38 protein-coding genes are annotated in these 49881 nt (G+C 73.2%); 30 read left to right on the top strand and 8 right to left on the bottom strand.

Going from position 1 to position 49881, the window contains the following annotated elements; genetic code table 11:
- Positions 1 to 112 precede the first annotated feature (112 nt).
- Positions 113 to 778, bottom strand: coding sequence for an NAD(P)H-binding protein (locus ACIBCA_RS36100; protein ID WP_396287403.1), 666 nt, complete (start codon positions 776 to 778; stop codon positions 113 to 115).
- A 69-nt stretch (positions 779 to 847) separates the two neighbouring features.
- On the opposite strand from ACIBCA_RS36100, the gene dxr reads away from it, so the two are divergent.
- From dxr to ACIBCA_RS36075, 5 genes are all read left to right on the top strand, one after another.
- A complete protein-coding gene (gene dxr / locus ACIBCA_RS36095; RefSeq protein WP_396287401.1) occupies positions 848 to 2077 on the top strand; it encodes a 1-deoxy-D-xylulose-5-phosphate reductoisomerase in 1230 nt (409 codons plus the stop codon).
- 63 nt (positions 2078 to 2140) lie between these two features.
- On the top strand, positions 2141 to 3445 hold the full coding sequence (locus tag ACIBCA_RS36090; RefSeq protein WP_396287400.1) for a M50 family metallopeptidase: 1305 nt from the start codon (positions 2141 to 2143) through the stop codon (positions 3443 to 3445).
- A gap of 156 nt (positions 3446 to 3601) precedes the next feature.
- Entirely contained in the window at positions 3602 to 4762 is a 1161-nt protein-coding gene (ispG, locus tag ACIBCA_RS36085; protein WP_396287399.1) for a flavodoxin-dependent (E)-4-hydroxy-3-methylbut-2-enyl-diphosphate synthase, read from the top strand.
- A 122-nt stretch (positions 4763 to 4884) separates the two neighbouring features.
- Positions 4885 to 5778: a GNAT family N-acetyltransferase gene (locus ACIBCA_RS36080; RefSeq protein ID WP_396287398.1), complete on the top strand. Its 894-nt coding sequence runs from the start codon at positions 4885 to 4887 to the stop codon at positions 5776 to 5778.
- Positions 5779 to 5842: 64 nt separating this feature from the next.
- Positions 5843 to 6388: a GNAT family N-acetyltransferase gene (locus tag ACIBCA_RS36075; RefSeq protein ID WP_396287397.1), complete on the top strand. Its 546-nt coding sequence runs from the start codon at positions 5843 to 5845 to the stop codon at positions 6386 to 6388.
- Between the two features lie 18 nt (positions 6389 to 6406).
- Here ACIBCA_RS36075 and ACIBCA_RS36070 read toward each other — a convergent pair whose 3' ends face one another.
- A complete protein-coding gene (locus ACIBCA_RS36070; RefSeq protein ID WP_396287396.1) occupies positions 6407 to 7333 on the bottom strand; it encodes an aminoglycoside phosphotransferase family protein in 927 nt (308 codons plus the stop codon).
- Positions 7334 to 7357: 24 nt separating this feature from the next.
- A complete protein-coding gene (locus ACIBCA_RS36065; protein WP_396287395.1) occupies positions 7358 to 8380 on the bottom strand; it encodes a ferritin-like domain-containing protein in 1023 nt (340 codons plus the stop codon).
- 259 nt (positions 8381 to 8639) lie between these two features.
- Between ACIBCA_RS36065 and rimP the strand changes: the two genes are divergently transcribed.
- The 10 genes from rimP to ACIBCA_RS36015 all read left to right on the top strand — a co-directional run bounded on the left by rimP (position 8640) and on the right by ACIBCA_RS36015 (position 21770).
- The gene (rimP, locus tag ACIBCA_RS36060; protein WP_396287394.1) at positions 8640 to 9185 is read left to right on the top strand and encodes a ribosome maturation factor RimP; all 546 of its coding nucleotides are present in this window, start codon (positions 8640 to 8642) and stop codon (positions 9183 to 9185) included.
- 66 nt (positions 9186 to 9251) lie between these two features.
- Complete coding sequence (nusA, locus tag ACIBCA_RS36055) at positions 9252 to 10250, top strand: transcription termination factor NusA (protein WP_396287393.1); 999 nt, start codon at positions 9252 to 9254, stop codon at positions 10248 to 10250.
- Positions 10251 to 10374: 124 nt separating this feature from the next.
- The gene (locus ACIBCA_RS36050; RefSeq protein ID WP_396287392.1) at positions 10375 to 10632 is read left to right on the top strand and encodes a YlxR family protein; all 258 of its coding nucleotides are present in this window, start codon (positions 10375 to 10377) and stop codon (positions 10630 to 10632) included.
- A 223-nt stretch (positions 10633 to 10855) separates the two neighbouring features.
- Entirely contained in the window at positions 10856 to 13990 is a 3135-nt protein-coding gene (infB, locus tag ACIBCA_RS36045) for a translation initiation factor IF-2 (protein ID WP_396287391.1), read from the top strand.
- 134 nt (positions 13991 to 14124) lie between these two features.
- On the top strand, positions 14125 to 14421 hold the full coding sequence (locus tag ACIBCA_RS36040) for a DUF503 domain-containing protein (protein WP_031072660.1): 297 nt from the start codon (positions 14125 to 14127) through the stop codon (positions 14419 to 14421).
- A gap of 151 nt (positions 14422 to 14572) precedes the next feature.
- Complete coding sequence (rbfA, locus tag ACIBCA_RS36035; RefSeq protein WP_396287390.1) at positions 14573 to 15013, top strand: 30S ribosome-binding factor RbfA; 441 nt, start codon at positions 14573 to 14575, stop codon at positions 15011 to 15013.
- Between the two features lie 2 nt (positions 15014 to 15015).
- Complete coding sequence (locus ACIBCA_RS36030) at positions 15016 to 16119, top strand: bifunctional oligoribonuclease/PAP phosphatase NrnA (protein WP_396287389.1); 1104 nt, start codon at positions 15016 to 15018, stop codon at positions 16117 to 16119.
- Positions 16120 to 16153: 34 nt separating this feature from the next.
- The gene (gene truB, locus ACIBCA_RS36025; RefSeq protein WP_396287388.1) at positions 16154 to 17083 is read left to right on the top strand and encodes a tRNA pseudouridine(55) synthase TruB; all 930 of its coding nucleotides are present in this window, start codon (positions 16154 to 16156) and stop codon (positions 17081 to 17083) included.
- 197 nt (positions 17084 to 17280) lie between these two features.
- Positions 17281 to 20760: a serine protease gene (locus ACIBCA_RS36020; RefSeq protein ID WP_396287387.1), complete on the top strand. Its 3480-nt coding sequence runs from the start codon at positions 17281 to 17283 to the stop codon at positions 20758 to 20760.
- A 65-nt stretch (positions 20761 to 20825) separates the two neighbouring features.
- Positions 20826 to 21770 carry a bifunctional riboflavin kinase/FAD synthetase gene (locus ACIBCA_RS36015; protein WP_396287386.1) on the top strand — a complete coding sequence of 315 codons (945 nt, stop codon included), beginning with the start codon at positions 20826 to 20828 and terminating at the stop codon, positions 21768 to 21770.
- 58 nt (positions 21771 to 21828) lie between these two features.
- On the opposite strand, the gene ACIBCA_RS36010 is transcribed toward ACIBCA_RS36015, so the two are convergent.
- From ACIBCA_RS36010 to eccE, 3 genes are all read right to left on the bottom strand, one after another.
- Positions 21829 to 24042, bottom strand: coding sequence for an AAA family ATPase (locus tag ACIBCA_RS36010; protein ID WP_396287385.1), 2214 nt, complete (start codon positions 24040 to 24042; stop codon positions 21829 to 21831).
- A 108-nt stretch (positions 24043 to 24150) separates the two neighbouring features.
- Positions 24151 to 24918, bottom strand: a complete 768-nt coding sequence (locus ACIBCA_RS36005) for a hypothetical protein (RefSeq protein ID WP_396287383.1) — start codon at positions 24916 to 24918, stop codon at positions 24151 to 24153.
- On the bottom strand, positions 24918 to 26309 hold the full coding sequence (gene eccE, locus ACIBCA_RS36000; protein ID WP_396287382.1) for a type VII secretion protein EccE: 1392 nt from the start codon (positions 26307 to 26309) through the stop codon (positions 24918 to 24920). Before eccE ends, ACIBCA_RS36005 begins: the two co-directional genes overlap by 1 nt.
- Before the next feature lie 167 nt (positions 26310 to 26476).
- Here eccE and eccB point away from each other — a divergent pair, with 167 nt between their 5' ends.
- The 6 genes from eccB to ACIBCA_RS35970 all read left to right on the top strand — a co-directional run bounded on the left by eccB (position 26477) and on the right by ACIBCA_RS35970 (position 32417).
- Positions 26477 to 28141 (top strand): type VII secretion protein EccB, encoded by a 1665-nt coding sequence (gene eccB, locus ACIBCA_RS35995; protein ID WP_396287381.1) that lies wholly within the window; start codon positions 26477 to 26479, stop codon positions 28139 to 28141.
- A 179-nt stretch (positions 28142 to 28320) separates the two neighbouring features.
- Complete coding sequence (locus ACIBCA_RS35990; protein ID WP_396287380.1) at positions 28321 to 28629, top strand: WXG100 family type VII secretion target; 309 nt, start codon at positions 28321 to 28323, stop codon at positions 28627 to 28629.
- A 76-nt stretch (positions 28630 to 28705) separates the two neighbouring features.
- Positions 28706 to 28999 (top strand): WXG100 family type VII secretion target, encoded by a 294-nt coding sequence (locus ACIBCA_RS35985; RefSeq protein WP_396287379.1) that lies wholly within the window; start codon positions 28706 to 28708, stop codon positions 28997 to 28999.
- 147 nt (positions 29000 to 29146) lie between these two features.
- The gene (mycP, locus tag ACIBCA_RS35980; protein WP_396287378.1) at positions 29147 to 30376 is read left to right on the top strand and encodes a type VII secretion-associated serine protease mycosin; all 1230 of its coding nucleotides are present in this window, start codon (positions 29147 to 29149) and stop codon (positions 30374 to 30376) included.
- A gap of 93 nt (positions 30377 to 30469) precedes the next feature.
- Positions 30470 to 31018, top strand: a complete 549-nt coding sequence (locus ACIBCA_RS35975; RefSeq protein WP_396287377.1) for a SigE family RNA polymerase sigma factor — start codon at positions 30470 to 30472, stop codon at positions 31016 to 31018.
- A 112-nt stretch (positions 31019 to 31130) separates the two neighbouring features.
- Complete coding sequence (locus ACIBCA_RS35970) at positions 31131 to 32417, top strand: hypothetical protein (RefSeq protein ID WP_396287376.1); 1287 nt, start codon at positions 31131 to 31133, stop codon at positions 32415 to 32417.
- An 88-nt stretch (positions 32418 to 32505) separates the two neighbouring features.
- Here ACIBCA_RS35970 and ACIBCA_RS35965 read toward each other — a convergent pair whose 3' ends face one another.
- Complete coding sequence (locus ACIBCA_RS35965) at positions 32506 to 33906, bottom strand: APC family permease (RefSeq protein ID WP_396287375.1); 1401 nt, start codon at positions 33904 to 33906, stop codon at positions 32506 to 32508.
- Between the two features lie 336 nt (positions 33907 to 34242).
- On the bottom strand, positions 34243 to 38184 hold the full coding sequence (gene eccCa / locus ACIBCA_RS35960) for a type VII secretion protein EccCa (protein ID WP_396287374.1): 3942 nt from the start codon (positions 38182 to 38184) through the stop codon (positions 34243 to 34245).
- Positions 38185 to 38535: 351 nt separating this feature from the next.
- Between eccCa and eccD the strand changes: the two genes are divergently transcribed.
- The 9 genes from eccD to ACIBCA_RS35915 all read left to right on the top strand — a co-directional run bounded on the left by eccD (position 38536) and on the right by ACIBCA_RS35915 (position 49610).
- Positions 38536 to 39996 (top strand): type VII secretion integral membrane protein EccD, encoded by a 1461-nt coding sequence (gene eccD, locus ACIBCA_RS35955; RefSeq protein ID WP_396287373.1) that lies wholly within the window; start codon positions 38536 to 38538, stop codon positions 39994 to 39996.
- Between the two features lie 199 nt (positions 39997 to 40195).
- Entirely contained in the window at positions 40196 to 40486 is a 291-nt protein-coding gene (gene rpsO, locus ACIBCA_RS35950; protein WP_031072625.1) for a 30S ribosomal protein S15, read from the top strand.
- A gap of 453 nt (positions 40487 to 40939) precedes the next feature.
- Positions 40940 to 43147 (top strand): polyribonucleotide nucleotidyltransferase, encoded by a 2208-nt coding sequence (locus ACIBCA_RS35945; protein WP_396287372.1) that lies wholly within the window; start codon positions 40940 to 40942, stop codon positions 43145 to 43147.
- A 111-nt stretch (positions 43148 to 43258) separates the two neighbouring features.
- Positions 43259 to 44632, top strand: coding sequence for a M16 family metallopeptidase (locus ACIBCA_RS35940; RefSeq protein ID WP_396287404.1), 1374 nt, complete (start codon positions 43259 to 43261; stop codon positions 44630 to 44632).
- A gap of 35 nt (positions 44633 to 44667) precedes the next feature.
- Positions 44668 to 45414 carry a 4-hydroxy-tetrahydrodipicolinate reductase gene (gene dapB, locus ACIBCA_RS35935; RefSeq protein ID WP_396287371.1) on the top strand — a complete coding sequence of 249 codons (747 nt, stop codon included), beginning with the start codon at positions 44668 to 44670 and terminating at the stop codon, positions 45412 to 45414.
- Positions 45415 to 45439: 25 nt separating this feature from the next.
- Positions 45440 to 45901, top strand: coding sequence for a hypothetical protein (locus ACIBCA_RS35930; protein ID WP_396287370.1), 462 nt, complete (start codon positions 45440 to 45442; stop codon positions 45899 to 45901).
- The gene (thyX, locus tag ACIBCA_RS35925) at positions 45898 to 46638 is read left to right on the top strand and encodes an FAD-dependent thymidylate synthase (RefSeq protein WP_396287369.1); all 741 of its coding nucleotides are present in this window, start codon (positions 45898 to 45900) and stop codon (positions 46636 to 46638) included. The genes ACIBCA_RS35930 and thyX overlap by 4 nt, the downstream gene beginning before the upstream one ends.
- A gap of 215 nt (positions 46639 to 46853) precedes the next feature.
- A complete protein-coding gene (gene dapA / locus ACIBCA_RS35920) occupies positions 46854 to 47753 on the top strand; it encodes a 4-hydroxy-tetrahydrodipicolinate synthase (protein WP_396287368.1) in 900 nt (299 codons plus the stop codon).
- A 171-nt stretch (positions 47754 to 47924) separates the two neighbouring features.
- The gene (locus tag ACIBCA_RS35915; protein WP_031072611.1) at positions 47925 to 49610 is read left to right on the top strand and encodes a ribonuclease J; all 1686 of its coding nucleotides are present in this window, start codon (positions 47925 to 47927) and stop codon (positions 49608 to 49610) included.
- Positions 49611 to 49881 lie beyond the last annotated feature (271 nt).

The raw sequence follows: 49881 nt of genomic DNA, 5'->3' as shown, positions 1-49881 counted from the left end.
AGCTTCCTGCGCCCCTGAGCCGTCCGGTCCTTGCGGATCTCGAAGTCCATCCCACCCCTTGAGCTGGGGTGTTGCAACGACTCCTAGAACCCAGGGTGACGAACCGGGCCCTTCAGCCGTCGTGCCCGGCCGCCGCGGCCACGGCCTCCTCGACGGTGGCGTTGCCGGCGACCAGCTCCAGCGTCTGCCCGGCCGTGCCGGGCTCGTGCAGCAGCGCGGCGAGGACGGCGGCCACGTCGGCCCGGTCGACGGGGCCGCGGTCGACGGTGGGGGCGAGGCGGACGAGGCCGGTGGCGGTGCCGTCGGTGAGCCGTCCGGGGCGCAGCACCGTCCAGTCCAGGGTGGTGCGGGCGCGGACGGCGTCGTCGGCGGCTCCCTTGGCGCGCAGGTAGGTCTCGAAGACGGGGTCGGCGTGGTGGGCGTGGGCGTCGGCGCCCATCGAGGAGACGATCAGGTACCGCCGTACGCCCGCGAGTTCGGCGGCGTCGGCGAGCAGGACGGCGGCGTCGCGGTCGACGGTGTTCTTGCGGTCGGCGCCGCTGCCCGGGCCGGCGCCGGCGGCGAAGACCACGGCGTCGGCGCCGGTGAGGAGCGCGGCGAGTTCGGCGGGGGTGGTGGCCTCCAGGTCGAGCACCAGCGGTTCGGCGCCGGCGTCGGTGAGGTCCTGGGCCTGTTCGGGGCGGCGGATGATCCCGGCGGGGCGGTCGCCCCGGTCGGCGAGCAGGCGTTCGAGTTTCAGGGCGATCTGTCCGTGGCCCCCGGCGATGACGGTACGCATGGCTCCGACGGTAGCCCCGGCCGTACGAACCCGTCCTGGCGAGGGACGCGGACAGGACACAATGGGCGCATGACTTCGCTCGCCCACCCGCAGCTGCGTTTCACGCCCACCGTGGCGGACCCCTCCGGCCCCCGGGAGCTGGTGATCCTCGGTTCCACCGGTTCGATCGGCACCCAGGCGATCGACGTGGTGCTCCGCAACCCGGACCGTTTCCGGGTGGTCGCCCTTTCGGCGGCCGGTGGCCGGGTGGAGCTGCTCGCCGAGCAGGCGTTCCGGCTGGGCGTGCACACCGTGGCGGTGGCCGATCCGGCGGCGGAGCCGGCGCTGCGCGAGGCGCTGGCGGCCAAGGCCCAGGGGCGGCCGCTGCCGGCCGTGCTGGTGGGCCCGGACGCGGCCACCGAGCTGGCCGCGACGGAGTGCCACTCGGTGCTCAACGGCATCACCGGCTCGATCGGTCTGCGGCCGACGCTGGCCGCGCTGGAGGCGGGCCGGGTGCTGGTGCTGGCCAACAAGGAGTCGCTGATCGTCGGCGGCCCGCTGGTGAAGGCCGTGGCGAAGCCGGGGCAGATCGTGCCGGTGGACTCCGAGCACGCCGCGCTGTACCAGGCGCTGGCGGGCGGCACCCGCGCCGAGGTGCGCAAGTTGGTGGTCACCGCCAGCGGCGGCCCGTTCCGCAACCGCACCCGCGAGCAGCTGGCCGGGGTGACCCCGCAGGAGGCGCTGGCGCACCCGACCTGGGCGATGGGCCCGGTCGTCACGATCAACTCGGCCACCCTGGTGAACAAGGGCCTGGAGGTGATCGAGGCGCACCTGCTGTACGACGTGCCGTTCGACCGGATCGAGGTCGTGGTCCATCCGCAGTCGGTGGTGCACTCGATGGTGGAGTTCACCGACGGTTCGACCCTGGCGCAGGCCAGTCCGCCGGACATGCGGATGCCGATCGCCCTGGGCATCGGCTGGCCGGACCGGGTGCCGGACGCCGCCCCCGGCTGCGACTGGACGAAGGCCGCGACCTGGGAGTTCTTCCCGCTGGACGACGAGGCGTTCCCGGCCGTGGAGCTGGCCCGCGAGGTGGGCACCCTGGGCGGCACCGCCCCGGCCGTGTTCAACGCCGCCAACGAGGAGTGCGTGGACGCCTTTCTGAACGGCCGCCTCGCTTTCACCGGAATCGTGGACACTGTGGCGAAGGTCGTCGCCGAGCACGGCAGGCCGGCGGCGGGAACTTCCCTCACCGTCGAGGACGTCCTGCACGCGGAGGACTGGGCCCGCGCCCGGGCCCGCGAGCTGGCGGCGGGCTGACCGGCCGCCGTACAGCGGCAGGGACAGAGACGATGAGCGGAGCGGCATGACGGAGGAGCAGCGGTGGTAGCGGTGATGACGGTGGTCGGCATCCTGGTCTTCGTGATCGGGTTGCTCATCTCGATCGCCTGGCACGAACTCGGCCACCTCTCCACGGCCAAGCTGTTCGGCATCCGGGTGCCGCAGTACATGGTCGGCTTCGGCCCGACCCTGTGGTCGCGGAAGAAGGGTGAGACCGAGTACGGCATCAAGGCCATCCCGTTCGGCGGGTACATCCGGATGATCGGGATGTTCCCGCCGGGGGAGGATGGCCGGATCACCAAGCGCAGCAGCTCGGCGGTGCGCACGATGATCGAGGACGCCCGGGAGGCTTCGTACGAGGAGCTCCAGGAGGGCGACGAGACGCGGCTGTTCTACACCCGCAAGCCGTGGAAGCGCGTCATCGTCATGTTCGCCGGGCCGTTCATGAACCTGGTCCTGGCGTTCGGGCTGTTCACGACGGTCAACATGGGCTTCGGCGTGAAGACCGAGGTGCCGACCATCGGCTCGGTCGCCCAGTGCATCGTCAAGGCCGGCGACCCCACCGACAAGTGCCCGTCCGGTGCCAAGCCGACCCCGGCCGCGGAGGCGGGCCTCAAGCAGGGCGACAAGGTGCTGTCCTTCGACGGGGACCGCATCCGCGACTACAAGCAGTTCCAGGCGGACATCCGCAGGTCGGCCGGCCGCCAGGTGGCGATCGTCGTCGAGCGGGACGGGCAGCAGGTCGTCCTCAACCCGACGATCGCCGTCAACCAGGTGCAGAAGTACGACGCCGACGACCGTCCGGTCAAGGGCCAGACCGTGGAGGCGGGTTTCCTCGGATTCACTCCGAAGAGTGAAGTCGTTCGGCAGAGCTTCGGGCAGTCCCTCGACACGATGTACACCATGGGCGAGAGCGGAGTGAAGTCCCTGGCCGCCCTGCCCGGCAAGATCCCCGGGCTCTGGAACGCCGTCGTCGGCGACGCCCCGCGCGATCCGGACTCCCCGGTCGGCATGGTCGGCGCCGCCCGGGTCAGCGGCGAGGTGTTCTCCTCGGACCTGCCCGGGAGCCAGATGGTCGCCACGTTCGTGTTCATGCTCGCGGCCATCAACCTGTCGTTGTTCCTGTTCAACATGCTGCCGCTGCTGCCCCTGGACGGCGGCCACATCGCCGGCGCCCTCTGGGAGTCGGTCCGCCGCGGCGTCTCCAAGGTCCTGCGGCGGCCCGACCCCGGGCCCTTCGACGTGGCCAAGCTGATGCCCCTGGCCTACGTGGTGGCGAGCATCTTCATCGGTTTCACCCTGCTGGTGCTGGCCGCGGACCTGGTGAACCCGGTCAAGATCAGCTAGACGGCAGGGCATGCGGTTCGGGTACGGCGGGTGTGCTGGCGCCCGTGGCCGTGCCGTACCGTGGAGGCCGGGTGCGCGATCGTCCGCGTGCCCGGCCTCGGCCGTCCCAACGGCCGGGCGGTCGACCACACCTCAACCCCGGGGAACCCTGCGCACATGACCGCGATCTCGCTCGGTATTCCGTCCCTGCCGCTCAAGCCGCTCGCCAAGCGCCGCTACTCCCGGCAGATCATGGTCGGCAACGTCCCGGTCGGCGGCGACGCTCCCGTGTCGGTGCAGTCGATGACCACCACGGTCACCTCGGACATCAACGCCACGCTGCAGCAGATCGCCCAGCTGACCGCGTCCGGCTGCCAGATCGTCCGCGTCGCCGTCCCCTCGCAGGACGACGCCGACGCGCTGCCGATCATCGCGAAGAAGTCGCAGATCCCGGTCATCGCGGACATCCACTTCCAGCCCAAGTACGTCTTCGCCGCGATCGACGCCGGCTGCGCCGCGGTGCGCGTCAACCCGGGCAACATCAAGGCGTTCGACGACAAGGTCGGCGAGATCGCCAAGGCCGCCAAGGCCGCCGGCGTGCCGATCCGCATCGGCGTCAACGCCGGCTCCCTGGACAAGCGCCTGATGGAGAAGTACGGCCGGGCCACCCCGGAGGCGCTGGTCGAGTCCGCGCTCTGGGAGTGCTCGCTGTTCGAGGAGCACGACTTCCGCGACATCAAGATCTCGGTCAAGCACAACGACCCGGTCGTGATGATCAACGCCTACCGCCAGCTCGCCGCCGCCTGCGACTACCCGCTGCACCTCGGTGTCACCGAGGCCGGCCCGGCCTTCCAGGGCACCATCAAGTCCGCGGTCGCCTTCGGCGCGCTGCTCGCCGAGGGCATCGGCGACACCATCCGGGTCTCGCTCTCCGCCCCGCCGGCCGAGGAGATCAAGGTCGGCAACCAGATCCTGGAGTCCCTGGGCCTGCGCGAGCGCGGCCTGGAGATCGTCTCCTGCCCGTCCTGCGGCCGCGCCCAGGTGGACGTCTACAAGCTCGCCGAGGAGGTCACCGCCGGCCTGGAGGGCATGGAGGTGCCGCTGCGCGTCGCCGTCATGGGCTGTGTGGTGAACGGGCCCGGCGAGGCGCGCGAGGCCGACCTCGGCGTCGCCTCCGGCAACGGCAAGGGCCAGATCTTCGTGAAGGGCGAGGTCATCAAGACCGTGCCCGAGTCGAAGATCGTCGAGACCCTGATCGAGGAGGCCCTCAAGCTCGCCGAGCAGATGCAGGCCGAGGGCGTGGAGGCCGGGGAGCCGGTCGTCGTCGCGGGCGAGTAGCAGCCCGCTCGTAGGAATTTCCGGAGGCGGGGCCGTTCCGTTCGGGGACGGCCCCGCGGCCGTAGCCGGGTGGGGCCACGGAGTAGGGTGCGGCGAAGTCGTCTCAGTGAGGTGCTGTCTCGATGCTCGATCGAGGTGTGATGCTCCCCGGCGCGTTCCAGGCCGCCCGGGCCCTGGCCACCACCCGCGTGCTGGAGCCCGCCGATCTCGCGGACGCCCTGGAGATCCTCCACCGCGATCCGGTCGCCAACGCGTTCGTCGCGACCAGGGTCGAGGCCGTGGGCCTGGACCCGTGGCGCCTCGGCGGCGAGATGTGGGGCTGGTACGACGGCGACGGCGTGCTCGACGCGCTCTGCTACGCCGGGGCGAACCTCGTCCTCGTCAGCGCCTGCACGGCGGCCGTGACGGCCTTCGCCGAGCGGGCCAGACGGCAGGGGCGGCGCTGCTCCTCGATCGTCGGCCCGGCCGAGGCGACGGCCTCGTTCTGGGCGCTGATGGGGCGCAGCTGGGGCCCGGCGCGTGAAGTCCGCGGCCACCAGCCGCTGTTGGCCACCTCCGTGCCCTCGCCGGAGATCGCCCCCGACCCGCTGGTGCGCCGGGTGCGGCGCGACGAGGTCGACGCGATGATGCCCGCCTGCGTGGCGATGTTCACCGAGGAGGTGGGGGTGTCCCCGCTGGCCGGGGACGGCGGGCTCCTCTACCAGGCGCGGGTGGCCGAACTCGTCACCACCGGGCGCTCGTTCGCCCGCTTCGGGGAGGACGGCCAGGTGGTGTTCAAGGCCGAGATCGGGGCCGTGACGGCGGGCGCCTGCCAGATCCAGGGCGTCTGGGTCGCCCCCGAGCACCGGGGCCGGGGCCTCTCCGAGACGGGGATGGCGGCGGTGCTGGAGGTCGCGCTGCGCGAGGTGGCGCCGGTGGTCTCGCTGTACGTCAACGACTTCAACCTCCGGGCGCGGGCGGCCTATCGGCGGGTGGGATTCCGCGAGGTCGGAGCCTTCATGAGTGTCCTGTTCTGACCGCCGGTGATCTCGTGGTCACCTTCTCCAGCGGGCGCGGGCGGCTGGTAGTAACGTCCGGGTCATGGATCAGCTGACCGGGGTGACGATCGCAGCCATCGACCTTGCGGCCTGGGCGCCGCAGGCGCTCGACGTGCAGGCGGTGGCGTTCGGGCTCACGCCGGAGGAGGTGGCCGTCCGGCTGCACATCGTGGGGCGTCACGCCTGCCAGCCCGGGGTGATCGCGTTCGGGGCGATGAGCGAGGGCCGGCTGGTCGGCTTCGGGTACGGGATGCCGAACCTGCGCGAGCACTGGTGGAGCACGGTCATCGAGCCGTACCTCGACGAGCGGGGCCTCGGGGACTGGCTGGACGGGGTGTTCGCGATCACCGAACTGCACGTGCTGCCGGAGTTCCAGGGGCAGGGGATCGGCTCCCGGCTGATCCGGCTGCTGTGCGACTCCTCGGGGCTGGACCGCAGCATCCTCTCCGCGATCGACGCCGAGACCCCGGCCCGCAGGCTCTACCGGGCGCTGGGCTACCAGGACTTGGCCCGGGCGGTGCGCTTCCCGGCGACGGACCGGCTGTACGCGGTGATGGGCGCCCGGCTGCCGCTGCGGGAACGGCACTGAGCCCGACCTGACGCGGCACTAGGGCAGCGCGCCGGCGAACTCCAGGTACAGCTGGGCGTCCTGCTCGCGGTCGGCGGCCAGGTGGCGCAGGGCGAGGTCGACGGCGCGCAGCAGGGTCCAGCCGCGCAGGCGGTCGCGGTCGACCTCGAGGGCCTCGGAGAGCTGGGCGAGGCGGCGGCGGACGGCGCCGGGTGCGCCGGGGGAGCCGATCAGGGTGTCGGCGCGGTCGAGGACGAGGCGGGCCAGGTCGTAGGCGCGTTCGCCGGCGACGGGGCGCGGGTCGATGGCCAGCCAGGGGGAGCGGTCGGCGGCGAGGACGTTGCCGTGGTGGAAGTCCCCGTGCAGGAGCAGGGTTTCGGGTGCCTCGGCGGCGAGGGCGCCGGCCGTCTCCAGGGCTTCGGCGGTCAGGGGTTCGGCGTCCGCCGCGACGGGGTGGGTGCCGTGGGCGGCGAGCCGGGCGGCGGTGTCCGCGACCCGGTCGGCCACGGCGGGGAAGGGGTGCTGCCCGGGCAGCGGTACCCAGAGCCGGTGGAGCAGGCTGGTGGCCTCCAGCATCGCCTTGGGTTCGGCGAGGGAGCGCAGCGGGATCTCGCCGTGGAGGCGTTCCAGCAGCAGGACGCCCGCGGCCGGGTCGGCGTCGAGGAGCAGGACGGCGCCGCGGCCCGCCCAGTGGGCGAGGGCCCGGTGCTCGTGGACGGTCTCGGGGGTGGGCAGGCCCGTCTTGAGGACGGCGGGGGAGAGGTCGTCGCGGTGGACGTAGGTGATCAGGCTGAGGCTGCCGCCGGGGTCGAGGGTGCGTTCGGCGGTGAGGTTCCAGCGCTCGAGGTGATCGGCGACCAGGCCGGGCAGGGCGTCCAGCCAGCGGCGGCCCTCGTCGCCGTGGGTCGCGGTGACGGTGCGGGTCAGCCGGCTGGGGACGGTGGGGTGTGGCGTTGCTCCCGACATGTCGTCCATTGTCGTCCGTCTTCGCTACGGGGTCGCGGCGGTGGCCGGGGGTGAGGCGGGCGAGGTGCTCGGGGCGGTGTCGGGGATGCCGGGGAAGGGCGTGGCGGGGGCGCCCCAGCGGCGGGCGCGGACGGCGGTCTCGTGGAGGGCGGCGGCCGCGGCGGGCCGGTGCGGGGCGGGCAGGGCGGCGACGAGGTCCGCGTAGACGCCGGTGAGGCGGGTCTCGAGGTGGGCGGCGAGCTGCGTGGCGGTGGCGGCGTCCTGGACGGGGAAGGGCAGGCGGTAGCCGCCGGCGGCGGGGGTGGGGGTGGAGCCGAGGGTGGTGAGCAGGCGCTGCCAGGCGTCGCGGCGGGCTTCGTGGGCGGCCAGGGCGGTCCGGGCGTCGGCGCGCTGCTGGTCCTCGGGGAAGCGGGCGCCGACGATGCCGTAGCCGTAGACGGCGGCGTGCTCGGCGCCGAGGGCGCTCTGGAGCGAGGCCAGGCCCGCGGTGCCGGCGGGGGCGGCGGGGGCGGTGCTCGGCGCGGGCGTCGCGGCCGGTGTCGCGGCGGGGGTCGCGGTGGGGGTGGTGTCGCCGAGGGCGGCGGCGTGCAGCAGCCGGGAGGCGGCGACGGAGGCGAGCAGCCGGGCGAGGGGCCCGGTGGCGGCGGCCAGGTCGGCGAGGTGGGCCTGGGCGGCCCGGCGCTCCTCGGCGGCGGGCGTTCCAGTGGGCGTTCCCGTGGGCGCGGGAACGCCCGCAGAAGGAGAGGTGGAGGTGGAAGCGGAGGCCGCGTCGGCCGGGAACCCCTCGGCGAGGGCGGCCCGGTGCCGGATCGTTTCGGCGCGCAGTTGCTGCAGCAGCGCCGCCTGCTGGCCGGGCGCGGCGAGGGCGGTGTCGTACGCGGCGAGGACGGCGTCGGTGGCGGCGACGGCGCGGTGGCGCACGGGTGCGTCCGGGTCCGGGGTGGCGGGGGAGGAGGACGGGTCGTCGGTTCCGGTGCAGGCCGTCAGGGCGGTGAGGCCGGTGAGCAGGCCGAGGGCGAGCAGGGTCCGTCGGCTGGGTGGCTGCATCGGGGTCACTCCGGGGTGGGTACGCGAGGACGGCCTCCCCGGCCCCGTTGGCGTGAATGATTACAGAACCCACACGTTCGGGGGGCGGGTGGCGGGGGGTGTGAGGTTGCTCGCAGTGTCTGGCGTGTCCCGGGCCCGGGATGGTGCGGAATCGGTGGTTGGGGGTTGCACCGGCTAGGCTTTGGGCCGAGCTGCCGTGACCCGTGGGGTACGGAGCGACCTTCTGACAACAGCAGACGCGGCCGAGGAGTCCACCCGGATGAGCACCACCCACACCGATCGGCTGCGAGAGTTGTTGGAGCCCCTGGCCGCGCAGGCCGGGCTGGACCTCGAGGATGTCAGGGTCACCAAGGCGGGCAACCGGCGGCAGGTGCAGATCGACGTCGACACCGACGAGGGTGTGGACATGGACGCCGTCGCCGAGTTCAGCCGCATCGCCGGTGACGCCCTGGACGCGTCGGACGTGCTGGGCGACGAGCCCTACCTGCTGGAGGTCGGCTCGCCGGGTGCGGAGCGCCCGCTGGCGCTGCCGCGCCACTGGCAGCGGGCCGAGGGCCGGCTGGCGAAGATCCACCTGGTGGACGGCGCCGAGCTGGTCGCCCGCGTGCTGGCGGCCGACGAGGACGGCGTGCTGGTCGAGGTGCAGCCGGTGAAGGGCCGCGGCCGTCCCAAGGAGCGCCGCCTGGAGTACACCGAGGTCGCCCGGGCGCGCGTGCAGGTCGAGTTCAACCGCAAGGACGACGACGGGCTCGACGAGGCCGACGAGCTCGACGAGCTCGACGGGGTGGACGACGGTGAGCAGTGACCTCACCCCGGGCAGCGGAACCCGGACCGGCATGACGAACGTGACGAAAGACGAGGAGGCGTAGCCGTGGACATCGACATGAGTGCCCTGCGCACGCTGGTCAACGAGAAGAACATCCCCTTCGACCTGCTGGTCGAGTCCATCGAGTCGGCCCTCCTCACCGCGTACCACCGCACCGAGGGCTCGCGCCGCCGCGCCCGGGTGCACCTGGACCGCCAGAGCGGCCACGTCACCGTGTGGGCGACGGAGGACCCGGCGGAGCTCGACGAGGGCGTCGAGCCGAAGGAGTTCGACGACACCCCGAGCGGCTTCGGCCGGATCGCGTCCAGCATCGGCATCCAGGTGATGATGCAGCGCCTGCGCGACGCCGCCGACGACCAGACCTTCGGTGAGTACGCGGGCAAGGAGGGCGACATCGTCACCGGTGTCGTCCAGCAGGGCAACGACCCGAAGAACGTGCTCGTCGACATCGGCAAGCTGGAGGCCATCCTCCCGCCGCAGGAGCAGGTGCCGGGCGAGGACTACCGGCACGGCACCCGCCTGAAGTGCTACGTCGTCGCGGTGCGCCGCGGCGTGCGCGGCCCGTCGGTGACGCTGTCGCGCACTCACCCGAGCCTGGTGAAGAAGCTCTTCGCGCTGGAGGTCCCGGAGATCGCCGACGGCAGCGTCGAGATCGCCGCGATCGCCCGTGAGGCCGGTCACCGGACCAAGATCGCGGTCTGGTCGCGCCGGGCCGGGCTGAACGCCAAGGGCGCCTGCATCGGCCCGATGGGCTCCCGGGTGCGCGCCGTGATGGGCGAGCTGCACGGTGAGAAGATCGACATCGTCGACTGGTCCGAGGACCCCCGCGAGATGGTCGCCGCCGCTCTGTCCCCCGCGCGGGTGAGCAGTGTGGAGATCGTCGACCTGGCCCAGCGCTCGGCCCGGGTGATCGTGCCGGACTACCAACTCTCGCTGGCGATCGGCAAGGAGGGGCAGAACGCCCGCCTGGCCGCCCGCCTCACCGGGTGGCGCATCGACATCCGCCCGGACACCGAGGGCCAGCCGGAATCCGCCGGCGAGTAGCAGTGTCGTCGTAGGCGTCCTGTCGGTCACCGTGATCGGCGGGGCGGCGCCATGTCCCTTCGGAGGGGTAGACTTGCCTTCGTCTGGCCGGACGCATGTCCGAGCACGCCCGGAACGCACCTGCGTGGGCTGCCGCAAGCGCGCGGCCAAGCACCAGCTGTTGCGTGTCACGGCGGTCGAGGGCGAGTGCGTCCCCGATCCCCGTGGCGCACTGCCGGGCCGGGGCGCGCATCTGCACCCCGATCCGGCCTGCCTCGACCTCGCGGTCCGTCGCCGGGCGTTCCCCCGGGCCTTCCGGCTCCAGGGTGCGCTCGACACGGCGCGGCTGCGCGGGTTCATCGAGGAGCGGGCGGAAGGCGCCTCGGATTCCCAGGAGTCCTGAGGGGCTGTGCCCGTCCCGCCGCCACTCGAAGCGGCGGGGAACCACCGCAACAAGCACGGCGAGCAGTCGCACGCCGTGCCACCAGTCAGGTACCTCGCGATGTGGAAGTAGGTCGAGATTGCGATGAGCACTCGATGAGTACGCGATGAGTACGCGATGGGTACGCCCATGAAGTAGCGACAGTCCGGCGGACGAGACCCCCGGACTCATAGACAGGAGTGAAGTGGCTAAGGTCCGGGTTTACGAACTCGCCAAGGAGCTTGGTTTGGAGAGCAAGGCCGTGATGGCCAAGCTCACCGAGCTGGGTGAGTTCGTGCGTTCGGCGTCCTCGACGATCGAGGCGCCGGTCGTGCGCAAGTTGACTGACGCGCTTGGTGTGGCGCCCACCGGTGGTGGTTCCGCTGCCAAGCCGGGCCCGCGGAAGACCGCGGCGCCCTCCCCCGCCGCTTCGGGTTCCCCGAAGCCGGCTCCGACCCCGGGTCCGCGCCCTGCCGCGACCCCCGGTCCCCGTCCGACCCCCGCTGCCGCGGCGCCCGCCGCCCCGGCCGCACCCTCCGCCGCGCCGAAGGCCGGCGCGCCGACTCCGGGCCCGCGCCCGGCCGCGCGTCCCGCCGCCGCCCCGGCGGCCCCGGCCGCGCCCGCGGCCGAGTTCTCCTCGCCGGCTCCGGCCGGTGACGCCGAGCGTCCGGCCGCCCAGGCCCCGCGTCCGGCGGCGGCCCAGTCCGGTGGCGGCGCCCGTCCGGGCCCGCGTCCGGCCGGCCCGCGTCCGGGCAACAACCCGTTCACCTCGGGCAGCGCGACCGGCATGGCCCGCCCCGGCGACCGCCGTCCCGGCGCGTCGGGTGGCCGTCCGGGTGCTCCCGGTGCGCAGGGCGGCGACCGCCCGCGTCCCGGTGGCGACCGTCCGCGTCCGGCCGGTGCCCCCGGTGCCGGTGCCCCGCGTCCGGGCGGCGACCGTCCGCGTCCGGCCGGTGGTCCGGGTGCCGGTGCCCCGCGTCCCGGTGGCGACCGTCCGCGTCCGGCCGGTGGTCCGGGTGCCGGTGCCCCGCGTCCCGGTGGCGACCGTCCGCGTCCCGACGGGATGCCGCGTCCGGCCGCTCCGCGGCCCGGCGGCCCGACCCCGTCCGGCATGCCGCGCCCGAACCCGGGCATGATGCCGCAGCGTCCGGCTCCGGGCCCGCGCCCGGGTCCCGGTGGCCGTGGTCCCGGTGGCCCCGGCGGCCGTCCGGGTGGTCCGGGTGGCGCCGGCGGCGGTGCCCGTCCCGGCTTCCAGGGTCGTCCGGCCGGTCCGGGCTCGCGTCCGGCCGGTGGCGGCGGCTTCGGCGGCCCGCGTCCCGGTGGCGGTGCCCCGGGTGCCGGTGGCGGTGGCTTCGGCCCGCGTCCCGGTGGCTTCGGCGGCCGTCCCGGCGGCCCGGGTGCCCGTGGTGGCACGCAGGGCGCCTTCGGTCGTGGCCCGGGCGGTCGCCCGGCTCGCGGTCGCAAGTCGAAGCGGGCGAAGCGCCAGGAGTACGAGGCCATGCAGGCCCCGTCCGTCGGCGGTGTGATGCTTCCCCGCGGCAACGGCCAGACGGTCCGCCTGTCGCGTGGTGCCTCCCTGACGGACTTCGCGGAGAAGATCAACGCCAACCCGGCCGCGCTCGTCTCCGTCATGTTCAACCTCGGTGAGATGGTCACCGCGACCCAGTCGGTCTCCGACGCGACCCTCGAGCTGCTGGCCGGCGAGATGGGCTTCGTCCTGGAGATCGTCAGCCGGGACGACGAGGACCGCGAGCTGCTGGAGTCGTTCGACATCGACTTCGGCGCCGACGAGGGCGACGAGGACCAGCTGGCCCCGCGCCCGCCGGTCGTCACCGTCATGGGTCACGTCGACCACGGTAAGACCCGACTGCTGGACGCGATCCGCAAGTCCAACGTGGTGGCCGGCGAGGCCGGTGGCATCACCCAGCACATCGGTGCCTACCAGGTGGCGACGACGGTGAACGGCGAAGAGCGCCCGATCACCTTCCTCGACACCCCGGGTCACGAGGCGTTCTCCGCCATGCGTGCCCGTGGTGCCAAGTCCACCGACATCGCGATCCTGGTGGTCGCGGCCAACGACGGTGTCATGCCGCAGACGGTCGAGGCGCTCAACCACGCCAAGGCCGCCGGTGTGCCGATCGTGGTCGCCGTCAACAAGATCGACGTCGAGGGCGCCGACCCGACGAAGGTCCGCGGTCAGCTGACCGAGTTCGGTCTGGTGGCCGAGGAGTACGGCGGCGACACCATGTTCGTCGACATCTCCGCCCGCCAGGGCCTGAACATCGACCAGCTGCTGGAGGCCGTGGTCCTGACCGCGGACGCCTCGCTGGACCTGCGGGCCAACCCGGAGCAGGACGCGCAGGGTATTGCGATCGAGGCTCACCTCGACAAGGGCCGCGGCGCCATGGCGACCGTCCTCGTCCAGCGCGGCACCCTCCGCGTCGGCGACTCGATCGTCGTGGGCGACGCCTACGGCCGCGTCCGCGCGATGCTGGACGAGAACGGCAACAGCCTCTCCGAGGCCGGCCCGTCCCGTCCGGTGCTGCTGCTCGGTCTGACCTCGGTGCCCCGCGCCGGCGACAGCTTCATCGTCGTCGACGAGGACCGCACCGCCCGCCAGATCGCCGAGAAGCGCTCGGCCCGCGACCGCAACGCCGCCTTCGCGCAGCGTCGGGTCCGGGTGTCCCTGGAGGACCTGGACAAGGCCATCGCCGCCGGCTCCATCGAGCAGCTCAACCTCATCATCAAGGGTGACGTCTCCGGTTCCGTCGAAGCCCTCGAGGACGCCCTCGTCAAGCTCGACGTGGGCGAGGAGGTCGAGCTCCGGGTCCTGCACCGCGGTGTGGGTGCCATCACCGAGTCCGACGTGGACCTGGCGATGGGCTCGGACGCCATCATCATCGGCTTCAACGTGCGCGCCGAAGGCCGTGCGCGCACCGCGGCCGACAAGGAAGGCGTGGACGTCCGGTACTACTCGGTCATCTACCAGGCGATCGAGGAGATCGAGAACGCCCTCAAGGGCCTCCTCAAGCCGGAGTACGAGGAGGTGCGCCTCGGCGCCGCGGAGGTCCGCGAGGTCTTCCGCTCCTCCAAGTTCGGCAACATCGCCGGTGTCCTGGTCCGCGACGGCATCATCCGCCGCAACGCCAAGGCCCGCCTCATCCGCGACGGCAAGGTCGTGGCGGAGAGCCTCACCATCGAGGGTCTGCGCCGCTTCAAGGACGACGCGACCGAGGTCCGCGAGGGCTTCGAGGCCGGTGTGACCCTGGGGTCGTTCAACGACATCAAGGTCGAGGACGTCATCGAGACCTACGAGATGCGCGAGAAGCCGCGCGCCTAGTCGGTGTCGGCCGGGGCCGGTCGACGGGTGGAATTCCCGTCGACCGGCCCCGGTCTCGCTGTGTAGGGTCCTGAGGAGCCGCCCCGGTCAGGGGTGGTTTCCCTAGGCCCCCAGGTCGGCGAGACCTGTCACACATGTTCGTGGGAACACTCACCTTCGACCTGCTCCTGGGCGACGTCCACTCGCTCAAGGAGAAGCGTTCGATCGTGCGGCCGATCGTGGCCGAACTGCAGCGCAAGTACAGCGTGTGCGCTGCCGAGACCGGGAACCAGGACCTCCACCGCAGGGCCGAGATCGGCCTGGCGGTGGTCTCCGGCGACGCCGCGTACGTCACCGAGATCCTGGACAGCTGTGAGCGGCTCGTCGCCGGCCGCCCCGAGGTACAACTCCTCTCCGCGAGGAGGAGGTACCACAACGACGACGACGAATGAGGACCGTGGAGCCGGCCGGCGGAAGTCGCCGTTCTCACACGGATCAGGACCGAGAGCGCCCGCAAGGTCGGGCGCGGGCCGGTACTTTGGGGCGTGGGCCCCAACGGGTGCGCAGCTCGCCCGGGTACCGCCCACTGCACGAGGAGGCAACGTGACCGACACCGCAAGGGCGCGCAAGCTCGCCGACCGCATCCAGGTGGTCGTCGCCCAGACCCTGGAGCGGCGGATCAAGGACCCGAGGCTCGGGTTCGTGACCATCACCGACACCCGGGTGACCGGCGATCTGCGCGAGGCCACCGTCTTCTACACCGTCTTCGGTGACGAGACCGACCGCGAGGCCACGGCCGCCGCGCTGGAGAGCGCCAAGGGCGTCATCCGCTCCGAGGTCGGCAAGATCGGTGTGCGCTTCACCCCGACACTGACCTTCGTCGCGGACGCGCTGCCGGAGAACGCCCGGAACATCGACGACCTGCTCGACCGGGCGAAGGCCATCGACGCGGCGGTGCGCACCACCGCCGCGGGCGCGGCCTACGCCGGTGACGCGGACCCGTACAAGGTCCCCGCGTCCGAGCGTGACGACGAGGACGAGTAGTCATGGCGGGTGAGCCGGCTCGGGCCGCCTCGCGAGCCGGATCCACCACGGGGGCGTCCTCCACCAGCACGGTGGAGGGTGCCCTCGCGGCGCTCCCGGGTCCGCGGGCCGAGGAGAGCGGCTTCGAGCTGGTCTGGCAGCGGGTGGTGGAGGAGATCGGCCGGGCGCGCTCGATCGACCTGATCTGCCACATCTGCCCGGACGGCGACGCGCTGGGCTCCTCCCTGGCGGCGGCGCTGGCGCTGCGGGCGCTCGGCAAGGAGGTGCGGGTCTCCTTCGGGGACGACCCGCAGATCGTGCCGGAGTCGCTGGCCTTCCTGCCCGGCCAGGAGCTGATCGTCCCGGCGGGCGAGGTGCCGGACGTCCCCGAGCTGGTGCTCTGCTTCGACGTGGCCGCGCAGAGCCGGCTGGGCCTGCTGCACGACAAGGCGTTCGCCGCGCCCGTGCTGGTGGTCATCGACCACCACGCCTCCAACCCGGGCTTCGGCACCCACCAGCTGATCGACCCGGAGGCCCCGGCCACCGCCGTCCTGGTGGACGAGCTGCTGCGCCGCCTCGGCGTCGAGCTCGACCAGGAGCTGGCCACCTGCCTCTACACCGGGGTCGCCACCGACACCGGCAGTTTCAAGTACCGGGCGACCACGCCCGCCACCCACGAGCTCGCCGGGCGGCTGCTGGCCACCGGCATCCGGCACGACCTGATCTCCCGGCAGCTCTGGGACACCTCCTCCTTCGGTTACCTCAAGGTGCTCGCCGCCGCCCTCGACCGGGCCGTGTACGAGCCGGAGGCGGCCGGCGGGCTGGGCCTGGTGTGGACCTGGGTCCCGTACCAGGACCTGGCGCTGTTCAGCGTCACCGTGGAGGAGATCGAGGGGCTGATCGACATCCTGCGCCGCCCCGCCGAGGCGGAGGTGGCGCTGGTGCTCAAGCAGGACCCGGACGGCACCCTGCGCGGCTCCTCCCGCTCCAAGGGCGTGGTGGACGTGGCTGCGGCCTGCGCCGAACTCGGCGGTGGGGGGCACGTCTTCGCGGCCGGGTTCAGCACCCGGGAAGGCGTCGCCGAGGCGGTCGGGCGGTTCAGGGCCGCGCTGGGGCCGGTAACTTGATCACCTGCGAATGCCGTTGGACAGAAAGAACCCGATGAAGCGCAAAGGCACCGGCCCGGACGGCCTGGTGATCGTGGACAAGCCCGAGGGCATCACCTCCCACGGCGTGGTCGCCAAGATGCGGTGGCTGGCCGGGACGCGGAAGGTCGGTCACGCCGGCACGCTGGACCCGATGGCCACCGGCGTGCTGGTGATCGGCGTCGAGCGGGCCACCCGGCTGCTCGGCCACCTGATGCTGACCGCCAAGACGTACGAGGCGACCATCCGGCTCGGCCAGACCACGGTCACCGACGACCGGGAGGGCGAGGTCACCGCCTCCGCCCCGGCCGACGCCGTGACCCGGGAGGCGATCGACGCCGGGATCGCGGCGCTGACCGGCGAGATCATGCAGGTGCCGTCGAAGGTCAGCGCGATCAAGATCGACGGCAAGCGCTCGTACGCGCGGGTGCGCGAGGGCGAGGAGTTCGAGCTCGCCGCCCGGCCGACCACGATCCACTCCTTCACCGTGCACGGGCAGCGCTCGGCCGTGGCCGAGGACGGCACGCCGGTGATCGACCTGGACGTGACCGTCGAGTGCTCCTCCGGCACCTACATCCGGGCGCTGGCCCGGGACCTGGGCGCCGGGCTGGGCGTCGGCGGGCACCTGACGGCGCTGCGGCGCACGAAGGTCGGGCCGTACGGGGTGGAGTCGGCGCGGACCCTGGAGGAGCTCGAGGCCTCCGTCACCGGCGACTCCGCCGCGGGGCTGGAGGTGCTGCCGATCGGCGAGGCCGCGGCGGCCGCCTTCCCCCGCTGGGACCTGGACGAGTCCTCGGCCGAGAAGCTCTCGCACGGCGCCCGGCTGAAGGCGCCCGGGATGGGCGTGGACGGGCCGATCGCGGTCTACGGGCCGGACGGGCGCTTCCTCGCGCTGGTGGAGGAGAAGGGCGGGCAGGCCAAGCCCGTCGCGGTCTTCGTCGGCTGAGCCCGCCGAGCCCGCCGAGCCTCGGACCCCCGTCGGAAATCCTTCCGGCGGGGGTCCGGTCGTTGTGGAGCCGGGTTCACCCGTGCGGGGGAGCGCGCGAGGTGAACGCCGGTGGTGAGCGGCGCAGGCGCGGTCGGGCCGCCCGCCCGGTGGGCAGGCTCCCGGCGGTGGACGGGCGAGCGACAGGGGGACGGGCCATGCCGGGCTGGCACGAGGGCGATCCGGGGTGCCATCTGCTCCGCATCCGCGATCTCGACGGGCGGCTGCACGGTCTGGGGTTCGTCGCCGACCCGCAGGGCACCGTGCTGACCGCCCATGAGGCCGTCGCGGGCCTCGACCGGATCCTCCTGCACACCCCCGGCGGCCAGAGCAGGGTGCTCGGCCCGGACGCCGTCCTGCCGCTGCCCGCGCACGGGCTCGCGCTGCTGCGCACCGAGGCGGTGGGCGGGCTGCCGGTGCCGCCGCTGCCGGTGGCCGCCGCCCGGGGCGGGCACGAGGTGCTGCTGCCCGTACCGGCCGGGGACGGGGAGCGGGTGGTCACGCTGCGCTGCGGGCTGCTCGGCGCCTCGGACGGGGTGCTGCTGCTGGACGTCCCGGTGCTGAACTCATGGGAGCCGGCCGGGGTCGAGGTGCCCGCCGGGGCGCCGGTGCTGGACGCGCGCAGCGGCGCGGTGGTGGCCCTGGCCGCGCCCGGGCTGCGCTCCCTGCGGTACGGCGGCGCCCTGCCGGCCGTGCCCGCCGGGGGCGGCGCGCTGCCCGCCGCCGGGGCGCTGGAGGAGTTGCTGGCCCGCAACGCGGCGGCCGTGCCCGGGTACGGCACCGCGCTCAACCTCGCCGGCGTGCTGCGGCTGGCCGCCGCCCAGCTGGCCGCCGCCCCGGGGGTGGCGGGCCTGGCCGCCGACCGGGTGGACCGGCCGGACGCCTCGGTGGGCGACGAGCCGGAGCCGACCGTCACCGCGCTGGTCGGCGCGCCCGGCAGCGGGCGCTCCACCGAGCTCGCCGCGCTCGCCCTGCGCCGCACCGCCGCGGGCCTGCCCACCCTGTGGCTGCGCGGCGCCGACCTGCGCGCCGGTGACCGCTCGCTGGCCGAGCCCGTCGAACGGGCCCTGGCCCGGGCCGCCGCCGCCCTCGGCGTCCCCGCGCCCGCGCCCGAACCGGCCGCCGCCCTGTGCGCCGCCGCCGGACGGGCGCTGCTGATCGCCCTGGACGGCCCCGAGGAGGCCCCCGTCCCGCTGGAGGCGGACCGGCTGTACGGCGCCGGGCAGTGGCTGACCGGCTGCGGCGCCCGGCTGCTGACGGCCTGCGGGGAGGAGACCTGGGAGCGCCTCGCCGAACGGCCCTGGCGCAGCGGCCCGGGCCCCGGGCTGCCACGGGCGGAGGAACCGGCGCGGGACGGGGACCTCGCGGGCGCCCCGACCGTACGGATGGACGGCGGCGGCCCCGGCGCGCCCACCCTGGCCGGGCTGCGGCTGGGCCCGCTGCCCGCCGAGGCGGCCGAGCGGGTGCGCCGCCGCTACGGGCTGCCGCCCGGCCACCCGGAGGGGGCCGACGCCCGGCACCCGCTGGCCGTCCGCCTGGCCGGCGAGCTGTGGGCCGAGGGCGTCCAGGGAGCGGCGGCCCGGCGCGGGGAGCTGTTCTCCGCCCACCTGGACCTGCTCTGTCTGCGCGCGGCCCGGCGCCTGGCCGGCGGCGGCCGTACCCGCGGCGCCCACCGGAGGGGCGCGGCCAGGGCGGCCGAGCCGAGGCCCGGCCGGGTGCGGCGGCTGGCGGCGGCGGTGGCCGGGCGGGTGCACGAGGCGGCCCGGCGGATGCTCGGCGGCTCGGAGGCCGGGGCGCTGGGCGGGGCCGCCTTCGAGGAGCTGTTCCCGGCCGAGGGCGGCTGGGGCGCGGCCGTGCTCGCCGAGGGGCTGTTCGTGCCCGCCGGGCCCGGATTCCGGTTCGCCCACGGGGAGTTCGCGGACTGGCTGCAGGGCCTGCACCTGGATCTGGACGCGGCGCTGCGGCTGCTGCTCGGCGAGGCCGAGGACATCAGGCCCGGCTCCGGGGCGAACTCCGTGCCCCGGCACCGGATCGGCCCGGTGGCCGCCGCGCTCACCCGGGTCGCCGACACCTGGGGAGCGGACTCCCTCGACCCCTGGCTGCACCGGCTCGCCCGCGCCCTGGAGCTGCGGCCGGCGGGCAGCGAACCCGCCTGGTGGGCCGCCCGGTTACTCGCCGACGCGCTGGCGCGCAGCCCCGACCCGGCGGAACACCGGGACCTGCTCGGCCGGTTGGCCGAGCGGATCGCCGAACGCGCCGCCGAGGCGGGCGGGTTCGCGGCGCTGCCCGCCGACGGTTCCGGGCGTTTCGGCCCGGCCTTCTGGACGGGACTGGGTCTCCCTGTTGAGGCCGAACTCGCCCTGCTGCGGCGCCTGGTGACGGCCGGCCCCGGCTTCCTGAGGGCCGTCGCCGACCGGCTGCGGGAGGCCCCGGCGGCGGTCTTCCCGCTGCTGTGCGGCTGGTTCGACACGGGCAGCGCCGACCTCGCCCACGAACTGCTGTACGCCCACCGCCGCCTGGCCCTGGACGAGCTGGCCGACGCCCTGGCCGACGCCGCCCACCCCCGGGCGGACGCCCTGCTCGCCGTCCTCGCCGCCGAGGAGCCCTCCGCGCTCTGCCGCGCCGTCGACCGGTGGAGCCACGACCGGCGGCCCGAACGGCACGTCGCCGCCGCCGTGCACGCGCTGCGCACCGCCCCGTACGCCGGCGGCCCGGGCGCCGAACTGCTGCGCTACACCGCGCTGACCCTGCTCGCCCGCGAGGACGAACCCGCGCTGCACGGCGCCGCCCTGGCCCTGCTGGTGCGCGACCCGGGCACCCGCGCCGAGCACCTGCCCGCCGCGCTCGCCCTGCTGCGCGCGGGAGGCGACGCCTTCCTCACCCCGCGCGCCCTCGCCCCGGCCCTGGAGAGCGATCCGGAGCCCGTGCTGGCCGTCCTCGCGGAGCTCCCGGCCGCCCCCGAGGTGCTGCGGGTGCTCGCCGACACCCGCGCCCCGGGGACCGCCCGGCGCGGCGCCGACCTCGCCGCCCGGCTGCTGCGCGCGCACCCGGAGCAGGCGGGCCCCGTCGCCCTCGACTACCTCGGCCGCCGGCTGGCCGGCGGGGGAGCGGGGGCGGCCGCCCGGCTGGAGCTGCGGATGCTGCTCGCCGCCGCGCTCGGCGCCCGTACGCCCGAGGTGCGCCGGCCCTTCGCCGAGGTGCTGTCCGTCCCGGTGGCCGACCCGGCCGCGGACGCGCTGCGCTGCGAACTGCTGGACGACCTGCTCGCCGCCGAGACCGACCCGGAGGTGCTCACCGCCGCCGTCGAACGGCTGGCCGAGCACTGCGCGGCCGAGAAGCCCGCCCGGGTGCGCGCCGTCCTGGCCCGGGCGACCCCGGCCCTGCCGGGCGCGGACCGGCTGCTGGTGCGCTGCGCCGGCCGCTCGGCGGCCTTCGCCCGGCTGCTCGCCCGCTGGCCGCGCGACGCCGCCCCGACCGCGCCGGACGGCCCCCGGCTGGCCCGGCTGCGCGCCCTGGTGGCGGCCGGGCGGGACCCCCAGTACGCGGCGGCGGAGGCCGAGCGGGCGCCGCTCGAACCTGTGATGCGCCCAACCCGCATTCCGGTGCCGGAGCCGGGGCAGGCGCATGGCACGCTATAGGGGTTCGGGATTTGAGCGTTTGAGCGTACCGAGGGTACGCACCGTACGGAACAAGGAGCACTCGGGTGCAGCGCTGGCGTGGCCTGGAGGAGATCCCCGGTGACTGGGGGCGCGGCGTCGTCACCATCGGCTCGTTCGACGGGGTCCACCGCGGGCATCAGCTGATCATCGGACGGGCGGTCGAACGGGCCCGCGAACTGGGCCTGCCCTCGGTCGTGGTGACCTTCGACCCGCACCCGCGCGAGGTCATCCGCCCCGGCAGCCACCCGCCGCTGCTCGCGCCGCACCCGCGCCGCGCCGAGCTGATCGCCGAACTCGGCGTGGACGCGGTGCTGGTGCTGCCCTTCACCACCGAGTTCTCCCAGGAGTCCGCGGAGACCTTCGTCCAGCAGGTCCTGGTGGACGCGCTGCACGCCAAGGTCGTCATCGAGGGCCCCAACTTCCGCTTCGGGCACCGGGCCGCCGGGGACGTCGCGCTGCTCGCCGAGCTGGGCCGGGCCGCCGACTTCGAGGTCGAGGTCGTCGACCTCCAGGTGTGCGGCACCGCGGGTGACGGCGAGCCGTTCTCCTCCAGCCTGATCCGCCGCCTCGTCGGCACCGGGGACATGGCCGGCGCCGGCGAGGTCCTCGGCCGGCCGCACCGGGTCGAGGGCGAGGTGGTGCGCGGCGCGCAGCGCGGCCGCGAACTCGGCTTCCCGACCGCCAATGTGGAGACCGTGCCGCACAGCGCGGTCCCGGCGGACGGCGTGTACGCGGGCTGGCTGACCGCGAACGGCGAGCGCATGCCCGCCGCGATCTCGGTCGGCACCAACCCGACCTTCGACGGCACCGCCCGCACCGTCGAGGCGTACGCCATCGACCGGGTCGGCCTGGACCTGTACGGGCTGCACGTGGCCGTGGACTTCCTGGCCTACCTGCGCGGGATGGAGAAGTTCGACTCCATCGACGCGCTGCTCGACCGGATGGCCGACGACGTCAAGCGCGCCCGGGAGCTGACGGACGGCCTCTGAGCGCTGGTACGAACGGGAGGGCCCGCCGAACATCGCGTTCGGCGGGCCCTCCCGTTCGTCACTGCTGGGGAGGCTGCGGCGGCGGGTAGCCGTACCCGGGCGGCGGGGGCTGAGGGGCCTGCTGCTGCGGGTCGGCGTACGGCTGGGGCCCGCCGGGCGCGGGGTACACGCAGTCGTAGTCGATCCCGGGGCGCGGCGTGCTCTGCGGCGCGGGTGCGGGCGCCTGCTGCTGCGGTTGGGGCTGCTGCGGCTGCGGCCAGGCGTAGCCGGGCTGGGGCGCCGCCTGGCCCGGCTGCTGCCCCCAGGGCGCACCGGGCGGCACGGGCTGCTGCTGCGGGTCGGCGTACGGCTGCGGGGCCGCCGCCTGCGCCTGCTGCTGCCAGCCGGGCTGGTGGGTGGCCGCCTGCTGGGCGCGGACGATGTCCTCGCCGACCAGGGTGGCCAGCTCGAAGTACGCCTCGCGGACCTTGGGCCGCATCATGTCGAGGTTGACCTCGGCGCCGGCCGCCAGGCTCTCGTCGAAGGGCACCACCACGACGCCCCGGCAGCGGGTCTGGAAGTGCGCGACGATGTCCTCGACCTTGATCAGCTTGCTGGTCTCGCGCACTCCGGAGACCACCGTGATGCTGCGCTGCACCAGGTCGGCGTAGCCGTGGGCGGAGAGCCAGTCCAGGGTGGTGGAGGCGCTGGAGGCGCCGTCCACGCTGGGGGTGGAGACGATGATCAGCTGGTCGGCCAGGTCCAGCACCCCGCGCATCGCGCTGTAGAGCAGGCCCGTGCCGGAGTCGGTCAGGATGATCGGGTACTGGCGGCCCAGTACGTCGATCACCTGGCGGTAGTCCGAGTCGTTGAAGGTCGTCGAGACGGCCGGGTCGACGTCGTTCGCCAGGATCTCCAGGCCCGAGTTGAGGTCCTGGGAGGTGAACTGACGGATGTCCATGTAGCTGCGCAGGTGCGGGATCGCCGTCACCAGGTCGCGGATGGTCGCGCCGGTCTGGCGCTTGACCCGGCGGCCCAGCGTGCCCGCGTCCGGGTTGGCGTCGATCGCGATCACCTTGTCCTGGCGCTCGCTGGCCAGGGTCGCGCCGAGCGCGGTGGTGGTCGTGGTCTTGCCGACGCCGCCCTTGAGGCTGATCACGGCGATCCGGTAGCAGCTCATCACCGGGGTGCGGATGATCTCCAGCCGACGGGCCTTCTCGGTCGCCGCGGCCTTGCCGCCGAACTGGAAACGGGGCTGCTGGCGCTGCTGCTTGGGCTGGCTGCGCAGCAGCCGGTCCGAGGACAGCTCGACGGCGGCCGTGTAGCCGAGGGGCGCGCCGTGCGCGGTCTGCTGGGGGGCGGCGGCCTGCTGGAACGCGGCGGGCTGCGCGGCGGCCGCGCCCGGCTGCCGGCCCCAGGGCTGCGGGGGCTGGCCGGGCTGCGGCTGACCGGGCTGGGCCGGGTGTCCCGGCTGTCCTGGCTGCTGGTAGGCGGCGGGCTGCGGCCAGCCGCCCTGGCGCGGGTCCACCGGCGGGGCGATGGGCTGCGGCTGCTGCGCGGCGGCGACCGCCTGCTGGGCGGCCCACGCGGCCTGCGGGTCCACGGGCGGCTGCGGCTGCGGGACCTGCGGGGACTGCTGGACGGGCGGCTGCGCGGCCCAGGGTTGCTGCGCTGCGACGGGCTGAGGCACGACGGGCTGCGGTGCGATGGGCTGCAGCATGACGGTCTGCGGCGTCACCGGCTGGGCCGGGGCGGCCTCGCCCGGGTACGGCGGCGGGCCCGGCACGGGCTGGGGCTGTGGCTGCGGCACGGGCTGGGGCTGCGGCGCGGCCACCGCCTCCGCGCTCGGCCAGCTCGGGGCAGCCTGCGGCCGCCACTCGGCGGCGGGCCCCGGGATGTGGGCGGGCGCCTGGGCGACCGACGGGACGGGCGGAACCGGCGGGACCGGCGAGGACGGTACGGCCGGCGGAACCGGAGCCGGAGGCAGAACGGGCTCGGCGTGCACGGCGGGCGGCTGCGGCGCGGGGAACGGCACGTGCGGCGCCTCGGCCTGAACCGGCGCCACGGGCGCGGGAACGGACGCCGGAGCAGGCGTCGGAGCAGGCGCCGGAGCAGCCCCGTCCGCAGGAGCCCCCGCAGTTCCGGGAGTCGCCGCCGCCCCCGGCGCACCGCCCCCCTGCGCATCCGTCTGCACGTACCAGGACGGGGGAGTGTAATCGGGCGCGTCGGACCAGTCGTCCTCGTCCTCCGCCGCGTTGTCGCCGACGTAGACGCCGTCCCGATCGCTGCTCACTAGGGCTCCCTCGTGTTCGCCGCCGCTTGTTCAGCGGTGCCGTTGCCGCAACAAAGACTAGGCCGTACGGCAACCCCGGAAGAAGGCACCCGTGTTCCCGATCGGGGCTCAGTCCATCCGTCGCGGCCCGCCGAGCACCTGCTGTTCGGCCTGCCCGGCCACCGCCCGGACGTACTGGCGCCGCATCCGGGTGGACCACAGCGTGAGGTCGTCGCCGAGGGTGGGCAGGGCCGCCACGTCCTCGGGCGGCAGGGACAGCACCCGGCCCGTCAGTTCGGCCTCCTGCGGGGAGATCCGCTGGACGCCGACCAGGTCGGCGGCGTTGAGGACGCGGCTCGCGTTGGGGCCCAGGTACGGCAGCAGGGTCAGGGTGGTCTGCCAGGGCGCGGCGGAGAGGCGGCTGCGCGGCGGGCGGGCGCCGAGGTCGCGTACGACCAGGACCGGCGAGGCGACGGAGGCGCCCTGCGGGCCGAGCCGCCCGACCTGGTGGACCGTCACGCACGGCTGTCCGCCGCCCGCGGCCTGGGCCATCGGGCCCCACAGCTGGGCGCGGGCGGTCTCCACCGCGACGCGGGCGCCGATCGCGGCGGCGCGCAGGGCGATGATCTGCGCCGTCCACACGCCGCCGACCAGCACCAGGTCGTACGCGCTGGGGCGGAAGAGGCCGAGCACGGCGGGCAGGCCCTGCGGGTCGACGCCGATGACCACGCCGTCGTCGCCGACGGGGAAGGCCATGGCCGCGAGGTCGGCGGCCTCCAGCACGTGCTTCTCGCGGCGCGGGCCGCGCAGCCCGAAGCCGGGCAGCACGCGCGGCCACACCCGGGGGCGTTCGGCGCCGGGCGTCGGTCCGGGGGCGGGGTGGGTCTGGTACGCCATCAGGACGTTCCTCCCAGCGGCAGGGTGGCGAGCATGCCGGGGGCCTGCTCCAGGTCGAGCCGGTGGAGGCCCAGGCCCGCGCTCTGCGCCCTGGCCTCCACCTGGCGGCCGAGCTCCCCGGTCTCGTCCTCGTTGCGCCCGGTCACCCGCAGGTGCCCGCTGACCGTCACCGAGCCGCCGGTGCCGTGCCCGGCGGTGAGGCTGAAGGTGCTGGCCAGTGCGGGGGTGCCGGTCATCAGGTTGACGAGGTCCGGGGCGCCGATCCGGCCGGGGGCGCCGCCGGGGCGGCCCAGCTGCGGCCAGCGGGAGATCCAGTAGGTGCTGTGCCAGCGGTCGTCGATGCGCCAGAAGCGGTTGCCCTCCTGGGTGCGGCGGGTGGTGCCGCCGCCGCTGCCGGTGCCGCGGCGGCCGGCGACGGCGATCGGGTTGGCGCAGGTGGAGATGGCCAGGGCGGCGATGAGTTCGCGCTCGTCGAGCACGGTCGCGTTGAAGCCGGAGCTGTTGAGCCGCCCGGCGAGCTGGTCGGTGACCCGCTGGAGGGCCTTGCGGGCGCCCTCCTCGCCGCCGCCCCTGGCCCGTACGGCCGCGGCGGCGCGTTCCGGGTCGAGCTTGAGGGCGATCCAGGTGAGCCGCAGCCCGGGGGTGGCGGTGCCGTCGGGCAGTTCGCGGTAGGCGCGGGCGGCGAGCGACTGTTCGGGCAGGTGCTTGGCGGGGGCGGGCTGGGTGTGCTGGACGAGCTGCACCGACTCCAGGGTGATGTCGTCGACGGTGAGCGCCGAGCAGATCACGTCCAGCGGCAGCGGCAGGGTGGTGCGCACCGGGCGCAGCGGCTGGTCCTTGGCCTGGACGAGCAGCACCGAGGTGAGGAAGGTCCCGTCGCCGACCATGCCGGTCTCGCGGCGCACCGGGCGGCCGCCGAAGTCGGCCTCGGTGGCGTGGGTGCAGGTGCGCAGCGCGGGTTCGAGTTCGAGGACGGGGGCCAGGGCGGGGTCGGTGCCGGCCGGGGGCAGCAGCGTACGGGCCTGGCGGCGGCGGGACTTGAGGTCGGCGCGCACCCGCAGCAGCTCGGGCAGGCTGCGGCCGCGCAGCCGGACCAGGGCGATCAGGAGCAGCACCAGGGAGACGGCGCCGAAGCCGGCCGCGACCGGGCGGCTGATCGTCCAGCCGACGGCGACGAGGGCGGCGGCGACCTCGACCAGGACGAGCCGGTGGAGCCTCAGCCTGCCGCCGAGCAGCCCGGGCCGGGGGTTGACCCGCACGCTGACGGGCCCGCCGCCGGAGCTTCGCGGCGAGGCCGGGCCGGGTGCCGGGGCCGGTGCGTGTGCGGCGGCGCGGCGCGACCCCTCCTCCCGGGCGTTGCCGCGGCGTCGTCGAGCGGTCTGGTTAGGCATCCCCCGGTAGCCCTCTCTGACTCGGTTGTCGCGGCCCGGCTGGCTCGTTCGTGGACCGTACCCGTACGGTACTCACCGTCCGCTGCCGCATCGTAGAGGGTTCGGGTCCGACGGTCCGACAAGGGGCAGCTGCGGCAGGCAAGTCCGACAAGGGGGACGACGAGCACATGGCATCGCGCCGGGACGAGCTGAACGCGTACACCTTCGCCAGGAAGCGCACGGTGGGGGCCTTCCTGCTGCCCTCCGGCGGCGGCAGCGACGAGGACGCGCCGCGGCCGGTCAAGGCGGTGCTGCCGAGTGTCCTGGTGGGGACGCTGATCGTGGCCGGCTTCGGCGTCTGGGGGGTGTTCAAGCCGAGCGCGCCGCTGCACTGGGACGAGGGCAAGGCCATCATCCAGGGCAAGAAGTCGACCACCCGGTACGTGATCCTGACGGACCCGGACGGCAGGACGAAGCGGCTGCACCAGGTGCTGAACATGTCCTCCGCGCGGCTGGTGCTGCCCGCCGACGCCAAGGTGGTGGTGGTCGACGACGACGTGCTGGACCGCTACCCGAACCACGGCCCGACGATCGGGATCCCGTACGCGCCCGACAAGTTGCCGAGCAAGGACAACGCCGGCCAGTCGATGAAGTGGTCGGTCTGCGACCGCCCGGGCTCGGACGACAAGCAGGCGACCGTCAACCAGGCGGTGTTCGTGGCGGCCGGCCAGGACGCGGCGGCGCTGGCGGCCAAGGACCGGATGCTCGCCCCGGACCAGCTGCTGCTGGTGCAGCAGGCGGACGACCAGCAGGTGTCCGCCGGTTCGGCCGACGGCCAGGGGCAGGGCGCCGCGCCGGTGTTCCTGGTGGACGCCCAGGGCCGCCGGCACGAGATCGGGCCGAAGTCGGGCGACGTGGAGCGCAAGTCGCTGGTCACGGCCGTGTTCGGGCCCAACGCGGTGCCGCAGCGGGTCAAGCGGGAGTGGCTGGAGACGCTGGTGCCCGGCACCCCGATCACCTTCCCGGACGTCAAGGAGGTGGCCGACACCCAGGGCGCCAACTCCCGGGTGGAGCTGGACAATCCGGCGGACCGCCGGGTCGGGCGCCTGGTGCACTACCAGGACCGCCACTACGTCGTCGGCAAGGACCAGCTGTACGTGATCACCGCGTTCCAGGCGGAGCTGATCCGGCAGAACCCGGCCTACGGGATGCTCTACAGGTACGACCAGGACAAGCAGCCGCGCAGCGACGCGATGACCCCGGCCGACCAGTCCCTGCGCGGGAGCGACGTCAAACTGCCCGGCACGGGGGACGACTGGCCGCTGCGGACGGGCGCGCCGGTGAACAACTGGAAGGACCCGCAGGAGGACCGGCGCCGCCAGGTGGTGTGCAGCACCTACGACGGCGTCGCCGAGGACGGGAAGACGGACCGGCGCAGCGTCTGGGCGGGGCCCGCGTACCCGGCGCCGTACAACAACGGCGCGGGCGCCGCGTACGTGACGCCCGGTCACGGCCTGTTCTACCGCGCGGTGGACGCCTCCGCGGGCGGTTCCGGCACGGATTTCCTGATCACCGAGACCGGGCTGCGCTACTCGGTGCCCTCCAACGGCGACGGGCCGACTGCGCCCCCCGGCGGCGCCAAGTCGCCGACGGCGAAGCCTGGTTCGGCCACGCCCACGCCGGGCGCGGGTGACCAGCAGCCGGCGCCGCAGCAGGACGAACCCGGCGGCAACCAGGCGCGGCTGGGCTACCAGGGCCTCCAGCCGCTGCCCGTGCCGCTGCGGTGGTCGAACCTGGTGCCGGCCGGTCCGCCGCTCACCGCCAAGGGCGCGGCCCAGCCGCAGAACGCCTGACGGCCGCGCGGGGCAACGGAGTTGGCTCTGTGTCATGGTCTGGTAACTGCCGGAGCAACCGTGTTGGGCGAGTTGCGTATGCCGACTACAGTGCTCCTGGACATCACCAGGGTGATGCCGCGGGCAGGCCACTCCCGGCCCGTCCGTACACAGGATGTTTCTCATGGGGGACGTGGAGCATGTCGGGTTCGGGCCAGTTCACGATGACCGCGCAGGAGATGACCGCTTTCGCCAAGCGGATCGCCGAGGCGATCCACAAGATCCAGCAGGAGCAGACGAAGCTCCTCAACACGGTCAGCAACATCACCGGTGGCTGGCAGGGCCAGGCGGCGACCGCCTACAAGAACCTGCAGCACTCGTTCACCGAGGATGTGAAGGCGCTGAACGCGTCCCTGCACGCGATCCAGGAAGCGATCGAGCGGACGACCCAGCAGTACGCGCGCACCGAGGCCGAGCAGGCGCAGCAGTTCACCGGCGCCCAGGGCTGATCGCCGCACCCGTCCGCACCCCCGCTCCACCGGGCGTCCGCCGCCGCGGCGCCCGATCCTCGTCCAGGGAGACACCGTGACCGACCACATCCTCGTCAACTTCCAGACCGTCCACCACGCCGCCGAGGAGGTGAAGGGCGTCGCCTCCCGGATCGACCACCTGCTCAACGACCTCAAGGGCGACGTCAAGCGCATCGCCGCCAGCTGGCAGGGCGCGGCCCAGGAGGGCTACCAGGCCCACCAGACGCAGTGGGACACCAAGGCCGCGCACATCCAGACCGTCTGCGGGCAGATCGCCACCTCGCTGGAGCAGGCCGCGCTGAGCTACAAGAACACCGAGGACGCCAACGCCAAGCTCTGGCAGGGCTGATCCGGCCAGGGCTGATCGGGCCAGGGCTGATCCGGCCAGGGCTGATCGGGCAGCCCGGACGGGAACGACCACAGGGGGCGGGCACCCGGTTCACGGGCGCCCGCCCCCGACGCGCGACACGGGGTGGACGACATGAGGAGTGGCAGGGTGTCCCGACACGGCTACCGCAGGGCCGCCGCGGCACTGGCCGCGCTCGCGGTGCTGGGCGGCCCGCTCGCCGCCCCCGCGCACGCGGACGGCCCGGGCATAGCCGCCGCCGGCGACTGCCCCAAGCCCGCCCCGGACGTGCCGACCGTCCCCTGGTCCCTGCAGCGGCTGCTGCTGGACGAGCTGTGGCAGGGCGACCGGGTCATGGGCGAGGGCGTGACGGTCGCCGTCATCGACACCGGCGTGGACATCCGCAACCCGCAGCTGAAGGACGCCGTCCTCGAGGGCGGCAACCTGCTGGTCAACAAGGAGACCAAGCAGCGGGTCGAGGGGAGGTCCACGGACGACCCGGTCGGCCACGGCACCAAGGTGGCCGGCATCATCGCCGCCCGCAGGAGCGCCTCCTCCGGGTTCGTCGGTCTGGCCCCGAAGGCCCAGATCCGCTCGATCCGGCAGAACGACGCCGAGGGCAACGGCGACGTCGCCTCCCTGGTCGCGGCCATCCGCGAGGCCGTCGACAGCGGCGCCCGGGTCATCAACATCTCCCAGGACGTGCGCGGCGCGGGCGACGCCCGCTTCAACGGCTACGCGGACCTCCTGGCGGCCGTCCAGTACGCCGAGCAGAGGAACGCCGTGGTCGTCGCCTCCACCGGCAACGACGGCAAGGAGGGCGACACCTACCCGGCCGCCTTCCCGACCGTCCTCGCGGTCGGCGCCTCCGACCGCAACAACGAGCGCGCGCCGTTCTCCCAGTACGGCGCCTTCGTGAAGGTCGCGGCGCCCGGCGTCAACATGCTCTCCACCGTCCCCGGCGGCGGCCAGTGCGTGGACAACGGCACCAGCTTCGCCGCCCCGTACGTGTCCGGGATGGCCGCGCTGCTCGTCGGCGCCCACCCGAAGTGGAGCCCCGCCCAGGTGCGCGCCTGGATCGAGCAGAGCGCCCAGCGCACCGAGCGCGGCCCGAACCGCTTCATCGGCTGGGGCGTGGTGGACCCGGTCAGGGCCGTCACCAAGGCGCCCGCGGACCCGCCGTCCGCGCCCGCCGAGGACGCCCCCGTGCAGCTGGCGGCCGCGCCGATCGTGCCGCGGCCGGTCGGCCTCGGCGAGACCCAGGCCGACCGGGACGGGCGCACCGCGACGTACGTGCTCGGCGTCGGCGCGCTGCTGGTCGCCCTGCTGATCGGCGGCGGCGTGGTGCTGCGCGACCACCGCCGGCGCTCCTCCGAATAGAGCCGGGCCGAACGGGTCTGTAACACCGGCCGCCGCTCACCACGTCCTAGAAGTGTCAGAGGGCGGGGGCACGGACGGCGGGGGAGCGAAGGCATGGGGTGGACCAAGAGCGGCGGCCGGGAGGCCAAGGACGCCGAGTTCCTGGAGCTCGTCTCCGGCCGGACCTCCCACCTCTACCGCTCGGCCTGCCTGCTCACCAGCGGTGACACCCACTACGCCGAGGATCTCGTGCAGGAGGCCCTCAGCCGGATGTACGTGCTGTGGCGCCGCAGCGCGTTCACCGGGGGCCGGGGCCGGATCGACAATCCGGTGGCCTACACCCACACCGTGATGGTGCGCGTGTTCCTGTCCCAGCAGCGCCGCCGCTCCAGCGGCGAGCGCCCCACCGGCGACCTGCCGGAGCCGCAGGGGCGGGAGGACGCGGACAGCGCGCTGCGGCTGACCCTGATCGAGGCCCTCGGCCGGCTCCCGGCCAAGGACCGGGCCGTCCTGGTGCTGCGCTACTGGGAGGACCGCAGTGTCGAGGAGACCGCCGAGGCGATGCGCGCCTCCTCCGGCGCCGTCCGCACCCGCACCACCCGGGCACTGGCCCGGCTGCGCACCCTGCTCGGCGACGAGCTGGCCGAACTCGCGGCCCGCTGAACGCCGTTCGGCCGAGCCTGCTGCCGACATCCACTCCCGCAATCCACTCCCGCAATCCACTTCCACAATCCACTCCCGCACCACCCGTGACCCGAGGAGACGGTGATCAACCATGTCCGATTCCGAGAAGTTCGAAGACGATCTGATCGTCGCGATGAGCCGCACCGGTGAGGGCTTCGAGCCCGGCCGGACCGACCGGGCCGGCCTGGTGGCGGGCGGCTACGAGCGCGGACGGCGCCGCTGGCGCCGCCGTTCGGCCACGGCCGTGGTCGGCGGCGCGGCCGCGATGGCGCTGGTGGGCGGCGGCGCCTTCTACCTGACCGGCACCCAGGCGAAGAGCGAGGGTACGGTGGCCGCCGCCTCCCCGGCGGCCTCCGCCGCCTCCGGGATCACCCCGGCCTCGGCGCCCTCCACCGCCGCCGCCAAGACGACCCCCGTCAGCGGCGACGAGGTGCTGGCCGCCTTCAAGGCGCTGCTGCCCGCCGGCCAGAGCACCGACACCCACGGCAGCGGCACCGAGCCGCCGGCGGGCAAGCCGGACGCGGTCGGCTTCGCGGGGGCCCAGCTGGTCTTCGACGACGGCCAGGGCAAGGCCGCCATGGGCATCTCGATCACCCGCCTGGCGGAGAACGACCCGAACCGCTCGCAGAACACCTGCCCGGACAGGAAGCTCGTCCCGTACGACGCCTGCGCCACCACCACGACGGCCGACGGCGGCACCCTGACGGTCCTCCAGGGCTACGAGTACCCCGACCGGCACGTCAGCACCAAGTGGTGGAGCGCCAAGCTGATCGGCAGGGACGGCCGCCAGATCGAGCTGTCCGAGTGGAACTCCCCGGCGGAGAAGGACGCGCCGGACAGCCGTCCGAACCCGCCGCTGTCGCCGGAGCAGCTGAAGGCGATCGTGACCGACAAGTCGTGGGACAAGGTCGTCGCCTCGATCCCCGAGCCCAAGCCGATCAAGGTGCGCGACACCAGCAAGGAGTACACGGCGAAGGAGATCCTGGCCGTCACCGCCGGCCTGCTGCCGGCCGGCCTCCAGGAGACGGAGACCTCCGCCGAGGGCCTGGGCTACGCCAACTTCGTCGTCGACGACGGCAGGGGCAAGTCGCTGGTCCAGCTCAACGTGCAGGACCGGAGCAACAGCAAGGACGTCAATGGCGAGCTGTTCGGCGGGGTCGAGGCAGGGCCGGACGGCGTCAAGGTGGTGATCCGCAAGGAGGGCGGCAACCCGGGCATGTGGACGGTCGACACCCTGCACCCCGACGGCCTGCGGGTGGTGATCAGCTCCTTCAACAGCGGCACCCAGAAGACGCCGGCCACCCGCCCCGCTCCGGTGCTGACCGACGACCAGATGAAGGCGATCGCCGCCAGCCCGCTCTGGAAGCTCAAGAAGTAACCGCGCCCGGACGCGGCGGTGCCCCGGGCTGGGGGAGGCCCGGGGCACCGCCGTGTGGGGGAGGGGAATGGACTGGGGGAACGGGGGCTCAGCCCTGCTGGTCCTCGGGGAGGCTGATCACCCAGCGGGTGTCCTGCCGGGGGCGCAGGTAGAACAGCCAGTAGAGGGTGGCGACGGCGGTGATCCCGCCGGTCCACAGCAGGGGCTCGGTGTCCAGCTTGGTCATGACGTACAGCAGCACGGCGACCAGCACGGCCGGGACGACGGGCCACAGCGGCATCCGCCAGGCGGCCGCGTGCTTGTGGTGGCCGCGGCGCGACAGCAGCGCGGCGACCGCGACCAGCAGATACATCCCGGTGACGGCGACGCCGGTGATGTTGCTGAGCAGCTGGCCCTTGACGAAGCACAGCGCGGCGCCGGGCAGGCCCACCGCCAGGGTGGCGACCCACGGGGAGCCGAAGCGGCCCAGGGTGGAGAACGCCTTGTTGACCGGCTCCGGCCACGCCTTGTCACGGGCGGAGGCGAACAGCACCCGGGAGTTCTGGATGACCATGACGATGCCGGCGTTGATGATGGCCAGCGCCACGCAGAGGCTGATGAAGGTGCCGACCGCCGAGTTGCTCCAGGCGGTGACCATCGCGGGCAGGTCGCCGGCGGTCAGGGACTCCAGGTCGGGGGCGCCCACGGTGATCGCGACCACAGGGACGAGGATGATCGCGGAGGAGATGCCGAGCGTCCACAGCACGGTGCGCGAGACGTTGCGGCGCGGGTTCTCCATCTCCTCGGAGAGGTAGACGGCGGTGGAGAAGCCCTGGGTGATGAACAGGGCGATGCCCATCGCGCCGACGATCGCGCCCATGCTCACCGTGCTGACGGCGCCGTGATCCCCGGCGACGGTGCCGTGCAGCAGGCTCGGGGCCCCGCCGTGGGCGTGGGAGAAGCCGAGCACCGCGACCACGGCGGCCGCGATGACCTCCAGCACGAGGAAGACGCCGGTGATCCAGGCGTTGGCACGCAGGTCCAGCAGGCCCGCCAGGGTGGCGGCCAGCATCACGGCGGCGCCGGTCATGGCCTTGTCCAGGTGCAGGACGGGCGCGAGGTAGTCGGCCGTGCCGAGGGCGATGACCGAGGGGACGATCATCACCACGATCAGCGAGAGCACGAAGACCAGCCAGCCCATCAGCCGCCCGGCCAGGGTGCCGACCATCGCGTACTCGCCGCCGGCGCTGGGGATCAGCGTGCCGAGCTCGGAGTAGCAGAAGGCCACGGCCACACACAGGACGGTGCCGATCGCGATGGCCAGCGCGGTGGCGCTGCCGATGCTGGAGAAGAGCTCCGGCACGATCACGAACAGCGTGGAGGCCGGGGTGACGCAGGACAGTGTGAGCAGAGTGCCGCCCACGACGCCGATCGAGCGCTTGAGTTGCCGGGGTGCCGCCCCGGCCGCCGAGGCGGCTACGGACTGTGGCGGGCGAAGCGTGTCGGTCATGGGGTTCCGATCGGCTGTGCGGTCCTGGGATGGGAGCGGTATCGCCTCCGCTGGCTCGCTGCTCGGGTTGTGGTCAGTGCGCTCCCGGGCCGCAATGGAACCTCCGGCGTACGGACGGCGTCAACGCCGGGAATGCTGCGGAATCCGTTGCGGACGGGCGCATGAACATGCGGCGACGGCCGCCCCCACCGGCCCCCGCACCAGCCCCGACGGGTACGGGAACCGCAGCATCACCGCCGAAATATCCGCATAACGTTTCGGAACCTGGGACGCCGAAGGGGCCGGACTCCGCGGAGCCGACCCCTTCGGTCACTTTCCGTCACCGCCACCGGAGGTTCACGCCACCGGCAGCCACCCCGTCTGCACCATCTGCCCGGCGGTCACCCGGCGCGAGACGAACACCCCGCGCCCCGGCGGCAGCGCCTGCGGCCGCACGTTGCCCAGCAGCGCGCCCTCGTCCCGGTTGCCGGACAGGATCACGCCCTGCCCGCCCAGCTCGCGCATCCGCTGCATCACCGGCTCGTACATCGAGCGCCCGGCGCCGCCCGCGCTGCGGGCCACGATCAGCCGCAGGCCGATGTCCCGGGCGAACGGCAGGAACTCCGCCAGCGGCGCCAGCGGGTTGCCCGAGCTCGTCGCGACCAGCTCGTAGTCGTCCACGATCACGAACATGTCCTTGCCGCTGTACCAGCTGCGGTTGCGCAGCTGCTCGGCCGTGACGTCCGGGCCCGGCAGGCGGCGGGCGCAGGCCCCGCGCAGCATGTCGACGATCGTCGCCATGGCGGGCTGCGCCGCCGCGTACTCCACCAGGTACTCCTCGGGCACCGTGCCCAGCAGGGCCCGCCGGTAGTCGCCGACCACGATGCCCGCCTGGTCCGGTGTGTAGCGCTCGGTGATCTGCTTGATCAGCAGGCGCAGCATCGCCGACTTCCCCGACTCGGTGTCGCCGAAGACGATGAACAGCGGGTCCGTCTCGAAGTTGACGAACACCGGCGACAGCTCGGCCTCGTCCACGCCGAAGGACACCCCGCGCTCGGGGTGCTCGAAGCCCTTGGGCAGCGAGAAGCCGTCCAGGACCGCCGGCAGCATCCGCACCTGCGGGGCGCGCGGGCCCGCCCAGGCGCCGTCGACGGCGGAGACCAGCGCGGCCACCCCGTTCCGGAGGTCCTCCACCGTGGAGGCGCCGTCCAGCCGGGGCAGGCCCGTCAGGAAGTGCAGCCGCTCCGGGGTGATGCCGCGCCCGGCCGAGGCCGGCACGTTCTGCGCCACCCGGCGGTCCACCTCCGACTCCATCGCGTCGCCGAGCTTCAGCTCCACCCGGTTCTGCAGCAGGTCCTTCAGCGCCGGGCGCACCTCCGCGTACCGGGCCGCGGTGACCACCAGGTGCACGCCGTAGCCCAGGCCCCGCTGGGCGATGTCGGCGATGATCTGCTCCAGCGCCTCGAACTCCTGCTTGAAGGTGTTCCAGCCGTCGATCACCAGGAACACGTCGCCGAACGCCTCGTCCGGCAGCTGCCCCGCCGCCCGCCGGGCCCGGTACGTGGCGATGGTGTCGATCCCCGTCGCCCGGAACAGCTCCTCGCGCCGGTTCAGCACCCCGTGCACCTCGGAGACCATCCGGCGCACCTTGTCCACGTCCAGCCGCCCGGCCACCCCGCCGACGTGCGGCAGCCCGGACAGCGAGCCGAAGCTGCCCGCACCGAAGTCCAGCAGGTAGAACTGCGCCTCGCGCGGGGTGTGGGTGACGGCGAAGGAGGTCACCAGTGTGCGCACCACTGTCGACTTGCCCGAGCGCGGACCGCCCACGATCAGACCGTGGCCGGCTGCCCCGGAGTAGTCGACCTCCAGGATGTCCGTCTTCTGCTCGCGCGGCTTGTCCACGACGCCGATCGGCACCCGCAGCCGCCCGCCCGGGTACGCCGGCGCCGTCAGGCCGCGCTCGGGCGCCACCTGCAGCGGCGGCAGCAGGTGGTCCAGGCTCGGCGCCTCCTCCAGCGGCGGCAGCCACACCTGGTGCGCCGCCGGGCCCTGGCCCGTCATCCGCTGCACGAACACGTCCAGCACGGTGTCCACCAGCGCGTCGTCCTGCTCCGGCGCCGCCGGGGCCTCCTCCTCCACCGGGTCCGGCAGGTCCACGTACGCCGCCGTGAACTCCACCGGCTTCGCGTTCAGCCGCCGCCCGCCCGTCGACCGCTGCTGCCCCGGCGCCCGGTACGGCCCCGAGACGTACGCGGCCTTGAACCGGTCCATCACGTCCTCGCCGAACTTCAGGTACCCCACGCCCGGCACCGGCGGCAGGTGGTACGCGTCCGGCACGCCGATCGCCGCCCGCGACTCCGCCGCCGAGAAGGTCCGCAGACCGATCCGGTACGACAGGTACGTGTCCAGGCCGCGCAGCTTGCCCTCCTCCAGGCGCTGCGAGGCCAGCAGCAGGTGCACGCCCAGCGACCGGCCGATGCGGCCGATCTGGATGAACATCTCGATGAAGTCCGGTTTGGCGGTGAGCAGTTCGGAGAACTCGTCGATGATCAGCACCAGCGAGGGCAGCGGGTCCAGCGCGGCGCCGGCCGCCCGCGCCCGCTCGTACTCGTGGATGTTCGCGTAGTTGCCCGAGCGGTGCAGCAGCTCCTGGCGGCGGTGCAGCTCGCCCTCGATCGCGTCCCGCATGCGGTCCACGAGGGTCAGCTCGCCCTCCAGGTTGGTGATCACCGCCGAGGTGTGCGGCATGTCGGCCATGCCCAGGAACGTCGCGCCGCCCTTGAAGTCGGCGAGCACGAAGTTCAGCGTCTCCGAGGAGTGCGTCATCGCCAGCGCCAGCACCAGCGTGCGCAGCAGCTCCGACTTGCCCGAACCGGTCGCGCCCACGCACAGGCCGTGCGGGCCCATGCCCTCCAGCGCGGCCTCCTTGATGTCCAGGTACACCTGCTCGCCGCCCGCGCCCACGCCGATCGGCACCCGCAGCCGCTCGTGCTGCGCTCTCGGCCGCCAGCTGCGCGCCACGTCGAAGGAGCCCGGATCGCCCGAGTTCATCAGGTCGGTGAAGTCCAGGTTCGACAGCAGCGGCTCGTCGTCCCCGCCCGCCGAGACCCGGTACGGCGCCAGCTGCCGCGCCAGCGCCTCCGACTGCCAGGTCGACAGCAGGTCCGGCCTGCCGGTGTACGTCGCCCCCGAGGCCGACCGCAGCACCAGCTTCTCGGAGTCGACCGTCACCATCAGGTGCCCGCTCGGCTCGTCCACCTCACCGGGGACGACCTCGATCACCGTCACGCCCTGAAGCCCCTCCGGGCTCGCCAGCAGCGAGTCGTGCGGCACCGCGGCGCCGTCCATCACCACCACCAGGTGCGGCTGGTCCGGCTGCGCGGCCGCGTCCCGGACGAAGCGCTGGCGGCCGGACAGCTCCTCCTGGAGCAGGAACTCCAGCTCGCCCAGGTCATGGGCCGTCAGCCGGCGCGAACCCGCGCCGTCGCCCTCCTTGCGGTGCTGGTTGTGCGGGAGCCACTTCGTCCACTCCCACTCCTCGGCCGCGCCCGGCGCCGCCGCGACCGCCACCAGCAGGTCGTCCGGCGAGTGCAGGGTCGTCAACTGGGCGATCATCGCCCGCACGTTGCCGTACACCGAGTCCGGCTCCCCGCACACCGTGATGTGGTAGAACGCCCGCAGCGACACCGCCAGCGGCAGGTCCTGAAGAGTGCCGTGCGCCTTCAGGAACGAGTGCATCGCCGCCGAGGACAGCGGCTCCAGCTCGTCCCTCGGCGCCGTCTGCGGCGCCACCAGCGGGGTCGACAGCTGCACCGGGCCCAGACCGACCCGGATCTGCGCGAAGTCCCCGTCCCCGGAGCGCCGTTCCCACAGCCGCCGCCCGTCCGCCACGATCGACCACAGCTGGTCCGGCGCCGGGTTCAGGAACAGCAGGGCGCCGCGCTGGCTCTCCGCCGTCTTCCTGACCTGGCGGCGCATCTGCTGCAGGTACTTGAGGTAGTCGCGCCGCTCGTCCGCCAGCGCCGTCGACCCGCCCTTGCGGGCCCGGACCACCTGCGCCAGCACCATGCCCAGCGTCGAGGCGACCATCAGACCGCCCATGATCTGCATCACCGGCTGCGAACCCGGCGCGAAGAAGAACACCGCCGAACCACCCATGCCCAGCATGGGCAGGATGCTCATCAGCCAGTCCTCGCCGCCGTGCCGCGGGATCTCCGGCGGGCTCTCCAGCTCCACCGGATCGTCCGGCACCGCCGGCGGATAGGCCCTGGCCGGGCGCTTGACCGTGATCACACCCATGTGCCATCCACCCCTGTGTCATCCACCCCGCGGCGTCGATCGATCACTTCGGCATCAGCCCTCACGCAACTGGACTCGTACGGCTCGCACGGAACTTGAGACCGAGGACCCCCGCCCCCACGCGCAGGGGCCGATCCTAACGGTCGCGCCCGCACCGTCCGCCAGCGCCCGGGCTCCGACGGGCCCGGGCACGAACCGACCCGGTAGGGTAACGCCGCGCCAACTCGCGGCCAGGCCCACCCCGTTCACCGGTCCACCGGCCGCCGCGCAGCAGCCACACCGAGCGCCGCCGCGCGGCGGCGCCGTCAACGAGGGGGAGCGCCCAGTGCGTCGAAGGATCGAGGGGCGGCCGTGACCAGTCCCGCCGCGACCGGCTACTGCCGGGTCACCGTCGTCGCGCCGGACCGCCGGATCGACGTCGCCCTGCCCGAGGACGTCCCGCTCGCGGACGTCTACCCCGAGGTGCTGCGCCTGGCCAACCAGAGCCAGCCCGACGGCGCCCCCACCGGCTTCCACCTCGTGCGCCGCGACGGCACCGTCCTCGACAGCGGCCTGCCGCTCGCCGCCCAGCAGGTCCGCGACGGCGACCTGCTCGCGCTGCGCCCCTTCGCCGAGTCCCTCCCGCCGGCCGTCTACGACGACGTCGCCGACGCCATCGCCAGCGCCGTCCAGGCCGACCACCGCTTCTGGACCGCCGAACTCATGCGCGCCTTCGGCCTCATCGGCGCCGGCGTCCTGCTCACCCTGCTCGGCTTCGCGCTCTGGTACTCCGACCTGCGCCACGACATGCACGGCCTGCCCGGCGTACTCGCCGGCGTCACCGCCGTCGTGCTCACCGCCCTGGCCGGCGTGCGCGCCCGGGTCTACCAGGACGCCCACGCCGCCCTCGCCCTGGGCCTCGGCGCCCTGCCGCACGCCCTGATCGGCGGCAGCGGCCTCCTCGCCGTCGCCCACCGCGGGGACGGGCCGGGCCGCCTGCAGTTCCTCGCCGGCTGCATCGCCGTCCTGGTCCTCGCCGTGCTGCTCGCGGGCCTGCTGCCCGAGAAGGACGCCGTCTTCGTCGCCGCCGCCCTGGTCGCCGCCGCCGGATCGCTCGCCACCTTCACCGCCGTCCTGATGCCGCGCACCCCCGCCGGGAACATCGCCGCCGTCACCGGCGTCACCGCCGTCGCCGCGATCGGCTTCCTGCCCAGCCTCTCCGCCCGCTTCGCCCGGCTGCCCGTCGGCTTCAGCGCCCCCGGCCAGAGCCGCACCCGCAGCCGCGACTACGACGAGGAGGCCGAGCGCGCCGAGGCCGTCCAGTACGAGCGGATCGCCCACCAGGCCCGCCGCGGCCACGAGGTGCTCGTCGGCCTCGTCGGCGGCTGCGCCGCGGTCGTGGTCGGCGCGAGCGCCGTCCTCGCCTTCACCGACCGGACGTACCCCGAGCTGCTCGCCCTGGCCCTGGGCCTGGCCACCATGCTGCGCGCCCGGCTCTTCCGCTACACCGCCCAGGTGCTCAGCCTCACCGTCGCCGGACTGCTCGGCCTGTGCCTGCTGATCGTGGGCCTGTCCCTGCACACCCCGCAGTTCCTGCTGCGCGCGGCCGGTTCCACCACCGAGCTCGACCTGCGCACCGTCTGGCTCGGCGCCTCCATCGCGCTCGGCGCCGCGCTGCTCACCGCCATCGCCCTGGTGGTGCCCCGCAGCGGCGTGTCCCCCTTCTGGGGGAGGGTGCTCGACCTGGTCGACAGCCTCACCCTGATCGCCCTCGTCCCGTTGGCGCTGGCCGTGCTGGACGTGTACCGGCTGGTCCGGGGCGCCACCGGCTGAGCACCCGCCCGGGGCGGGCGGACGGGGCTCGGACGGGGCTCGGACGGGGCCTGGGCGGGCACTGGTACGCTTGGCCTTCGAGCGCAGCCGTGTGTCCGCCCCCAGGGGCACCGACCTCCGGCCTCGCTCCCGACACCGAGTTCTCGTTGAGTCCTGTGCTGTCGACCAGGACCGCTCGGTAGACCCCGAAGGAGTTGCAGTGGCTCTCGCCTCTGACGTCAAGAAGCAGATTTTCGCCGAGTTCGGCCAGAAGGAGGGCGACACCGGCTCCCCCGAGGTCCAGGTGGCCATGCTCTCCCGTCGCATCTCGGACCTGACCGAGCACCTCAAGACCCACAAGCACGACCACCACTCGCGCCGTGGCCTGCTGATCCTGGTCGGCCAGCGCCGCCGCCTGCTGCAGTACCTGGCCAAGAAGGACATCGAGCGCTTCCGTACGCTCGTCGACCGCCTGGGCATCCGCCGCGGTGCCGCCGGTGGCGCCCGCTAAGACCGCCGCACGGGGCGGCTCCCCACACCGGGGAGCCGCCCCTCGCGCGTATGCCGCGGCCTTCGGGCGGCGGCGCCCGCACATAACAACTCGCGCGCACCTCCCCAGGTGGCCGAGGATTGCACCGTAGGGTTGTGGGCATGCCGGGTGATGGCGCAGCAGCGCGCCACCCGCGCAGAAGAACCCGAACCCCCGCGGGACGAAGGCTTCAAACGGAAGCCGCCCGCATCCGAGAGAGCGTCCAGACGCGGACCGCCCACCCGGCCCGGCAGCCGTAGCCGCCGGTCCTCGGTAGTGGCCCCCGGAAGCCCCGCAGACGAGCGGGGCGCACCGGAGGCTTCGATCGAAGACCGGCCCGACTGCCGCCCTCCCAGAGGGGAGGGCCACCGGACCGACCGCAGGCAGGACGCGGGGACGCTCTCCCGGAGACGTACGAAAGAGGAGATCTTCCAGGTGGAAGAGAACGTGTTCTACGCCGAGGCCGTCATCGACAACGGCGCCTTCGGCACCCGTACCATCCGCTTCGAGACCGGCCGCCTGGCCCGTCAGGCCGCCGGTTCCGCCGTGGCCTACCTCGACGACGACACCATGGTGCTGTCGGCCACCAGCGCGTCCAAGCAGCCGAAGGAGCACTTCGACTTCTTCCCGCTGACCGTGGACGTCGAGGAGCGGATGTACGCCGCGGGCCGCATCCCCGGCTCGTTCTTCCGTCGTGAGGGCCGGCCCTCCGAGGATGCGATCCTCACCTGCCGCCTGATCGACCGCCCGCTGCGCCCGTCCTTCGTCAAGGGCCTGCGCAACGAGGTCCAGGTCGTCTGCACCGTCATGGCGCTCAACCCGGACCACCTGTACGACGTGGTGGCCATCAACGCCGCCTCCGCCTCCACCCAGCTGGCGGGCCTGCCGTTCTCCGGCCCCATCGGCGGCGTGCGCGTCGCGCTGATCAAGGGCCAGTGGGTCGCGTTCCCGACCCACAGCGAGCTCGAGTCGGCCGTCTTCGACATGGTCGTCGCCGGTCGCGTCATGGCCGACGGTGACGTCGCGATCATGATGGTCGAGGCCGAGGCCACCGACAAGACCATCAAGCTGGTCGAGGGCGGCGCCGAGGCGCCGACCGAGGAGGTCGTGGCCTCCGGCCTCGACGCCGCCAAGCCGTTCATCAAGGTGCTGTGCGCCGCCCAGGCGCAGCTGGCCGCCCAGGCCGCCAAGCCGACCGCCGAGTTCCCGGTCTTCCTGGACTACCAGGACGACGTGCTCGCCGCGCTCACCTCCGCCGTCAAGGACGAGCTGGCCCAGGCCCTCACCATCGCCGGCAAGCAGGAGCGCAACAACGAGCTCGACCGCGTCAAGGCGCTCGCCGCCGAGAAGCTGCTCCCCGAGTTCGAGGGCCGCGAGAAGGAGATCAGCGCCGCCTACAACGCGCTGACCAAGAAGGTCGTCCGCGAGCGCGTCATCACGGACAAGATCCGCATCGACGGCCGCGGCGTCACCGACATCCGCACCCTGGCCGCCGAGGTCGAGGCCATCCCGCGCGTCCACGGCTCGGCCCTGTTCGAGCGCGGCGAGACCCAGATCCTGGGCGTCACCACGCTGAACATGCTCCGCATGGAGCAGCAGCTCGACACGCTCTCCCCGGAGACGCGTCGCCGCTACATGCACAACTACAACTTCCCGCCGTACTCGGTCGGCGAGACCGGTCGCGTCGGTGCCCCCAAGCGCCGCGAGATCGGCCACGGCGCCCTGGCGGAGCGGGCCCTCATCCCGGTCCTGCCGACCCGCGAGGAGTTCCCCTACGCGATCCGCCAGGTCTCCGAGGCGCTGAGCTCCAACGGCTCCACCTCGATGGGCTCGGTCTGCGCCTCCACCATGTCGCTGCTGAACGCCGGTGTGCCGCTGAAGGCCGCCGTCGCCGGTATCGCCATGGGCCTGATCTCCCAGGAGATCGACGGCGAGACCCACTACGTCGCGCTGACCGACATCCTCGGTGCCGAGGACGCGTACGGCGACATGGACTTCAAGGTCGCCGGTACCCGCAACTTCATCACCGCGCTGCAGCTGGACACCAAGCTGAACGGCATCCCGGCCTCGGTCCTGGCCGCCGCCCTCAAGCAGGCCCGCGACGCCCGTCTGCACATCCTCGACGTGATGAACGAGGCCATCGACTCGCCCGACGAGATGTCCCCGAACGCGCCGCGCATCATCACCATCAAGATCCCGGTGGACAAGATCGGTGAGGTCATCGGCCCCAAGGGCAAGATGATCAACCAGATCCAGGAGGACACCGGCGCCGAGATCACGATCGAGGACGACGGCACCATCTACATCGGTGCCGCCGACGGTCCGGCCGCCGAGGCCGCCCGCACCACGATCAACCAGATCGCCAACCCGACCATGCCGGAGGTCGGTGAGCGCTACCTGGGCACCGTGGTCAAGACCACGACGTTCGGCGCGTTCGTCTCGCTCATGCCGGGCAAGGACGGTCTGCTGCACATCTCGCAGATCCGCAAGCTCGCCGGCGGCAAGCGCGTGGAGAACGTCGAGGACGTCCTCGGCGTCGGCGCCAAGGTGCAGGTCGAGATCGCCGAGATCGACCCGCGCGGCAAGCTGTCCCTGATCCCGGTCGTCGAGGGCGAGGAAGGCGAAGAGGCCGCTTCCGAGTGAAGCGCCGCTAGCTGACCCTTGCGGCCCGTACGCCTCCCGGCGTGCGGGCCGCACCCTGTTGTCCACGCGTCCTGTTCCACGCGTTCGTCCGCACGTGCCCTTCCGCGTGCGATTCCTCTGGAGGTACCCCCCGTGGCCGAGGCCCCGGCGGTAACGCAGCGTCCCGGAAGCACCCGGACCCTGCTCAAGGGCGTCGACGGCGCCGGCACCGTGCGCCGCACCGTCCTGCCCGGCGGCCTGCGGGTCGTCACCGAGACCCTGCCGACCGTGCGCTCGGCGACGTTCGGCATCTGGGTCGGCGTCGGCTCGCGGGACGAGACCCCGCAGCTCAACGGCGCCACCCACTACCTGGAGCACCTGCTCTTCAAGGGCACCGAGCGGCGCAGCGCGCTGGACATCTCGGCGGCCCTGGACGCGGTCGGCGGCGAGATGAACGCCTTCACCGCGAAGGAGAACACCTGCTACTACGCGCGGGTGCTGGACACCGACCTGCCGCTGGCCGTCGACGTCGTCTGCGACATGCTCACCGGCTCGCTCATCCGCCCCGAGGACGTGGAGGCCGAACGCGGCGTCATCCTCGAGGAGATGGCGATGGCCGAGGACGACCCGGGCGACGTGGTGCACGACCTGTTCGCCAAGGTGATCTACGGCAGCGGCCCGCTCGGCCGCCCGATCCTCGGCACCCAGGAGACCGTCAACTCCCTGACCAGGGAGCAGATCGCGGGCTTCTACCACCGCCGCTACCGCCCCGAGCACCTCGTCGTCGCCGCGGCCGGCAACCTGGACCACCGCAAGGTCGTCCGCCAGGTCGAGAAGGCGTTCGCCCCGGTGCTCGCCCGCTCCACCGCCGTGCCCGCCGAGGCCCGCCGGGGCGTCAAGGTCCTGCGCACGGCCGGCAAGGTCGAGGTGCTCAACCGCTCCACCGAGCAGGCCCACCTGGTCCTCGGCGTGCCCGGGGTGCCCCGGCACGACGAGCGCCGCTGGGCGATGGGCGTCCTCAACGCGGCGCTGGGCGGCGGGATGAGCTCCCGGCTGTTCCAGGAGGTCCGCGAGAAGCGGGGCCTGGCGTACTCGGTGTACTCGTACTCCTCCTCCTACGCCGACAGCGGCCTGTTCGGCATCTACGCCGGCTGCCAGCCCAAGCGCGTCGAGGAGGTGCTGCGGATCTGCCGCGAGGAGCTCGCCAAGGTGGTCGCCGACGGCATCACGGAGGAGGAGCTGCACCGGGCCATCGGCCAGATCTCCGGCTCCACCGTGCTCGGCATGGAGGACACCGGCTCGCTGATGAACCGCATCGGCAAGGCCGAACTCAGCTACGGGCACCACCTGTCCGTGGACGCCATGCTGGAGCGCATCGCCGCGGTGACCCTGGAGGACGTCCACGCGGTCGCGCGTGATGTGCTGGGGGCCTACCGGCCGTCGCTGGCGCTGATCGGTCCGGTCAACGACAAGCGGGCCGCCAAGCTCGCCGATCTGCTCGTCTGACGTTTCCGCTGGGTTCCGCAGAGAGGACTTTCGCAATGACGCTGCGCGTCGCCGTGATCGGCGCCAAGGGGCGGATCGGCTCCGAGGCGGTCAAGGCCGTGGAGGCCGCGCCGGACATGGAGCTGGTGGCCACCCTCGGCCGCGGCTCCGACCTGGAGGAGCTGACCCGCTCCGGCGCCCAGGTGGCCGTCGAACTCACCCACCCGGACTCGGTGATGGGCAACCTCGACTTCTGCCTGCACCACGGCGTCCACGTGGTCACCGGCACCACCGGCTGGACGGACGAGCGCCTCGCCACCGTCCGCGGCTGGCTGGCGGAAGCCCCCGGACTCGGCCTGCTGATCGCCCCGAACTTCTCCATCGGCGCGATCCTCGGCATGCGGTTCTCGCAGATCGCCGCGAAGTACTTCGAGTCCGTCGAGGTGGTCGAACTCCACCACGACAACAAGGCCGACGCCCCCAGCGGCACCGCCACCCGCACCGCCCAGCTGATCGCCGCCGCCCGCGCCGAGGCCGGCCGGCCCCGGCAGCAGGACCCGACCACCCACAGCCTGCCCGGCGCGCGCGGCGCCGACGTGGACGGCATCCCGGTGCACGCCGTACGGCTGCGCGGGCTGCTCGCCCACCAGCAGGTGATGTTCGGCGACACCGGCGAGACGCTCACCATCCGGCACGACTCGCTGCACCACAGCAGCTTCATGCCGGGCATCCTGCTGGGCGTGCGCAAGGTCGTCGGGACCCCCGGGCTGACTCTCGGCCTCGAGAACTTCCTGGACCTGTGACCGTGTTGAATGCAAAGAGGGCGAAATGACCTCTCGTACCGGCTTCTTCCTCCTCTCCGGCGTGCTGCTGCTGGTGGCCCTGCTGTGCGTCGGGGAGGGCGTCCAGCTGATCGCCACCGGCAAGCCGCTCGGCATCGGCATAGGCGTCTGCGCCTTCGTGATCCCGGTGATCGGCGTGTGGTTCCTGCGCCAGACCGTCCGCTTCGGGCGCGACAGCGAGCGGCTCGCCCGTGAGCTGGAGGCGGAGGGCGGGCTGCCGGTCGACGAGCTCGCACGCAGCAGGGGAGGCCGGATCGACCGCGCCTCGGCCGACGCGGTGTTCGCCCGCCGCCAGGCCGAGGCGGAGGCCGCCCCCGGCGACTGGCGCGTCTGGTTCCGCCTCGCCGTCGCGTACGCCGACGCCGGCGACACCCCGCGCGCCCGCAAGACCATGCAGCACGCCATCAAGCTGCACAGCACCGAACCCGCAAGGAGTAGTACCGCGTGAGCGAGGAACAGGACGACCGGAAGGCCCCCGCCTTCCGCAGCGACGTGACCGTGGAGCTGGTCCGCAGTGCCGCCGCCGACTCGGACGTCATCTGGGCGGCCCGCGTCTCGACGGCGGGGGAGCAGTCCCTGGAGGCGGTGCAGGCGGACCCGGAGAAGTCCAAGGGCCTGATCAACTTCCTGATGCGCGACCGGCACGGCACGCCCTTCGAGCACAACTCGATGACCTTCTTCATCAGCGCGCCGATCTTCGTCTTCCGCGAGTTCCACCGCCACCGCAGCGGCTGGTCGTACAACGAGGAGTCCGGCCGCTACCGCGAGCTGGAGCCGGTGTTCTACGTCCCCGCCGAGGACCGCAAGCTCGTCCAGCAGGGCCGCCCGGGCAAGTACGAGTTCCACGAGGGCACCCCGGAGCAGCACCGGACGACCACCGAGGCCATGGAGGCCTCGTACCGCGAGTCCTACGCCCGCTACCAGGAGATGCTGGCGGCCGGCGTGGCCCGCGAGGTCGCCCGCGCGGTGCTGCCGGTGGGCCTGTTCTCCTCGATGTACGCCACCTGCAACGCGCGCTCGCTGATGCACTTCCTCTCGCTGCGCACCAGGCGGGACAACTCGGCGGTGCCCTCCTTCCCGCAGCGCGAGATCGAGATGGTCGCCGAGCGGATGGAGGAGCAGTGGGCGCAGCTCATGCCGCTCACCCATGCGGCCTTCGAGAAGCACGGTCGGGTCGCCCCCTGACCTGGGACGACGGGCATCCGGCAGAGTGTCCGGCATGTCTGGATTGCGGCTTTTCCGGCCGCTCCCTACATTCGTGAACACGGATTCCGGTGCTGCCCGAACCCCCGAGCGGGCAGCACCGGAATCCCATGTACGGGCCGTCCGACCCCTCTGACCTGTCCGAACCCTGGACCGGCATGGGTGTCGCCCCACCGCCTACGAGTAGCTTTGGACGCATGGCTCCGACCTCCACCCCCCAGACCCCGTTCGGCCGGGTCCTGACCGCCATGGTCACCCCGTTCACCGCCGACGGCGGGATCGACTTCGACGGCGCCCAGCGCCTCGCGACGCACCTCGTCGACTCCGGCAACGACGGCCTCGTCGTCAACGGCACCACCGGTGAGTCCCCGACCACCACCGACGCCGAGAAGGCCCAGCTCGTCCGCGCCGTGGTGGAGGCCGTCGGCGATCGCGCCCACGTGGTGGCCGGAGCCGGCACCAACGACACCCGCCACAGCGTCGAGCTGGCCCGCCGGGCGGAGGCCTCCGGGGCGCACGGCCTGCTGCTGGTGACGCCCTACTACAACAAGCCCCCGCAGGAGGGCCTGTACCGGCACTTCACCGCCGTCGCGGACGCCACCGGGCTGCCGGTCATGCTGTACGACATCCCGGGCCGCAGCGGCGTCGCCATCGGCCACGAGACGCTGGTCAGACTCGGCGAGCACCCGCGCATCGTCGCCAACAAGGACGCCAAGGGCGACGTGGCCGCCGCTTCCTGGGCGATCGCCCGCTCGGGCCTCGCCTGGTACTCCGGCGACGACGTCCTCACCCTCCCGCTGCTGTCGGTCGGAGCCGTCGGCGTGGTCAGCGTCGCCGGACACCTCGTCGCCCGCGAGATCAGGACGATGACCGAGGCCCACCTGGCCGGCGATGTGGCCAAGGCCACGGCGATCCACCAGAGCCTCCTGCCGGTGTTCACCGGTATCTTCCGCACCCAGGGCGTGATCCTCACCAAGGCCGCCCTCGAACTCCAGGGCCTCCCCGCCGGGCCGCTGCGCCTGCCGCTGGTCGGCGCGACGCCCGAGGAGATCGCTAAATTGAGGCAGGATCTCGCCGCCGGCGGGGTACACCTGTAGCAGACACGGACGTGCGCGCCCCGGCTCGCCGGACCCTCACGGGACCGCCGCTGGACCGGATCGAAGGCGCGAGAGCACAGACCCAGTAGGAAGAACGACACTGAGAACGCACGCCATATGTCTCCAGGGGGAGGACCCCGGGCATATGGCGTGCGTCGTGAGGAGAGTCTTTTGAGCCACCCGCATCCCGAACTCGGCGCACCCCCGGCCCTCAAGGAGGGCGCCCTGCGCATCACCCCGCTCGGCGGTCTCGGCGAGATCGGCCGCAACATGACGGTCCTCGAGTACGGGGGCCGCATCCTGATCATCGACTGCGGCGTCCTCTTCCCCGAGGACGAGCAGCCCGGCGTGGACCTGATCCTCCCGGACTTCACCTACATCCGGGACCGCCTCGACAAGATCGACGGCATCGTCCTCACCCACGGCCACGAGGACCACATCGGCGCCGTCCCGTTCCTCCTGCGGGAGAACCCGGACATCCCGCTGATCGGCTCGAAGCTGACCCTCGCCCTGATCGAGGCCAAGCTCGCCGAACACCGCATCCGCCCGTACGTGCTGGAGGTCAAGGAGGGCGAGCGCGAGCGCATCGGTCCCTTCGACTGCGAGTTCATCGCGGTCAACCACTCCATCCCGGACGCCCTCGCCGTGGCCGTCCGCACCCCCGCCGGCATGGTCGTGGCCACCGGCGACTTCAAGATGGACCAGCTGCCGCTCGACGGCCGCCTCACCGACCTGCCGACCTTCGCCAAGCTGGCGGAGGAGGGCATGGACCTGCTGCTGGTGGACTCCACCAACGCCGAGGTCCCCGGTTTCATCCCGCACGAGCGCGACATCTCGGCGGCGCTGCGCAACGTCTTCGCCAACGCGGACAAGCGCATCATCGTCGCCTCCTTCGCGAGCCACGTGCACCGCATCCAGCAGGTGCTGGACGCCGCCCACGAGTACAAGCGCAAGGTCGCCTTCGTGGGCCGCTCGATGGTCCGCAACATGGGCATCGCCCGCGACCTCGGCTACCTCAAGGTGCCCGGCAACATGGTCGTGGACGTCAAGCAGCTGGACGACCTCCCGGACAAGGAGGTCGTGCTCATCTGCACCGGTTCGCAGGGCGAGCCCATGGCCGCGCTGTCCCGGATGGCCAACCGCGACCACCAGATCCGCATCGTCGAGGGCGACACGGTGGTCCTCGCGTCCTCGCTGATCCCGGGCAACGAGAACGCCGTCTACCGCGTCATCAACGGCCTGACCCGCTGGGGCGCCAAGGTCGTGCACAAGGGCAACGCCAAGGTGCACGTCTCCGGCCACGCTTCGGCCGGCGAGCTGCTCTACTTCTTCAACATCTGCAAGCCGCGCAACCTCATGCCGGTGCACGGCGAGTGGCGCCATCTGCGGGCGGCGGCCGAGCTGGGAATCGCCACCGGCATTCCGCGCAACCGGGTGGTCATCGCGGAGGACGGCGTCTGCGTCGACCTGGAGAAGGGCGTCGCCCGGATCGTCGGCAAGGTCCAGGCCGGTTACGTCTACGTCGACGGCTCCTCGGTCGGCGACATCACCGAAGCCTCGCTCAAGGACCGCAGGATCCTGGGCGAGGAGGGCTTCATCTCGGTCTTCGTCGCGGTCGACTCGACCAACGGCAAGATGGTCGGTGGCCCGACCATCCAGGCCCGCGGCTCCGGTATCGACGACAACGCCTTCGTGCCCGTCGTCGCCAAGCTCCAGGAGGCCCTGGACCGCTCGGCCAGCGACGGCGTTCTGGAGCCCCGCCAGGTGCAGCAGCTCGTCCGCCGCACCATCGGCAAGTGGGTGGCGGACAACTACCGCCGCCGTCCGATGATCCTGCCGGTCGTCGTCGAGGTTTGAGCCTGCTGAGGCTGGTTTGACGTGGGGCAGCCCGGTGCGTAGTGTTCTCCGGGTTGCCCCACGGGACGAGCCCCAAGGAAGTTCTCGAATTCGAATCCGAATTCGAGAAGGACCGGGAAAACGGACCGAGAAACTCTGATAGAGTTCGGGAGCGCCGAAAGGCGAAAGCCAAATCGGATGAATGAAACTCCGGAAAACGGAGCGGAAAACATCTGATAAGCTGGAAACACGAAAGAACGAAGCGCCCGGAGGGCCCGCTGGAAGGCGGCTC

Source organism: Kitasatospora sp. NPDC051170, from assembly GCF_044455705.1.
Classification (GTDB): Bacteria; Actinomycetota; Actinomycetes; order Streptomycetales; family Streptomycetaceae; genus Kitasatospora.
Note: the sequence above shows the minus strand (reverse complement) of the source record. Positions and strands in the feature narration are given on the sequence as shown.

Excerpts from the sequence above, each read along its gene's own strand:
- ACIBCA_RS36100 (WP_396287403.1), bottom strand. The coding sequence starts at position 778 with ATGCGTACCGTCATCGCCGGGGGCCACGGACAGATCGCCCTGAAACTC.
- dxr (WP_396287401.1), top strand. The coding sequence starts at position 848 with ATGACTTCGCTCGCCCACCCGCAGCTGCGTTTCACGCCCACCGTGGCG.
- ispG (WP_396287399.1), top strand. The coding sequence starts at position 3,602 with ATGACCGCGATCTCGCTCGGTATTCCGTCCCTGCCGCTCAAGCCGCTC.
- ACIBCA_RS36080 (WP_396287398.1), top strand. The coding sequence starts at position 4,885 with ATGCTCGATCGAGGTGTGATGCTCCCCGGCGCGTTCCAGGCCGCCCGG.
- ACIBCA_RS36075 (WP_396287397.1), top strand. The coding sequence starts at position 5,843 with ATGGATCAGCTGACCGGGGTGACGATCGCAGCCATCGACCTTGCGGCC.
- ACIBCA_RS36070 (WP_396287396.1), bottom strand. The coding sequence starts at position 7,333 with ATGTCGGGAGCAACGCCACACCCCACCGTCCCCAGCCGGCTGACCCGC.
- ACIBCA_RS36065 (WP_396287395.1), bottom strand. The coding sequence starts at position 8,380 with ATGCAGCCACCCAGCCGACGGACCCTGCTCGCCCTCGGCCTGCTCACC.
- rimP (WP_396287394.1), top strand. The coding sequence starts at position 8,640 with ATGAGCACCACCCACACCGATCGGCTGCGAGAGTTGTTGGAGCCCCTG.
- ACIBCA_RS36040 (WP_031072660.1), top strand. The coding sequence starts at position 14,125 with ATGTTCGTGGGAACACTCACCTTCGACCTGCTCCTGGGCGACGTCCAC.
- ACIBCA_RS36030 (WP_396287389.1), top strand. The coding sequence starts at position 15,016 with ATGGCGGGTGAGCCGGCTCGGGCCGCCTCGCGAGCCGGATCCACCACG.
- truB (WP_396287388.1), top strand. The coding sequence starts at position 16,154 with ATGAAGCGCAAAGGCACCGGCCCGGACGGCCTGGTGATCGTGGACAAG.
- ACIBCA_RS36020 (WP_396287387.1), top strand. The coding sequence starts at position 17,281 with ATGCCGGGCTGGCACGAGGGCGATCCGGGGTGCCATCTGCTCCGCATC.
- ACIBCA_RS36005 (WP_396287383.1), bottom strand. The coding sequence starts at position 24,918 with ATGGCGTACCAGACCCACCCCGCCCCCGGACCGACGCCCGGCGCCGAA.
- eccE (WP_396287382.1), bottom strand. The coding sequence starts at position 26,309 with ATGCCTAACCAGACCGCTCGACGACGCCGCGGCAACGCCCGGGAGGAG.
- eccB (WP_396287381.1), top strand. The coding sequence starts at position 26,477 with ATGGCATCGCGCCGGGACGAGCTGAACGCGTACACCTTCGCCAGGAAG.
- ACIBCA_RS35990 (WP_396287380.1), top strand. The coding sequence starts at position 28,321 with ATGTCGGGTTCGGGCCAGTTCACGATGACCGCGCAGGAGATGACCGCT.
- ACIBCA_RS35975 (WP_396287377.1), top strand. The coding sequence starts at position 30,470 with ATGGGGTGGACCAAGAGCGGCGGCCGGGAGGCCAAGGACGCCGAGTTC.
- ACIBCA_RS35970 (WP_396287376.1), top strand. The coding sequence starts at position 31,131 with ATGTCCGATTCCGAGAAGTTCGAAGACGATCTGATCGTCGCGATGAGC.
- ACIBCA_RS35965 (WP_396287375.1), bottom strand. The coding sequence starts at position 33,906 with ATGACCGACACGCTTCGCCCGCCACAGTCCGTAGCCGCCTCGGCGGCC.
- eccCa (WP_396287374.1), bottom strand. The coding sequence starts at position 38,184 with ATGGGTGTGATCACGGTCAAGCGCCCGGCCAGGGCCTATCCGCCGGCG.
- dapB (WP_396287371.1), top strand. The coding sequence starts at position 44,668 with ATGACGCTGCGCGTCGCCGTGATCGGCGCCAAGGGGCGGATCGGCTCC.
- ACIBCA_RS35930 (WP_396287370.1), top strand. The coding sequence starts at position 45,440 with ATGACCTCTCGTACCGGCTTCTTCCTCCTCTCCGGCGTGCTGCTGCTG.
- dapA (WP_396287368.1), top strand. The coding sequence starts at position 46,854 with ATGGCTCCGACCTCCACCCCCCAGACCCCGTTCGGCCGGGTCCTGACC.